The organism is Kitasatospora sp. LaBMicrA B282 (genome assembly GCF_050325825.1).
Lineage (GTDB): Bacteria > Actinomycetota > Actinomycetes > Streptomycetales > Streptomycetaceae > Kitasatospora.
The window spans coordinates 56,793-111,212 of sequence record NZ_JBNQTI010000008.1 but is presented as its reverse complement, the minus strand read 5'-3'; the positions used below and the strand labels follow the sequence as shown (position 1 = coordinate 111,212).

Annotated in this window: 55 protein-coding genes (2 of these 55 running past the window's edge); 32 read left to right on the top strand and 23 right to left on the bottom strand. The window is 72.9% G+C overall.

The annotated features are described in order from the left end of the window. Positions 1–988 carry the 5' portion of a 4-hydroxybenzoate 3-monooxygenase gene (locus ACQRUO_RS04595; RefSeq protein WP_428314401.1) on the bottom strand. 176 nt of this gene lie to the left of the window's left edge, so the window shows 988 of its 1,164 coding nt (coding positions 1–988); its start codon is at positions 986–988; its stop codon lies off the left edge, out of view. 246 nt (positions 989–1,234) lie between these two features. On the opposite strand from ACQRUO_RS04595, the gene ACQRUO_RS04590 reads away from it, so the two are divergent. Beyond that, positions 1,235–1,951 (top strand): helix-turn-helix domain-containing protein, encoded by a 717-nt coding sequence (locus tag ACQRUO_RS04590; protein ID WP_428314400.1) that lies wholly within the window; start codon positions 1,235–1,237, stop codon positions 1,949–1,951. A 13-nt stretch (positions 1,952–1,964) separates the two neighbouring features. Here the strand turns inward: ACQRUO_RS04590 and ACQRUO_RS04585 are convergent, their stop codons facing one another. Together ACQRUO_RS04585 and ACQRUO_RS04580 are read right to left on the bottom strand one after the other, a co-directional pair. Beyond that, entirely contained in the window at positions 1,965–2,381 is a 417-nt protein-coding gene (locus tag ACQRUO_RS04585) for a VOC family protein (RefSeq protein WP_428314399.1), read from the bottom strand. 80 nt (positions 2,382–2,461) lie between these two features. Continuing rightward, positions 2,462–3,370: a LysR family transcriptional regulator gene (locus ACQRUO_RS04580; protein ID WP_428314398.1), complete on the bottom strand. Its 909-nt coding sequence runs from the start codon at positions 3,368–3,370 to the stop codon at positions 2,462–2,464. Between the two features lie 113 nt (positions 3,371–3,483). On the opposite strand from ACQRUO_RS04580, the gene ACQRUO_RS04575 reads away from it, so the two are divergent. Further along, positions 3,484–3,759: a hypothetical protein gene (locus tag ACQRUO_RS04575; protein WP_428314397.1), complete on the top strand. Its 276-nt coding sequence runs from the start codon at positions 3,484–3,486 to the stop codon at positions 3,757–3,759. Positions 3,760–3,794: 35 nt separating this feature from the next. Then, positions 3,795–4,127, top strand: coding sequence for a putative quinol monooxygenase (locus ACQRUO_RS04570; protein ID WP_428314396.1), 333 nt, complete (start codon positions 3,795–3,797; stop codon positions 4,125–4,127). Here the strand turns inward: ACQRUO_RS04570 and ACQRUO_RS04565 are convergent. Then, positions 4,061–5,218 (bottom strand): terpene synthase family protein, encoded by a 1,158-nt coding sequence (locus ACQRUO_RS04565; RefSeq protein ID WP_428314395.1) that lies wholly within the window; start codon positions 5,216–5,218, stop codon positions 4,061–4,063. The genes ACQRUO_RS04570 and ACQRUO_RS04565 overlap by 67 nt on opposite strands. Before the next feature lie 117 nt (positions 5,219–5,335). On the opposite strand from ACQRUO_RS04565, the gene ACQRUO_RS04560 reads away from it, so the two are divergent. After that, positions 5,336–6,592, top strand: coding sequence for an RNA-guided endonuclease InsQ/TnpB family protein (locus tag ACQRUO_RS04560; protein WP_428314405.1), 1,257 nt, complete (start codon positions 5,336–5,338; stop codon positions 6,590–6,592). 33 nt (positions 6,593–6,625) lie between these two features. Here the strand turns inward: ACQRUO_RS04560 and ACQRUO_RS04555 are convergent, their stop codons facing one another. Both ACQRUO_RS04555 and ACQRUO_RS04550 read right to left on the bottom strand, forming a co-directional pair. Beyond that, positions 6,626–7,984, bottom strand: coding sequence for an NAD(P)/FAD-dependent oxidoreductase (locus ACQRUO_RS04555; RefSeq protein WP_428314394.1), 1,359 nt, complete (start codon positions 7,982–7,984; stop codon positions 6,626–6,628). After that, the gene (locus ACQRUO_RS04550) at positions 7,981–9,327 is read right to left on the bottom strand and encodes a cytochrome P450 (protein WP_428314393.1); all 1,347 of its coding nucleotides are present in this window, start codon (positions 9,325–9,327) and stop codon (positions 7,981–7,983) included. The genes ACQRUO_RS04555 and ACQRUO_RS04550 overlap by 4 nt, the downstream gene beginning before the upstream one ends. A gap of 456 nt (positions 9,328–9,783) precedes the next feature. Here ACQRUO_RS04550 and ACQRUO_RS04545 point away from each other — a divergent pair, with 456 nt between their 5' ends. After that, complete coding sequence (locus ACQRUO_RS04545; RefSeq protein WP_428314392.1) at positions 9,784–10,317, top strand: RICIN domain-containing protein; 534 nt, start codon at positions 9,784–9,786, stop codon at positions 10,315–10,317. 60 nt (positions 10,318–10,377) lie between these two features. Here ACQRUO_RS04545 and ACQRUO_RS04540 read toward each other — a convergent pair whose 3' ends face one another. Beyond that, a complete protein-coding gene (locus tag ACQRUO_RS04540; RefSeq protein ID WP_428314391.1) occupies positions 10,378–12,645 on the bottom strand; it encodes a glycoside hydrolase family 27 protein in 2,268 nt (755 codons plus the stop codon). A gap of 170 nt (positions 12,646–12,815) precedes the next feature. Between ACQRUO_RS04540 and ACQRUO_RS04535 the strand changes: the two genes are divergently transcribed. Beyond that, positions 12,816–14,384, top strand: coding sequence for an SMI1/KNR4 family protein (locus ACQRUO_RS04535; protein WP_428314390.1), 1,569 nt, complete (start codon positions 12,816–12,818; stop codon positions 14,382–14,384). 85 nt (positions 14,385–14,469) lie between these two features. Beyond that, a complete protein-coding gene (locus ACQRUO_RS04530) occupies positions 14,470–16,335 on the top strand; it encodes a hypothetical protein (RefSeq protein ID WP_428314389.1) in 1,866 nt (621 codons plus the stop codon). A 111-nt stretch (positions 16,336–16,446) separates the two neighbouring features. On the opposite strand, the gene ACQRUO_RS04525 is transcribed toward ACQRUO_RS04530, so the two are convergent. Further along, a complete protein-coding gene (locus ACQRUO_RS04525) occupies positions 16,447–19,032 on the bottom strand; it encodes a glycosyl hydrolase (protein ID WP_428314388.1) in 2,586 nt (861 codons plus the stop codon). A 373-nt stretch (positions 19,033–19,405) separates the two neighbouring features. Here ACQRUO_RS04525 and ACQRUO_RS04520 point away from each other — a divergent pair, with 373 nt between their 5' ends. Continuing rightward, entirely contained in the window at positions 19,406–19,771 is a 366-nt protein-coding gene (locus ACQRUO_RS04520; RefSeq protein WP_428314387.1) for a hypothetical protein, read from the top strand. A 97-nt stretch (positions 19,772–19,868) separates the two neighbouring features. Continuing rightward, positions 19,869–23,297: a DUF4132 domain-containing protein gene (locus ACQRUO_RS04515; protein WP_428314386.1), complete on the top strand. Its 3,429-nt coding sequence runs from the start codon at positions 19,869–19,871 to the stop codon at positions 23,295–23,297. 11 nt (positions 23,298–23,308) lie between these two features. On the opposite strand, the gene ACQRUO_RS04510 is transcribed toward ACQRUO_RS04515, so the two are convergent. Continuing rightward, positions 23,309–23,767 carry a hypothetical protein gene (locus ACQRUO_RS04510; protein WP_428314385.1) on the bottom strand — a complete coding sequence of 153 codons (459 nt, stop codon included), beginning with the start codon at positions 23,765–23,767 and terminating at the stop codon, positions 23,309–23,311. Between the two features lie 109 nt (positions 23,768–23,876). Here ACQRUO_RS04510 and ACQRUO_RS04505 point away from each other — a divergent pair, with 109 nt between their 5' ends. The 3 genes from ACQRUO_RS04505 (at position 23,877) to ACQRUO_RS04495 (ending at position 25,688) form a co-directional block, all read left to right on the top strand. Then, positions 23,877–24,407: an RICIN domain-containing protein gene (locus ACQRUO_RS04505; protein WP_428314384.1), complete on the top strand. Its 531-nt coding sequence runs from the start codon at positions 23,877–23,879 to the stop codon at positions 24,405–24,407. 117 nt (positions 24,408–24,524) lie between these two features. After that, complete coding sequence (locus tag ACQRUO_RS04500; protein ID WP_428314383.1) at positions 24,525–25,130, top strand: GNAT family N-acetyltransferase; 606 nt, start codon at positions 24,525–24,527, stop codon at positions 25,128–25,130. 99 nt (positions 25,131–25,229) lie between these two features. Further along, complete coding sequence (locus ACQRUO_RS04495) at positions 25,230–25,688, top strand: hypothetical protein (protein WP_428314382.1); 459 nt, start codon at positions 25,230–25,232, stop codon at positions 25,686–25,688. A 14-nt stretch (positions 25,689–25,702) separates the two neighbouring features. On the opposite strand, the gene ACQRUO_RS04490 is transcribed toward ACQRUO_RS04495, so the two are convergent. Beyond that, on the bottom strand, positions 25,703–26,749 hold the full coding sequence (locus ACQRUO_RS04490; RefSeq protein ID WP_428314381.1) for an NAD(P)-dependent alcohol dehydrogenase: 1,047 nt from the start codon (positions 26,747–26,749) through the stop codon (positions 25,703–25,705). A gap of 138 nt (positions 26,750–26,887) precedes the next feature. Next, positions 26,888–27,826 carry a GlxA family transcriptional regulator gene (locus ACQRUO_RS04485; RefSeq protein ID WP_428314380.1) on the bottom strand — a complete coding sequence of 313 codons (939 nt, stop codon included), beginning with the start codon at positions 27,824–27,826 and terminating at the stop codon, positions 26,888–26,890. Positions 27,827–28,035: 209 nt separating this feature from the next. Between ACQRUO_RS04485 and ACQRUO_RS04480 the strand changes: the two genes are divergently transcribed. After that, complete coding sequence (locus tag ACQRUO_RS04480) at positions 28,036–28,836, top strand: alpha/beta fold hydrolase (protein ID WP_428314379.1); 801 nt, start codon at positions 28,036–28,038, stop codon at positions 28,834–28,836. Positions 28,837–28,870: 34 nt separating this feature from the next. Continuing rightward, positions 28,871–29,917 (top strand): nuclear transport factor 2 family protein, encoded by a 1,047-nt coding sequence (locus tag ACQRUO_RS04475; RefSeq protein WP_428314378.1) that lies wholly within the window; start codon positions 28,871–28,873, stop codon positions 29,915–29,917. Positions 29,918–30,029: 112 nt separating this feature from the next. Here ACQRUO_RS04475 and ACQRUO_RS04470 read toward each other — a convergent pair whose 3' ends face one another. Further along, positions 30,030–30,419 carry an SCO5389 family protein gene (locus ACQRUO_RS04470; RefSeq protein ID WP_428314377.1) on the bottom strand — a complete coding sequence of 130 codons (390 nt, stop codon included), beginning with the start codon at positions 30,417–30,419 and terminating at the stop codon, positions 30,030–30,032. A gap of 385 nt (positions 30,420–30,804) precedes the next feature. On the opposite strand from ACQRUO_RS04470, the gene ACQRUO_RS04465 reads away from it, so the two are divergent. The 4 genes from ACQRUO_RS04465 (at position 30,805) to ACQRUO_RS04450 (ending at position 33,341) form a co-directional block, all read left to right on the top strand. Continuing rightward, positions 30,805–31,767 carry a metal ABC transporter solute-binding protein, Zn/Mn family gene (locus ACQRUO_RS04465; protein ID WP_428314376.1) on the top strand — a complete coding sequence of 321 codons (963 nt, stop codon included), beginning with the start codon at positions 30,805–30,807 and terminating at the stop codon, positions 31,765–31,767. 138 nt (positions 31,768–31,905) lie between these two features. Continuing rightward, positions 31,906–32,391, top strand: a complete 486-nt coding sequence (locus ACQRUO_RS04460) for a Fur family transcriptional regulator (protein WP_428314375.1) — start codon at positions 31,906–31,908, stop codon at positions 32,389–32,391. 195 nt (positions 32,392–32,586) lie between these two features. After that, entirely contained in the window at positions 32,587–32,889 is a 303-nt protein-coding gene (locus ACQRUO_RS04455; protein ID WP_428314374.1) for a hypothetical protein, read from the top strand. Positions 32,890–33,023: 134 nt separating this feature from the next. Further along, a complete protein-coding gene (locus ACQRUO_RS04450; protein WP_428314373.1) occupies positions 33,024–33,341 on the top strand; it encodes an ArsR/SmtB family transcription factor in 318 nt (105 codons plus the stop codon). A 21-nt stretch (positions 33,342–33,362) separates the two neighbouring features. Here ACQRUO_RS04450 and ACQRUO_RS04445 read toward each other — a convergent pair whose 3' ends face one another. Next, on the bottom strand, positions 33,363–34,331 hold the full coding sequence (locus ACQRUO_RS04445) for a GTP-binding protein (protein WP_428314372.1): 969 nt from the start codon (positions 34,329–34,331) through the stop codon (positions 33,363–33,365). Between the two features lie 179 nt (positions 34,332–34,510). Between ACQRUO_RS04445 and rpmB the strand changes: the two genes are divergently transcribed. The 9 genes from rpmB (at position 34,511) to ACQRUO_RS04400 (ending at position 40,746) form a co-directional block, all read left to right on the top strand. After that, positions 34,511–34,747: a 50S ribosomal protein L28 gene (gene rpmB / locus ACQRUO_RS04440; RefSeq protein ID WP_428314371.1), complete on the top strand. Its 237-nt coding sequence runs from the start codon at positions 34,511–34,513 to the stop codon at positions 34,745–34,747. Beyond that, positions 34,747–35,052 (top strand): 30S ribosomal protein S14, encoded by a 306-nt coding sequence (gene rpsN / locus ACQRUO_RS04435; protein WP_428314370.1) that lies wholly within the window; start codon positions 34,747–34,749, stop codon positions 35,050–35,052. Before rpmB ends, rpsN begins: the two co-directional genes overlap by 1 nt. A gap of 6 nt (positions 35,053–35,058) precedes the next feature. Next, positions 35,059–36,246 carry a CobW family GTP-binding protein gene (locus ACQRUO_RS04430; RefSeq protein WP_428314369.1) on the top strand — a complete coding sequence of 396 codons (1,188 nt, stop codon included), beginning with the start codon at positions 35,059–35,061 and terminating at the stop codon, positions 36,244–36,246. Between the two features lie 38 nt (positions 36,247–36,284). Continuing rightward, the gene (gene rpsR, locus ACQRUO_RS04425; RefSeq protein WP_428314368.1) at positions 36,285–36,527 is read left to right on the top strand and encodes a 30S ribosomal protein S18; all 243 of its coding nucleotides are present in this window, start codon (positions 36,285–36,287) and stop codon (positions 36,525–36,527) included. Between the two features lie 30 nt (positions 36,528–36,557). Next, on the top strand, positions 36,558–36,722 hold the full coding sequence (gene rpmF / locus ACQRUO_RS04420; RefSeq protein WP_428314367.1) for a 50S ribosomal protein L32: 165 nt from the start codon (positions 36,558–36,560) through the stop codon (positions 36,720–36,722). A 178-nt stretch (positions 36,723–36,900) separates the two neighbouring features. Continuing rightward, positions 36,901–37,872 carry an ABC transporter ATP-binding protein gene (locus ACQRUO_RS04415; RefSeq protein ID WP_428314366.1) on the top strand — a complete coding sequence of 324 codons (972 nt, stop codon included), beginning with the start codon at positions 36,901–36,903 and terminating at the stop codon, positions 37,870–37,872. Beyond that, positions 37,869–38,705 carry an ABC transporter permease gene (locus tag ACQRUO_RS04410; protein WP_428314365.1) on the top strand — a complete coding sequence of 279 codons (837 nt, stop codon included), beginning with the start codon at positions 37,869–37,871 and terminating at the stop codon, positions 38,703–38,705. Before ACQRUO_RS04415 ends, ACQRUO_RS04410 begins: the two co-directional genes overlap by 4 nt. Positions 38,706–38,743: 38 nt before the next feature. Beyond that, positions 38,744–40,063, top strand: a complete 1,320-nt coding sequence (locus ACQRUO_RS04405; RefSeq protein WP_428314364.1) for a sensor histidine kinase — start codon at positions 38,744–38,746, stop codon at positions 40,061–40,063. Beyond that, positions 40,060–40,746: a response regulator gene (locus tag ACQRUO_RS04400; protein WP_428314363.1), complete on the top strand. Its 687-nt coding sequence runs from the start codon at positions 40,060–40,062 to the stop codon at positions 40,744–40,746. Before ACQRUO_RS04405 ends, ACQRUO_RS04400 begins: the two co-directional genes overlap by 4 nt. A gap of 42 nt (positions 40,747–40,788) precedes the next feature. On the opposite strand, the gene ACQRUO_RS04395 is transcribed toward ACQRUO_RS04400, so the two are convergent. Further along, positions 40,789–41,043 (bottom strand): hypothetical protein, encoded by a 255-nt coding sequence (locus ACQRUO_RS04395; RefSeq protein WP_428314362.1) that lies wholly within the window; start codon positions 41,041–41,043, stop codon positions 40,789–40,791. 68 nt (positions 41,044–41,111) lie between these two features. Continuing rightward, positions 41,112–42,086 (bottom strand): LuxR C-terminal-related transcriptional regulator, encoded by a 975-nt coding sequence (locus ACQRUO_RS04390; protein ID WP_428314361.1) that lies wholly within the window; start codon positions 42,084–42,086, stop codon positions 41,112–41,114. Positions 42,087–42,406: 320 nt separating this feature from the next. Here ACQRUO_RS04390 and ACQRUO_RS04385 point away from each other — a divergent pair, with 320 nt between their 5' ends. From ACQRUO_RS04385 to ACQRUO_RS04375, 3 genes are all read left to right on the top strand, one after another. Then, complete coding sequence (locus ACQRUO_RS04385; protein ID WP_428314360.1) at positions 42,407–42,622, top strand: hypothetical protein; 216 nt, start codon at positions 42,407–42,409, stop codon at positions 42,620–42,622. Positions 42,623–42,627: 5 nt separating this feature from the next. After that, entirely contained in the window at positions 42,628–42,915 is a 288-nt protein-coding gene (locus ACQRUO_RS04380) for a hypothetical protein (protein ID WP_428314359.1), read from the top strand. A gap of 207 nt (positions 42,916–43,122) precedes the next feature. Continuing rightward, positions 43,123–45,063: a hypothetical protein gene (locus tag ACQRUO_RS04375; RefSeq protein WP_428314358.1), complete on the top strand. Its 1,941-nt coding sequence runs from the start codon at positions 43,123–43,125 to the stop codon at positions 45,061–45,063. A gap of 91 nt (positions 45,064–45,154) precedes the next feature. On the opposite strand, the gene ACQRUO_RS04370 is transcribed toward ACQRUO_RS04375, so the two are convergent. From ACQRUO_RS04370 to ACQRUO_RS04340, 7 genes are all read right to left on the bottom strand, one after another. Continuing rightward, positions 45,155–46,549, bottom strand: coding sequence for an NAD(P)/FAD-dependent oxidoreductase (locus ACQRUO_RS04370; protein WP_428314357.1), 1,395 nt, complete (start codon positions 46,547–46,549; stop codon positions 45,155–45,157). 53 nt (positions 46,550–46,602) lie between these two features. Then, the gene (locus tag ACQRUO_RS04365) at positions 46,603–46,959 is read right to left on the bottom strand and encodes a cupin domain-containing protein (protein ID WP_428314356.1); all 357 of its coding nucleotides are present in this window, start codon (positions 46,957–46,959) and stop codon (positions 46,603–46,605) included. Positions 46,960–47,084: 125 nt separating this feature from the next. Further along, entirely contained in the window at positions 47,085–48,533 is a 1,449-nt protein-coding gene (locus ACQRUO_RS04360) for an APC family permease (protein ID WP_428314355.1), read from the bottom strand. An 84-nt stretch (positions 48,534–48,617) separates the two neighbouring features. Continuing rightward, positions 48,618–49,487, bottom strand: coding sequence for a sterol desaturase family protein (locus ACQRUO_RS04355; RefSeq protein ID WP_428314354.1), 870 nt, complete (start codon positions 49,485–49,487; stop codon positions 48,618–48,620). Beyond that, positions 49,484–50,209 carry a FadR/GntR family transcriptional regulator gene (locus ACQRUO_RS04350; protein WP_428314353.1) on the bottom strand — a complete coding sequence of 242 codons (726 nt, stop codon included), beginning with the start codon at positions 50,207–50,209 and terminating at the stop codon, positions 49,484–49,486. Before ACQRUO_RS04350 ends, ACQRUO_RS04355 begins: the two co-directional genes overlap by 4 nt. Before the next feature lie 104 nt (positions 50,210–50,313). Further along, positions 50,314–51,207, bottom strand: a complete 894-nt coding sequence (locus tag ACQRUO_RS04345) for a hypothetical protein (RefSeq protein WP_428314352.1) — start codon at positions 51,205–51,207, stop codon at positions 50,314–50,316. A gap of 16 nt (positions 51,208–51,223) precedes the next feature. Next, complete coding sequence (locus tag ACQRUO_RS04340; protein ID WP_428314351.1) at positions 51,224–52,060, bottom strand: alpha/beta hydrolase; 837 nt, start codon at positions 52,058–52,060, stop codon at positions 51,224–51,226. 264 nt (positions 52,061–52,324) lie between these two features. Here ACQRUO_RS04340 and ACQRUO_RS04335 point away from each other — a divergent pair, with 264 nt between their 5' ends. Continuing rightward, positions 52,325–53,266 carry an alpha/beta hydrolase gene (locus ACQRUO_RS04335; protein ID WP_428314350.1) on the top strand — a complete coding sequence of 314 codons (942 nt, stop codon included), beginning with the start codon at positions 52,325–52,327 and terminating at the stop codon, positions 53,264–53,266. Here ACQRUO_RS04335 and ACQRUO_RS04330 read toward each other — a convergent pair. Further along, complete coding sequence (locus ACQRUO_RS04330) at positions 53,248–54,168, bottom strand: helix-turn-helix transcriptional regulator (RefSeq protein ID WP_428314349.1); 921 nt, start codon at positions 54,166–54,168, stop codon at positions 53,248–53,250. The two genes, ACQRUO_RS04335 and ACQRUO_RS04330, sit on opposite strands and share 19 nt — an antisense overlap. Before the next feature lie 102 nt (positions 54,169–54,270). Here ACQRUO_RS04330 and ACQRUO_RS04325 point away from each other — a divergent pair, with 102 nt between their 5' ends. Continuing rightward, on the top strand, positions 54,271–54,420 hold the 5' end (the start) of the coding sequence (locus ACQRUO_RS04325) for an MFS transporter (RefSeq protein ID WP_428314348.1). It continues 1,329 nt past the right edge of the window; only the first 150 of its 1,479 coding nucleotides appear in the window; the start codon lies at positions 54,271–54,273; its stop codon lies beyond the right edge, outside the window.

Below are 54,420 nucleotides of genomic sequence, written 5' to 3'. Positions count from 1 at the left end.
CCAGGCAGCGTGCCGAGTAGCGGGCGAGCGGTTCGGGATCGCCGCGGCGGAGGTCGTCGAGCAGGGCGCGGGCCAGCAGCTCGGCCTCCAGCACGGCGAGGTTCGCACCCTTGGCGGCCGACGGGCTGATCAGGCTGGCGGCGTCACCCACCAGGAAGAGCGAGCCGTGCCGCAACGGTTCGAGGACGTCGGACTCCAGGTCGACGACGCCGCGTTGGACGATCCGCCCGGTGCGCAGCGGGCCGTGCTCCGCCGCGCGCATCCGCACCGCGAGCTCCTCCCAGATCCGCTCCTCGGACCAGGCGGCGGCCGAGCTGCCCCGCTCGCACTCCAGGTAGTACCGCGTGACCTCGGCGGAGCGCGGCATGTGCCCGGCGAAGCCCCGCCGGTGCACCGCGTAGCCCACCGCGTCCAGACTCGGCGGCGCCTCGGCGAGCAGGCCCAGCCAGGACACGCCGTGGTCGCGGCGGTGGCGCACCGTGCCGGGCGGAAGGGCTCGCCGTGCGGCACCGTGCCGCCCGTCGCAGCCGGCGACGTACCTGCCGTGCCACCGGTCGGGTCGCCCGTCGCCCTCGCGGACGGTCACCGACGGTCGGGTGCCGTCGGCGTCGAGCACGGCCACCGCCTCGGTGTCGAACCGGATGCGTCCCCCGGCGTCCAGGAAGCGCTCCACCAGGTCGCTGACCAGGTCCTGTTGCGGGTAGACGGTGTGCAGCTCACCGTGCCCGAGGCAGCCGTAGTCGAGGTGGAAGCTGCCGTCCTCGGTGCGGAACTCGCAGACGCCGTGCGGCTGTCCGCGCCGGCGCAGCCCGTCGGCCAGCCCGTGCCGGTCGAGGACCCGCACGGTGTGCGCAGCGAGGAAGCCGGCCCGGGCCCGCGTCTGGACGTGCTCCCGACTGGACCGCTCCAGGACGACGCAGTCGACCCCGCCGGCGTGGAGCAGACTCCCGAGGACCAGCCCGGCCGGCCCCGCGCCCAGGATGACCACGTCGGCTCGGTTGCGGACTGCTAAACGATGCTGACTTTCTGTCACAGGGGTGGATCATAACCACTGAAAATTGCATGGATTGCCGAAAATCACCCGAATGCGCGCAGCCGATCCGGCTGATTCCCGCGGGGTGGGAGATGGGGATGTCCGGTTGCTTGGGTTGATCCGGCTTCTGCGTTCGAGCGCCTTCCCCGGCCGTGACCTGGGGCGATCGTGAGGACCGCGGGCGGGCGTAGCATCGGGGGCGTGTCGGCTGGCTACGCGGAGCGTGCGTCCCGGCTGCCGGGGGCGGTCGTCTGGACGCGGGGGCCCGGCGGGCTGGGCGGTGGTGGGGTGGGGTCCGTGCTGCCCGACGGGTGCATGGACCTGCTGTGGACCGAGGGTCGGCTCGTCGTCGCCGGCCCCGACACGCGTGGGTACCGTCTCGGGCCTGAGGTGCGGGGCCCGTGGGTCGGTGTGCGGTTCTTTCCCGGCACCGCCCCAGGCCTGCTCGGCGTTCCGGCGCACGAGGTGCGTGACCGACGGGTGGACCTCGCCGACCTTCGGCCCGGTGCCGGCACCCGCCGGCTCACCGACCGGATGGCGGCGGCGCCCGATCCGGTCACCGCGCTGGAGGACCTGGCGCTGCGGCTCGCTGCCGAGGCGGAGCCGCCCGACCCGCTGCTGCGGGCGGTCGTCGGGTCGCTCGCGGCCGGCCGGTCCGTCGCGGCGACCGCCGCATCGGTGGGCCTGGGGGAGCGGCAGTTCCACCGCCGGTCGCTGGTCGCCTTCGGCTACGGCCCCAAGACCCTGGCCAGGGTGCTGCGTCTGCAGCGCGCCCTCGCCCTGGCCCGGGCCGGGGTCCCGTTCGCGGCGACGGCGGTCCGGGCGGGCTTCGCCGATCAGGCCCATCTGTCGCGCGATGTCCGGGAGTTGACGGGTGAGTCGCTGACCGGGTTGGTGGGGCCGGGGTTCGGCCGGTAGCCCAGACCGTTGCTCAGCCGGTGGCGTCCGCCAGGGGTGCGAAGAGGTCGACGCCGTTGCCGTCGGGGTCGTGCAGCACGGCGTACCGCTGACCCCAGAAGGCGTCCCACGGCTTGAGTTCGCCGTGGTACCCGGCGTCGACGAGGTCCTGGTACACCTCGTCGACGTGCTCGGGGCCCGTGCACAGGAACGCCAGCCCCATCCGGCCGTCCCCGGTCGGCGGGCGCCACGACGGGTGGAAGGAGCGGACGGTGGCCTCGGTGTCGAGGGTGACGCGCAGTCCGCCCGGGAGTGCGGCCTCGACGTGCGGCTGGTCCTCGGAGCCGTCGGGGAACTCGAGCCCGAGGCGCCGGTAGAAGGCGAGCGAGGCGGCCAGGTCGGAGACGACCAGGCCGATGACGGCGAATGCGGGTGTCGGCGTTGTGCTCATGGCTCGAAGCCTAGGCAGGGACGGGCGCGTGGTCTTGAAGAAATCGGACCTCCAGCCGGTCCGCCCAGTCCCCTCCAGGATCACCCGAGCAGGTCGGAGAGGTGGGCGGGGTGCAGGCGCGCGCTCGTCCGCGCGACGGCGAGGAACTCGGCGATCAGCGGGTGCGGCGCGGGCCGGGCGAACACGGCCAACCGGCGGCGGTGGCGCGGGGTGAGGCGTAGCACCGTGCCCGGGAAGTCGGGGGTCAGGACGTTGGCGGGGACGATGGCGACGCCGAGCCCGGCGGCGACCAGGTGGGGAATGGCGGCGGTCTGGGTCGAGCGGGTGACGGCGTTCGGGGTGAACCCGGCCTCGGTGCAGATCCGTTCGACGTGTCCGGCCAGGGCGTGCGTCTGCTTGTACTGCACCCAGCGGCGGTCCGCGAGGTCCGCCGGGCGCACCGTCGTACGACCCGCGAGCGGGTCGCCGGGTGGCAGGATGGCCACGAACTCCTCGGCGCCCAGCGCGTGGTGGGGACCTTCCCAGGCGTCGGGCAGCGGGCCGACCGCGACGTCGGCGGTGGCCTCGGTCATGGCGGTGGCGAAGGAGTCCAGGCCGTCGTACTCGTGCAGGACCACGTCGACCTGCGGGTGCCGGGCGTGCCAGGCGGCGAGCACGGAGGGCACCACGCCGAGGGCGATGGAGAGCATCGAGGCCAGGTGGAGTTGGCCGTCGACCATCCCGGCGACGGCGCGGGCGGCGCCGGTGGCCCGCTGGGCGCCCTCGATGGCCTGGCGGGCGCCGGGCAGGAAGGCGCGGCCCGCGGGGGTGAGGTGGGCGCCCCGCGGGGTGCGCTCCAGCAGCGGCGTGCCGACCGTCTTCTCCAGGGCTTTGAGCTGCTGGGAGAGCGTGGGCTGGGAGACGTGCACCAGGGCGGCGGCGTCGCTGATCGAGCCGGTCTCGGCGACGGCCAGGAGGTACTCGAGCTGCCGCAAGGTCCCGATAGACATAGTCCCAGCCTATACATCCGTGTGAAATTTCGTCTTTGCTCTATGGCCCGGCGCTTCCTAACGTGGTGGAGGTACCCGAACGACACGGACTGCCCCGAACGGAGCACCCCACCATGAGCGCTGCCGACAGCAGCCAGGCACCACCCCGGACACCCGCGCGACAACCCCTGAACGGCCTGGCCACCCTCGCGCTCGCCTACGGCGTCATCGCCGTGGCCGCGGCCCTCGTCCCCGCCATCCGCGGGATCACCGGCAGCCTCGCGGTCCCCGCGCTCGTCCTCGCGGCCACCGGCCTGGCCAACGCCCGCCGCCTGGACGGCGCGGGCACCAAGCAGGCCCTCGCCGGCCTGGCCCTCGGCCTGATCGGCCTGGCCGTCAACCTGACCTGACCGCACCGCCCCCACTCCCGAGAGGAACCACCGTCGTGATCTTCATCGCCGTGAAGTACCGCATCCGCCCCCACCTCGCCGACACCTGGCTCGACCGGGTCGACGCCTTCACCCGGGCCACCCGCAGCGAGCCCGGCAACCTGTTCTTCGAATGGTCCCGCAGCGCCGACGACCCCAACGGCTTCACCCTGCTCGAGGGCTTCACCGGCCCGGAGGCCGGCGAGGCCCACGTCACCAGCGCCCACTTCGCCGACGCGATGGCGTTCATGCCCGACCACATCGCCGAGCGACCGCAGATCATCTACCTCGCCGACGCCCCGGACGGCGGCTGGGGACCGATGGCCGAACTCACCCCGCGCGCCGCATAGGGCGAACGCTCGCCAGCATGGCCGCCCCGGACGCCGTCACCGCCCTCGCCGCCCGACCCACCCTCGCCGCCGAGGCGCCACCAGCAGCCGATCGAGCACAGGCTCGCCGGATGGGTGCGCACGCTCTCCCCGGCCGGCGGCTGCGCCGTGAGGTCGGCGATCGGGCCGGCCATCCGGTAACGGTCGGTGCACAGGCTCCAGTCCACGTTGGCGCGGATCCACTGGCTCAGCGCGTCGAGGAACCCGCGGGTCTCCTCGCCGACCTCCGGCGCGACGAGGTCGCGCAACTCGATGAACCGGGCGAGCACCAGGTTGCGGGTGGTGATGGCCTCGTCCAGGGCCTCGGCCACACCGATGCGGTGCTCGGCGGCGAGGACGTCCACGAGGTTCTGCCGGTCGGCGGTGTGCTGCTCCTTGCCGCGGGAGAACAGGTCGTTGTCCCAGCTGACCAGCAGCGAGCACATCTCGGCCAGGGCCTGGACGGCCGGGCGGTGGAAGTCGGCTCCCGGAACCTCGTACCCGCCGCCCACGTCCAGCAGCATGACGGTGGTCAGCACGGCGCCGCCGTGGATCCGCATCAGCGCGTACTCGTCCAGGCCCGGGGTGATCCGGCCGCACCGGTTCGCGGCCTTCCACACCAGGCTGAACAGGTAGGCCCGCATCGCCGTGAGCCACCGCTGGAGCTGGGCCGGGCCGGCGAGCGCGGCGAGCTCCTCGGTGATCTCGTGCAGGCCGTTCTCGAACGCGGTGGCGTCGCACGGCAGTGCACGGGTGTCCAGGACGCGGACCAGGCGCGCGCAGGTGGCGGCGATCCGGTCCGGGGCCGGCGGGGTGAGCACATCGTCGTAGTGGCGGTCGTCGAAGGCGAACAGCCAGGCGAAGAACCGGGTGACCACGGCGAGCCGGTCGGGCGGCGCGTCGGGCAGGATCTGCCCGGTCAACTGGGCGGGCAGCGTACGGGTCAGCCGGTCCAACTGCTCGGGCAGCGGGCACATCCCGCTCCGCGCCATCCACTTGGTGATCTCGATGTCGATGCGGTCGGCCTCGGGGTGCGCGGCCGGCGGGATCGGACAGTAGATGCGGCGTGTCATCAGGCTCCTTTCGTGGATACCCCCGGTTTCAGCTAGGGGAAACTCCCGCGTAGCGGGGCAGCGGAAGCCAGACCGCCGTCAAGGCGGTATGGCGTCTTGGTAGTCGGTGACCCGCAGATGGTCACAAGGAGGAGTGTTACCGTGTGTTCCGTGACGGTTACTCATGTGAAGCGGGCTTTCAAGTTCCGTTTCTATCCGACCGATGCGCAGGCGGCTGAGCTGTCGCGCACGTTCGGGTGCGTGAGGAAGGTCTACAACATGGCGCTGGCCGCCCGCTCGGAGGCGTGGACGCTGCGGCATGAGCGGGTGAGCTACAACGCCACGTCGGCGATGCTGACGGCGTGGAAGAAGACCGAGGAGCTGGCGTTCCTGGCCGAGGTCTCCTGCGTTCCGTTGCAGCAGTGCCTGCGGCACCTGCAAGGGGCGTTCTCCAACTTCTGGCAGAGGCGGGCGAAGTACCCCCGGTTCAAGTCGAAGAAGAAGTCCCGTGACAGCGCCGAGTACACCACGTCCGCGTTCCGGTACCGGAATGGCTGTCTCACGCTGGCGAAGATGACCGAGCCACTGGATATTGTGTGGTCCCGGCCGCTGCCCGAAGGGCAGTCGCCGTCCACGGTGACGGTGAGCCGGGACGCGGCGGGGCGGTGGTTCGTTTCGATGCTGTGCGAGGACCCGGCCGTCAAGACCTTGCCGACCGTGGACACGGCGGTCGGCATCGACGTCGGGATCACCAGCCTGGTGACGCTCTCCACCGGGGAGAAGATCACCAATCCGAAGCATGAACGCCGCGACCGTGAGCGCCTGGCGAAGGTCCAGCGGGGCCTGTCGCGCAAGGCCAAGGGCTCGGCCAACCGGGAGAAGGCCCGCAGGAAGGTTGCCCGTGTCCACGCGAGGATCGCAGACCGCCGGCGGGACTTCCTGCACAAGCTCACCACTCGACTCGTCCGCGAAAACCAAACGGTCGTGATCGAGGATCTGACGGCCCGCAACATGCTCAAGAACCGCAAGCTCGCCCGTGCCATCAGCGACGCGAGCTGGAGCGAGCTGCGGACCATGCTGGAGTACAAGGCCCAGTGGTACGGCCGCGAGCTGGTGACCATCGATCGGTGGTTCCCCAGCTCCAAGCTGTGCTCGGCCTGCGGGGCCATCCGCGACAAGATGCCCCTGAACGTCCGTGTATGGGAGTGTGACTGCGGAGCAGTCCATGACCGGGACGTGAATGCGGCACGCAACATCCTGGCCGCCGGACTGGCGGCAGCAGCCTGTGGAGACGGTGTAAGACCTCAACGGAGCACTCCGGGCGGGCGGTCGTCGGTGAAGCAGGAAGTGGTCCCACCGCAGCGCGCACGCGCAGCGGCTCAGCCGCGAGGCTGAGGGGAATCCCCCTCGTTCACGAGGGGGAGGAAGTCAAGGTTCGCTTCCCTGGTCGTGGCGGTGCGGGACGGGAGGCAGCAGGGTGAGCGGGGAGGCCGTCAGGTGCTGCACGTTCAGGAACCTCCGGTAGAGGTCCGGATCGGTGGGGATGCGGCCCAGCAGGTGCAGCAGCACGGCCCGGCCCGCCCGGGCGGTCAGCGGAGCCGGCCCCGGGCTCCAACCCCGGTCGAGGCTGGTGGACATGAACCACGGCAGTAGCAGGGTGCGGGTCGCACGCCGCTGGTAGACGCGGCAGGCCCGGTCCGGCGGGCAGGCGGTGACCGCCTCGCCCAGCACCAGGGCCTGCTGGACGGCCACCGTCATGCCGTGCCCGTAGAGCGGGTTGAGGGCGCACAGCGCGTCCCCGACCACGGCGAGCCCGCGCAACGGCGGCGCGAGGCGGTCGTAGCGGTGCCAGCGGCCGTCCAGCCCGGCGTAGCGGTGGATGGCGCCGATCGGTTGGCAGTCCTCGACGATCTGTTTGACGTGCGGGTTGTCGAGGGCGGCGGCGTAGGCGGCGAAGCCCTCGGGCGTGGTGGGCGCGGAGATGCCGCCGGCGCCGAAGAGGCAGACCAGCCAGCGGTCGTCCTCGATGGCGACGACCACGCCGCCGCTGGGGGTGGTGGGAGCCAGGGTGGCCTGCAGGGAGGCCTGGAAGCCCGGATCGCGGTCCGGGCGGCGCTGGTAGAGCCGGGAGGTGTAGGCGAGTTGACCGTCCACCCGGAGGCACCGGGGTGGCGGCAGCCGTGCTTCCGCGAGCCAGCCGGGCAGCCGCGAGTAGCGGCCGTCGGCGATGACGACGAGATCCGCCGGATGTGCGGAGGGACGGTCGGCGCCCCTGGCGCGCGCGAGGACTCCGGTGACGCGGGCGTCGCCGGTGGTCAGGGCCGTCACCTCGGTGGCGTCGTGGACGGTGACGTTGCGCAGGGCGCGGACCCGGCGGCGGATGAGGAACTCGAGCAGTGGACGGCTGAAGGTCTGCAGCACGAGCCCGCTGCGGACGGTCGGCGACCATCCGGTGGGGTAGCGCATCGGGAAGTGGCCGAAGTCGGAGACCGGTGCGCCCTGGTCGGTCAACTCCGCCCGCAGCCCGGGGAAGAGGTCCTCCAGCAGGGCGGCCCCCCGGGCCAGCAGCGCGTGCGGGTGCCGGCTCTGCGGCGTGCCCGCCCGGTGGGCGGCCCGGTCGGGGAGGGTGTCCTTGTCGAGGACGCTGACCTGGTCGACGTGGTCGGCGAGCACGCGGGCGGTGACGAGCCCGGCGAAGCCGCCGCCGACGACGACCGCGTGGCGGTAGCGGGCGTGGCTGGCCCGGGCGCGGCCGGACCGGGCCCCGCCGTAGGAGCTGCCGCTCACGAAGCGCTGCGCCGCTTCACCCGCAGGAACAGCCTGCGCGGCCGGTAGAACGCGGCCAGCGGCACCGGCCGCACGTCCGGGACCGGCACGGTCGCAACCGTCCACCGCCGCGCGACGGACGCCAGGGCGAGCGCGCATTCGCCCACGCCGTACGCGTCGCCGATGCACTTGCGGGCGCCGGCGCCGAACCCGGCGAACGCACCCCGCGGCAGCGCGGCGGCGCGCGCGGGCAGCCACCGGTCGGGGTCGAAGGCGTCGGGCCGGGCGAAGACGGCCGGGTTGCGGTGCACCGGCACGGGGGTGATGACGATGGTGGTGCCCGGCGCCAGCCGGCGCCCGGCCAGCTCGGTGGCGGTGGCGGTGACCCGGGTGAACAGCCAGCCCGGCGGATACAGGCGGATGGTCTCGGTGATGACCCGGTGGGTGAGGGGCAGCTCGGGCACCTCGTCCCAGACGGCGAGCGGACCGACGAGCCGGGCGTCGGCCTCCTGCTGGAGCGCGTGCTGCACCTCGGGGTGCTCCGACAGCAGGTAGAGGGCCCAGGTCAGGGTCGAGGCCACGGTCTCGCTGCCGGCGGCGAGCACGGTCACCACGTGGTCGCGCAGTTCGGCGTCGACCACCGCGGCCCCTTCGGCCTCGTGCGCGGCCAGCAACGCGGCCAGCACGTTGCCGTCGTCCTCGTCCTTGCGCGACTCGGCGATGACACGTTCCACTGCGGCCCGCAGTAGGGCGAGCGCCGCGCGGTGGCGGCGGTTCCCGGGCAGCGGGAGCCGGTTCACCGCCCGGGGCAGGAACATCTGCCGGAAGAAGTTGCCGAAGACCACGTCGAAGGAGTGGCGGATCTCGTCGGTGACCGCTTCGTCGACGAGGGTGGAGAAGAGCGTGCGGGTGACGATCCGCAGCGCCAGCCCGTAGAGCACCGGGTACGCCTCGAAGCTGCGCTCGGCTCCCCAGGAGTCGGTGAGGGCGGCGATCTGCTGCTCCATCACGGTGGCGTACCTGGCCAGCTGCGGTTCGGCGAACGCCGGTTGCAGCAGCCGGCGTTGGCGCCTGTGGTCCTGGTGGGTGCAGGTGGCGACGCCGTTGCCGGCCATCTCACGGGCCCGGTCGTAGTACGTGCCGCCCTTGTCGAAGGTGCGGTCGTCCACCAGGGTCCGCCGCAGCAGCTCGGGGTGGGTGGGGACGTGGACGGGCGTCGGGCCCAGCCGCATCTCGACCAGGTCCCCGTGCTGCGGCAGGGAGGCGAGGAACGCGAACGGGGCCTTGAACAGCGGCCACGCGTGCCCGATCAGGGGCCACCGGCCGGGCACCACACCTGATCTGAACGTCTTCTCCTCAGGCACGGCCCTCCCTCTCGTCGAGGCTGATTCCGTCGACGTTCGGCGACGGGTGAGTCGAAGGCAGTCTTCCGGTGCCCGGGTACGGTGACGGGACGCGCATGCCGAGGCGCACGGGCGCGCACGCCGGGCACACCGCACCAGCCGTCGCAGCGGCCCCGACCTGGCGAAATCGAACAGCGGCACCGAGCGGGCCGTGTGACGCGGAACCGCGGCCCGCCTGGTGACCTGCCGGGACCTGACGGCCGGCCGGGCGGTGCCGGAGGGGGCGTGCCGAGGGGGCGTGCGGCGGACCTGCCCGCCGAAGGCGTGCTCAGCGCGCGGTGGCGGTGGTGGTGGTCGGGGGCGGGGTGAGCAGTGCGGCGTGTTTAACAAGCGTGTATGGGCTGTTGAACGCCACGTACGAGGTTGGTGGCCAGCCCGGGGCGCCGTCCCGGGGAACCCACCTCCTGGAGGCCCTTCATGTCCATCGTCCGCGCAGTCACCGTGGCGGCCGTCGCCGCCGTCTCCCTCGCCGGCGTCGCCGCCGGTACCGCCCAGGCCGACGGGCTCGGCTCCAGTTCGGGCGCGAGCGCTTCGGTCAGCAACTACGCCTACCAGGACAGCAGCCTCGACGTGCAGGGCAACGGCCAGGCCGACGGCACCCGGGTGGGCACCTACGGCACCAACTTCTCCCCGGCCCAGAGCGTCAGCTGGTACGGCTTCGACGGCGACACCTTCGCCATCCTGCCCGGCACCTCCGGCAAGGTCCTCGACCTGGACGTGGCGAGCGGCACGGTGCAGATCTGGGACGCGGGCCAGGGGACCGACTTCAACGCCGCCGACGGCGGCGCGCTGCCCGCCAACCAGCGGTGGCACAAGTACTACAGCAACAACGGCTGGAGCCTGCTGCAGAACGTCGCGACCGGGCAGTGCCTGAAGTCCAACGGCCCGGGCGTCTACCTGTCGATGGCCGCGTGCAACACCGGCGACCTCTCCCAGGTGTGGCACTTCTGATCCGCCTGCCGCGGCAGGCGCTCGACCGGGTGACCCCGGTCGAGCGCCGCCCGGCCGCGGTCAGCTGAACCAGATCGTGGCCTGGGCCACCTGACTCGTCGAGAACGTGGCTCCCGCCGCGGCGCCGGCGAGGATCCAGGACGAGCCGCCCCCGCCGCCGCCCTGGGACTGGCAGCCCGCGCCCCAGTCGTTGCCGCCCCAGCCCCCGACCATGCCGGCGCCGCCGCCCGAGTCGCCGTCGTGGACCCAGCCGCCGCCCCCGTCGGGGGAGCCGTTGTCGCCCCGCGAGCCGTCGTTGGCGCCGCCGTCACCACCGGGGTCGCCACTGGCGACGCCGTCCGCGCCACTCGGTCCCGAGCCGGTCGCGCCGGCCGTCGCGGTCATCGAGCCGGTGTCCGCGCCACCGGCACCACCGCGCCACCCCGCGTACCCGACGCAGGTGCCACCCCCGCCGCCACCACCTCCGCCGGCGACCAGCACCAGGGTGCCGCCCGTGGCGGTGCAGGTGCTGGACGCGCAGATCGCCGAGGACCCGCCGCCCGCGCCACCGCCGGACATGCTGGAACCCCCGGTCGACCAGCCGGCGCCACCGCTGTTGGTGGTGGAAGTGCAGCCGCTGATCGCCGACAGGGTCTGACCCGGCGTGACGGCGAAGGTCGCCAGGACGGCGCCACCGGCACCGCCGGGATTGCCGCCGCCCCCGTTCACGCCCCACCCGGCCTGGCCCGGCGCGCCGGCCACCAGGGCCTGCGCGGTGTGCGCACCGGCGGGCACCGTGACGCTGTCCGCGGTGCCGCAGGCGGCCGGCTGCCACCCGGCCGGCCCGGTGACGCCGACGATCGCGGCGCCGTGGCCGGCGACCGTGAGCGTCCGGTCCGCGCCTCCGGACGCGACCGGCTGCAGGCCCGCGTTGCCCAGCAGGTCGGTCACCACGTCGCCGGCGGTCATCCGGACGGACGGGACGAAGTCGCCGACGTCATAGGTCTGCGCGCCGGCACCGGTGTTGAAGAAGGCGACGGCACGCTCCCCGCCGCCGAGGTCCTTGCTCCAGACCTGCAACCCGTTCTGGTCGTAGCCGCGGGTCGCGGCGGCGCCGTTCTGGTCGACCCGGATCAGGCCGGGACTCTCCAGCATCGCCAGATCGGTGGGATCCAACCGGGTCAGATCGGCGCCGATCATCAGGGGTGACGAAGCCATCGCCCACAGCGCGAGCATCGACTGGCGCTCGTTCACCGTGATCCCGTCGTCGTCCCCGTTGCCGACCTCGATCGAGTCCAGGTCGTTCCAGTGACCGGCGGCGCCCCAGGGAGCCCACGCCGCGGCGTCGTCGAACCGGCTCGACACGTTCGACCAGGAGGTCAGCGGGTAGACGGCGTTGCCCTGGTACGAGTTGACGTCCCCGTCGATCCGCCAGGTGTTCGCGTCCCGGGCCGCCGTCGCGGCGATGGCGCTGCCGACGCCGCTGCCGTTGGACAGGGTCAGGCTGATCGGCCGGGGAGCCTGCTGCAGCGCACTGCTCCACGCCGCGATGTCGCCGGTGTCGTTCGATCCGACCCCGTCCAGCTTCAGGTGGTCGACGCCCCAGGAGGCCAGCAGGTCGGCCCACCCGTTCACGTAGGCCTGCCCCGCACCGGGCGTCGCCGGCGTGTCGTAGTCGATGTAGTCCATCCCGCTGTTGCCGCCGGGCCGGCCGCCGCTGACGGTCGCGCAGTTGTAGTTGGTCTCGTCCTGCCCGATGGTGGAGGTCACCTTGATCTGGTCGGTGGTGTAGCCCGTGCCGACGATCGGCTTCCCGTCACCGGACCAGGGCACTCCGGGCGTCAGGTAGATGCCCAGTTGGAGGCCCAGCTTGTGGACGTAGTCCGCCACCGGCTTGATCCCGCCCGGGAAGGCCGCGCTGGGCGTCCAGTACCCGTTCGCGTCGGTGTCGTAGGTGTCGTGGCCGAGTGCCGCGCTGTAGGTGCCGCAGGACATCCAGAAGTCGTCGATGCTGACCATCTTGTAGCCCGCCGCGCTCAGACCGCTGCTGACCAGGTGGTCCGCCTCCGCCTCGATGGTCGCGGCACTGGGGTTCTTCCTGACGTAGTCCCAACTGCTCCAGCCCATCGGGGGAGTGGGCGTCAGGGCCGCCAAGCCGTTGCCCGCGACCGCGGGCGAGGCGGCAGCCGCAGTCGAGGCCGCAGTCGAGGCAGCGGCGGAGGCCGGCGGCGACCCGACGGCGAACAGCGCGGCGACCGAACTCAGCACCGCCACCGCCACCCGGGCGGTCCGCCCCGGCGGCCGACGCGAGGCCGCGCGCCCCGCGCGCCCGAGTCGGAAGAGACCCATCGACCACTCCTCATCCCCGATCCGCGAACCGATCGGAACCGAACATTATCGAACAATTGGCTAAGTAAACGCACGCACTCCGTTCCGGTGTCAAGAGGCGTGCGCGAGTCGTGCGTTGTCGGTCCGCCCTGCGATGATCGGCGGCGGAACCGACCGGAGGGGAGCAGCAGATGACCGAGCACGAGGTGGTCGACCGGGCCGCGCGGCGGCTCGCCGCGGAGCTCGTCGCGCAGGCGCCGCAGGGCTGGACCGGGGCGCTGCTGGGCGGCACGGCGTCGGACGGTGCCATGTCACTCTCCGGCTGGTACACCGTGGCGAACGCGTCGCGACCGTCGCGGAGCCTGCCCGACTGCTTCGGTGAGCTCGAGGAGCTGGCCCGGGCGGTCCGTGCCGTGCGGAGCTGGCGTGCCGTCAGCCTGGAGCTACGGTGCCGGCCTTCCGGCGAGTACCGGTTGGTCGCGTTCTCCACCGCGGTGACCTGGGAGAGCGGCCTGTCCGAGCACTTCCAGGTCGTGCTGGACGAGGACTACCGGCTCCCGCAACCCGGGCCCACGCAGCAGGCGGGCCGGGCCGCGGAAGCCGGCGACCCCGACCTGGCCGTGGCCCGCCTGCACGCGTACCTGGCGCGCCGGGCCACGATCCTCGGGCACCAGGAGCCGCCGCTGCCGGCGCCGGCCTCCGCCGCCGCACTCGACCAGGCCGAACGCGACTTCGGCCGACGCCTGCCCGCCGACCTGCGCGCGCTCTACCTGACGGCCGACGGTCAGCGCGACGACCAGGACCACCTGCTCGACGGCCACCACTGGCTCTCCCTGGCGAGCTCGGTCTCCCTCAAGGACCAGTTCAGCGAACCGCTCTGGCTCGAGTGGGGCCTGGAGTGGAACCGGGTGGTCTACGACGCCGACCCGCCCGGCACCGTGCGGCGGTGCGGCGGGCACCCGGCCTGGCTGCCGTTCGCCACTCGCGGCGACGGCAACTACCTCGCGGTCGACCTGGCCCCGGCCGGCGACGGCCGTCCGGGCCAGGTCATCGAGATGGGCCGTGACCACGACGACGGCCCGCGCCACGTCGCCGAGTCGGTCACCGCACTGCTCGGCCACTACCTGGACCTCCTGGACCAGGGCGCCTACCGGCACGACGGCGACTTCCTCCAGCTGCGGGACCCCGCCGAACGCGGCCCCCGCGAGGTGATCGTCAAGGACCTGTCCGACCCGCTCCCGCCCACCCTCCAGGTCCTCCACCTCAACGGCGCCCCGAGCCCCGTCGACCTGACCCCGCTCACCGCCGCCACCCGACTGCGCCGCCTCACCCTGAGCCGTTGCAGCACCGCCGACCTGACGCCGCTGCGCGCCCTGCCCGTCGAGGCCCTGCGGATCACCCTGGCGAGCGGTGGCGACCTCACCCCGCTCGCCGACCACCCCCACCTCGCCTCTCTCGACCTGGCCACCACCGCCCCCGTCGACCTCGGCCCGCTGCGCACCGTCCCGAACCTGCGCGGCCTGGACCTCTCCCGGGCCGCCGTGCGCGACCTGAGCGTCCTGGCCGACCTGCCCGAGCTGCGCTTCCTGGTCCTCGACCGGCAGCAGTGGGCGCTGCTGCTGGACCGGGGCAAGCTGCCGGCCGCGCTGGCCGCCGCCCACCTCGCCGACGCCGACGCGAGTCTCGACGAAGCGCTGACCTGGGCGGCCGCCCTGGGCCTGGACACCGAAGGGGCGATCCGCCGCACGGGCATCAGCTGATCGGCCGCCGCCGGCACGTGCTGACGGGGTGTCGGTGGCCCCCGATAGGGTCGGCCCACCTGAGCAGCTGAGGAGCGCCCGACCCATGAGATCCCCGGCCGAGCTGGACCATGTCCAGTGGCACGAACTGACCCACGCCTACGGCCCCGCCGCGGACGTGCCCGAGCTGATCAGGGCGCTGTACGAGCCGGACCAGGAGGTGGTCGAGGAGGCGATCTACGAGCTCTACGGCAACATCCACCACCAGGGCACGGTGTACCAGGCCTCGGCTCCCGCCGTCCCCTTCCTCGCGCACGCCGCCGTGCACGTTCCGGGCCGGCGGGACGAGCTGTTGATGCTGCTCGCCACGCTCGCCGACCACGATCCGCAGGACGTGGACTCGCCGCGCTGGGCGGGGAGTCCGGTCGCCGCGATCCGTGCCGAGCTGGCCCGGGTGCTGCCGGACCTGCTGCCCTGTCTGGCGGATGCCGACCGCAGCGTGCGGCGGGCCGCGCTGCGGGTGGTGGCGGCGGTGGCCGGGGCGCTGCCGGCCGGGCTGCGGGAGGAGGTCGAGGCACGCGTCGCGGGGCTGTACGACGCCGATCCGGTGGCGGCGGTGCGGGCCGATGCGCTGGTGGTGCTGGACTGCTTCGGGCGCGAGGTGGCGGGCCTGGACAGCGCGCTGCCCGAGGTCCGGCTGGCGGCGGCCCTGCTCGTGGCCGAGCGCTCCGAACCGCCGTACCCGGCCGCGCTGCTGGCCGTCCTCGCCACCGACGGCGCCGAACCCGAGCCGGGGGACGACGCGTTCCCGTGGCGCGGCAGCACCCAGGAGGCGCGGCTGACCCGGCTGCTCACCAAGGACCCCGACGCGGGCCTGGCCGTGGCCGCCGGCTGGATCGCGGCGGGCGACCCCGGCTCGCGCGGTTCCTGGCTGACCCGGCGGATCGCCGAGACCTGGCGGGACCGGGAACCCGAGGTGCTGGACCTACTGCTCGCCGCGCTGCCCCACCAGCGCGACGCCGACGCACTGTCCGCCCTGCTGCGCGTCGTCGGCCACTGGGTCGAGCTGGTCCCCGAGCCGGGCGCCGAGCTGTGGGAGGCCCTGCACGGGTACGCGACCGGCACGAACCAGGAGCTCGTCGAGCCGGCGCTGCTCGCCCTGGTGCGCTCGCGCGACCCGCGCGCCGTGGGGCTGGTGGTGCAGCGGCCGAGCCCGTGGCTGCTCGCCGCGGCGGCACGCCACTTCACTGGGGCGGCCGACCGCCTGATACCCGTGATCCGCCGTCAGCTGGCCGCGGGCGCCGCCGACAACGCGGGGATCGCCCTGGTCCGGGCCCTGGAACCGCTCGGCCCCGCCGCCCGGCAGGCCCAGCCCGAACTGCTCGACTGCCTGCGCACCCGCCGCGCCGCCATCGTCGCCGCCCGCCGGCTCGGGGCGAACGGGCAGGCGACGGCCGAGGTCACCGACCTGCTGCGGGAGGCCGCCGGGAGCACCGACACCTCGCTGCGGGCCGCGGCGGCAACCGCCCACTACCGCCTGACCGGTGACGCCGCCCCGGCGTTGCACACCTTCGAGGAACTGCTCACGGGCGGGGGCCCGGTGCACTGGTTCCTGGCCGGCCTGGAGCCACTGGGCAGCGCCGCCGCACCGCTGCTGCCGCTGATCGAGCCGCTGCTGACGGCCGGCTACGAGTGGACCCGGATGGCGGCCGCCGAGGCCCATCAGTGGATCACCGGCTCGCCCGACCGCGCCGCCCCGATCTTCGCGGACCTGGTCGGCGCGACCCCGGTCGGGCTGGCGGCGCTGAGCGCGCTCGCCGCGATCGGCCGCATCCCCGAGGAACTCCGCCCCACCCTGCGGGCCTTCGCCTTCTCCCCCCTGCGCCTGCTCACCGATTCCCCGCACTCCGGGGAGGGCCACCCGGACGAGGAGCTGCGCACCCTGGCCCGCAGGCTGCTCGGCACCGGCTGAGCCCGGACCAGGGCCGCGGCCGACGCCGGTGCGAACGAGAACCGGATCGGCCCCTGCCAGGCCGATGCCATGGCCGAGCAGGGGCCGATCCGGGAGAACGGCCGGACGACGCTAGTCCTGCGCGTCCTCGACGATCTCGCGCAGCGGCATGGTGTAGATGCCGCGCCCGTGCGTCGCCGCGTACACCTTGCCGTCGGGCCCGACGAGCAGCTGGTCCACCGCCACGGCGGGCAGTCGTCCGATCACGTCCCATCGGCCCTGGCCCGGCGCGCGGAACATCGCGCCCAGGTCGGTGCCGAGCAGCAGGCCGCCGTCCGGGGTGAGGGCGAGCGAGTCCGCCGGGACGTCCGGCAGGTTGGCGGAGATGTCGCTCCAGGTCGCGCCCGAGTCGTGGCTCTCGAAGACGTGGCCGATGCCCGCGCCCGGCCCCTCGTTCCAGTTGCGGGAGAACCCGCTGACCGTCAGGTAGACGTGGCTGCTGTCCTTCGGGTCGATCACCAGGTCGCTGAGGTAGCGGTTGGGCACGCCCGCCGGCAGCGTCAGCTGCTGCCAGCCGGTGCCGTCCGCGTTGCCGACGGCCACGCCGCGCGCGAAGCCCTGCGGGTTGCACGGGCCGCACCACGCCGCGTAGACCTTGCCGCCGGAGGAGGCCACCGCCGTCGCCACCCGTCCGGTGCCGAGGTCGTAGGCGCTCTTCCAGGTGCTGGAGGAGCGGATCGCGAAGCCCTGCGGCTGCACCCAGACGTTCTCGCCGCCGGCCACCCACAGGTTCGGGTTCTGCAGGTCGGCGGTGAACGGCGCGATGAAGCGGGCGTTGGAGCCCGCGTTGTCCGGCGGCGGCACGTTGTAGGTGGTCGGTGCGCCCAGGCCGTTGTTGACCGCGCAGTCCTGGGTGACGTTGATCTCCAGGTAGACGTACTCCTGGGCCTCGTTGCAGCCGTTCTTCGGGTCGACCAGCGTCATGCCGCCGTCGCCGCCGAAGTTGGAGCCCATCACCGTGTCGACGGCCTTGGAGCCGTACCCGCGCAGCACCGACTGGCCGTTGTCCTGCAGGCCGCCGGTGACCACGACGCCCTGGCCGTTCGGGTCGGTGCCGACGCCGACCGAGTAGTACTGGAGCGCGTCGATGGTTCCGTCGTTGAGCGAGACCCAGTCGGTGGCGTGGCCGAGCGCGTTGGCCTGGCCGTCGACCGGACGGCGGTAGACGCCGCCGTCGTTGCCCGCGTAGACGTAGGTGTGGCCCTGGTAGCTGCCGATGGCCAGACCGTGCTGGTCCGGGTGGGTGGTCTGCGGGCAGGTGCCGCTCTGCGCGGTGGGGTCGGTGCTCCAGCAGGCGAGCGGGAAGTTCCAGTACGGGGACGGGGTGGTCCAGCTCGCGCCGCCGTCGGTGGTCTCGAAGAGCTCCTCCAGGCCGGCGTAGACGTGGTCGTGGTTGTTCGGGTCCACGATCAGCGACTCGTCGTACCAGGACTGGCCGCCGGGGTTGTCCAGCACCGAACCGGAGGCCGCCAGCGTCGCGGCGGTGGCGATCTGCGTCCACGGGCCGAACGGCGAGCCGTTCTTGGACACGTAGACGCCGCCCAGGCCGCCGCCCGCCTTGAGCGAGTTCGGGGACTGGACCACGGCGTAGTAGCGCTGGTGGTCCGTGGAGGCGGCGAAGGTCACCGTGCCGACGTCACCCGGGTCGGTCGGCAGGGCACCCAGCGAGCCGACGGTCTGCCAACTGCCGTTGACCTTGGTGTAGAAGCCGTTGTAGGTGTCGCCGGAGCGCCATCCGGCGGCGACCAGCACCCGGCTCGGGTCGGCCGGGTCGAAGGCGACGTCGTTGACGATGTTCTTGTAGGCCGCGTTCGGGTCCGCGGCCAGCGGGTGGCCGGGCAGGTAGTCCGGGCTCGGCGCGAACTCCAGCTGCCAGGGTCCGTCCAGGTGGGTGGTCGAGTGCGACCAGAGGCCCTCGCTGGTGGCGGCGTAGACGGTGTCGCCGTTGATCCGCAGCGCGTGGATGGCCGTCGACTGCAGCTCGTCGCCGCCCACCCGGTCGTGCGGCGAGAAGGTGCCGTGCTTCGGGTCGGACAGCAGGTAGACGCCGCTGCCGAGGTAGCCGTCGGCGTTGGTGTTGGCCTCGCCGGTGCCGAGCCAGAGCCGGCCGCTGCCGTCCAGCGCCAGCGCGCCCGTGGCCTGGGCGGAGAGGTCGTTGCTGATCGGGGTCCAGTTGCCGCCGCCCTGCGTGGAGCGCCAGACGCCACCGCCGGCCGACCCCGCGTAGACGTCGCCGCCGTCGTCGGCGGCCATCGCGGTCATCCGGCCGGTCACCTGGCCCATGCCGGCGGTGGAGTTGGAGTCCGCGTCGCGGTAGCGCGGGTCGTCCGAGTTGTACGGCAGCATGGTCGCCTGGTGCCACTGACCACCCGCCCGCGGCATGTCCTGCAGGGCGTTCCAGGCCGCGCCGTAGGCGCCGGGGGCGACGATGCCCGGGGCGTTGACCTGGTCGGCGGCCTGCTGGGCGCCGTCGGAGATGTCATCCGACTCGTCGGAGTCGCCGTTGTCACCGCTGACCAGCGCGCGGACGCCGCCGCTCAGCGGGTGGCGGTGGTGGTGGACCGGCATGGCGAGCGCGGGAGTGGCGGCTATCAGGCCGCCGACCGCGGCCAGGGTGAGCAGCGTGAGGCGACGGCTCGTGCGGTACGTGGACGTCAACAGGTCCTCCCCGAGACGGTGGGTTTCACCGGGTGATGGAGTCGCGTGGGGCCGGTCGGTCTTGGCCGGGTGCGACTCGACCACAGGGGGAGGGCCAGCAGCTAGTGCCGGGTCACCCGAATTTGCAGAACTGTTATGGCGTCATCTCTTCGTCTGCGGACGCATTCTCACGCCGACTCACACACGTGCCCCACGGGTACCGCCGTGGCGCTCCCGGTTCGACCCGCCGGGCCCCGGGCGCCCCTCCGCACCGCCCCCGGCCCCTTGGTGATCTTCGTGCCGGCCTGTTGTCGCGCGACGGCCGGGCCGAAGCCACACTGGAAGGGGCAGGGAAACCCTCCGGGTTTCGGTCACCGAGAGTCATGGAGGAGCCATGACGGCAACCAAGCGTGACGACGCCCCCATCGCCATCGAGGGCAACGGCGTGGAGCTGCGGATGCAGGACATCGGCGGCGACATGACCACCGCGTTCGTGCACCTCCCCGAGGGCGCCGATCTGGGTCCGGCCCTGGTGGGGCTGCCCGACGACCTGTGCCAGTGTCCGCACTGGGGCTACCTCCTCAAGGGGCGGCTGAAGATGCGGACGAGGACCGGCGACGAGATCTACCAGGCCGGGGAGGCGTTCTACTGGCCGCCCGGCCACGTGCCCGTGGCGCTGGAGGACTGCGACTACGTGGACTTCTCCCCGTCCAAGGAGTTCAACGAGGTCATCGACCACGTGAAGTCGCGCGCGGGCTGAGCGCCCGCCGAGGGCGGACCACGGCTCGGCCCCTCGCTCCGCTGTCGGAGAAGCTCGCTAGGGTTTCGCCCACCGGATCGAGGGGTGGAGGAACGCTGTGCGGCACGGGGAGCTCGTCGGCGACGGGGCGGCAAGGTTCTACGAGGCGGAGCTCGACGGCGCGTTGCCACCGCAGCCGGACACCCCGGTCCTCCCGGACGAGGACACCTTCCGGCTGCCCGCCGCCTGGCACCCCCTGGTCGCGCCGCATCGCGGGCACCTGGTGCGCCCCGTGACCCAGCCCGAGCCGGCGGCGGTCGAGCGCGCCGAGGAGTGGGTCGACGCCAACCGGGAGTGGCTCGAGCGGACGCTCACCGCCCCGCGGACCGACCCCGCGCTGGTGCAGGCGGCGCGCGCCTACCTGGCCGGAGCGGCGGACCCGCTCGGCGCCGCCGTCGTGTCCAGGCTGTTGCCGCCCTGGCGGAAGCACGCCGCCCGCACCGAGTCACCGTTCGTCGACGCCTGGGTGGTGCGGCACGGCCTGGCCTTCGCCGCCCGTGCGGTGGTGGGGCTGAGCGAGGTCCACACCGAGCGGTGGCCCCGCGGCTCGGTCTCCCTCAATCCGGTGATCTGGTTCGCGAGCCCGGCGGACCATCCCGATCCGGCCTTCCTCGTGCCGTCGGCCGACCGGATACGGGAGTTGCTCGCCGCCGCGGACGAGCCGACCTACCGGGCGGCCCGCGCCGCGCTCGAACAGTGCCGCAGCACGCCGCAGGGCCGCGCCGTCGCCGCCTACCTCGCGCCGGGCACGCCGGGCTGGGCCGACGACTGCGTCGCCGACGCACCCGGGTACGGGAACGCCGGGCCGCTGCTGCACACCCTGCTGCTCCGCTCCCTGGACTCCCCGGCCCAGGTGGACCGGCTGGGCCCGAAGCCGCAGCTGCCGTGGAACGGCTGGTCGCCGGCGCTGATCGCCACGCTCGCCGAGCGCCTGGGCACGGCCTGCGTGCCGTTCCTGGGCGAGGCGATCAAGCGGGCCGACAGCTCGGAGAAGGTGCGCAGCACCACCGCCGCGGTGGCGCAGTTCCCGACCGACGACGCCTTCCGCCTGCTGCTCGCCCGGCTCGACGACAAGCACACCCGCCCGGCCCTCAAGGAGGCCATGGAGCGGTACCCGGTCCGCGCCACCCGGCTGCTCGCGGCCGCCGCGCTGCGCGACGGCAAGAACGCCCCCGCCGCCCGGCAGCTCCTCACCGGCCACCTGACCCGCTGCCGGCCGCTGCTGCCCCAGCTGCTGCCGCACCTCGACCAGGCCGCCGTGGACCTGATCGCCACCCTGGGCCTCACCGGGGAGCGGGTCGCCGAGGCCTCGCCGGAGGAGCTGCCGCCGCTGTTGGTCGCGCCGCCGTGGACCCGTAAGCGCACGCCCCGGCCGCGGGTCCTGGCCGGCCTGCAGCCGGACCCGGCGCAGCTGGCCTGGCTGCCCGGCGAGCGGGAGCAGTGGGACCGGTGGAACGCCGGCGAGCCCGGCGACCCGGCCTCGACCGACTGGGCCGCGGAGGCCACCAGGGTGATGGCAGGGGAGCGGCGCCTCCTCTGGGTCGGGCAGCGGCTGCTGCTGGCGGGGCCGGCCGAGGTGCTCGCCCCCTGGCTCGAGAGCTGGCGGCCCACCGACCTGTGCGACGCGGAGCACTACCTGCCTCCGGTCATCGCCAAGTACGGGCTGTCGGCGCTCCCGACCGTGTTGTTCGCGGTGCAGAGCAGGCCGGCGCACCACGCACCGCTGCTGCTCCCGTTCCGCGACGTGGCCACCGCCCGGTTCATGGCCGACGGGCTGGGCCGGAGCAGGTCGGTGCGGTCGACGGCCCGGTCCTGGTTCGCCCGGCACGCGGTCGCCGCCGCCCTGCTGCTGGTGCCCGACGCGGTCGGGGCGGCCGGCCCGGCCCGGCGGGCCGCCGAGCAGGCCCTGCGCCTGGTCGCGGCCGACGCGGGTGCGCAGGTCCTCCAGGCGGCCGTGGCGGACTGCCACGGTGCGCCGGCCGCGGAGCTCGTCGCCGCGGCGCTGGCCGCCGACCCCTTGGAGAGCGCCCTGCCGGCCCGCCTGCCCGCGCTGCCCGCCTGGCTGCAGCCGGACGTGCTGCCCCCGCTGCTGCTCACCTCGGGCGCCGCACTGCCGGAGCAGGCGGTCCGGCACGTGCTGACCGTGCTCGCCCTCGGCGAGCCCGGCGAGCCCTACCCCGGGCTGGCGATCGTCCGCGAGGCCTGCCGCCCCGACTCGCTGGCCGAGTTCGCCTGGGCGCTGTTCGAGGAGTGGCGGCAGGCCGACCTGCCCGCCAAGGAGAGCTGGACCATGCACGCGCTGGGCGTGCTCGGCAACGACGAGACGGTGCGCCGGTTCACCCCGGTCCTGCGGGACTGGCCCGGGCAGGGCGGGCACACCCGCGCGGTCGCGGGCCTGGGCGTGCTGGCCGGGATCGGCAGCGACCTCGCGCTGCTGCACCTGCACGGCCTGGCCCAGCGGGTGAAGTTCAAGGCGCTCCGGGAACGGGCGCAGGAGAAGATCTCCGAGATCGCGGACGGCCTGGGCCTGAGCCAGGAGCAGCTCGCCGACCGGCTGGTGCCCGACCTCGGCCTGGACGCGGCCGGCAGCACGGTGATCGACTACGGGCCGCGCCGGTTCACCGTGGGCTTCGACGAGCAGCTGCGCCCCTTCGTGCTGGACCCGGACGGCAGGCGGCGCAAGGACCTGCCGGCGCCCGGCGCCCGGGACGACCAGGAGCTGGCCCCGGCCGAGCGCAAGCGCTTCGCCGCGCTGAAGAAGGACGTCCGGACCGTCGCCGCCGACCAGATCCACCGCCTCGAAGCCGCGATGGTCGCCCAACGCTCCTGGACCGCGACGGAGTTCCGCGAGCTCCTGGTCCGGCACCCGCTGCTGCGGCACCTGGTCCGCCGCCTGGTCTGGCTCGCGCAGGCCCCGGGCGCCGCGCAGCCGACCGCCTTCCGGGTCGCCGAGGACGCCACCTTCGCCGACGTCGACGACGACGCGTACCCCCTGCCCGGTACCGCGACCGTCCGCCTCGCCCACCCGCTGCACCTCGGCGAGGCGCTGCCCGCCTGGTCGGCGCTCTTCGCCGACTACCAGATCCTGCAGCCCTTCGCGCAACTCGCCCGCCCGGTCCACCGGGTGACCCCGGAGGAGGCCGCGGGTCACCGGCTGGACCGCTTCAAGGACCGGCTCGCCCCGCTGGGGCGGGTGCTCGGGCTCACCAAGCGCGGGTGGGAGCGCGGGGAGCCGCAGGACGCCGGTTGGGAGCTCTGGATCTCCAAGCGGCTGGGCGACCGCGTCCACCTGATCGTGTACCTCAGCCTCGGCATCTGTGTCGGCAGCATCGAGGAGTCCGGCGACCAGACGCTCGGCACGGCCTGGCTGGCCACCGAGCCGGACCCCTACCGGGCGGGCGACGAGCACCCGCTGCGCTTCGGCGACCTGGACCCGGTCACCGTCAGCGAACTGCTCGCCGACCTGGCGGAGGTCACGGCCGAGTAGCGGGAGGACCGTCAGCGTCGGTCCCGGCGGCGGCGCGCGGCCTCGCGCTCGCGCCGCGCCAACTCGGCCACCGGCCGGCGCTGCAGGGCCTCCAGCCAGTCGAGGAACGCATCGGCGAGTGCGTCGAGGTCCTGGGCGCCCGATGTGTTGACGGTGTACCAGGTCAGGTCCGCCCGATCCGGATCGTTGGGGCAGCTCGGCTCCAGGGTCCCGCAGCGCAGGCCGGTGTCGTCGAGGGCACCGGCCAGGGTCAGGACGACCGGCTGACCCGTGCTGTCGGAGACGTCCAACCAGACCGTGAGCCCGCTGAGTTTCTCCCACCTGTCCAGCGGTCCGGGCCAGATGGCGGCGTCCTGGAGATCGATCGGCCCGGCCTGCCACCCCGGGGCCGCGGCCGAGAGCCGGGCGACGAATCCCCGCCACTTCTCGTCGAAGTCCCAGTCCGCCAGGTACTCGTCGAAGATGTTCACGGGCACCATCATTCACCCTTTCGCGTGATTCCCGTCCGGGCCGGCGATCGCTAGGTTCGTACCCGAATTCGACATCGCGTCGATTCGTCGTACGGGCATGGGAGAACACATGCGCACGATCACCGCCCTCCTCCTCACCTTCGGCCTGGCCGGACTCGCCGCGCCACCGGCTTCCGCAGCGCCCGCGGTGGAGCCGCCGTCGACCTACACCAAGCTGGTCAACGCGAACTCCAACAAGTGCGCCGACGTCGAGAACTGGTCCAAGGACCAAGGCGCCCTCGTGCACCAGTGGAGCTGCCGCCTCGACAACGACGCCAACCAGTGGTGGGACTTCGCCCCGTCCGGCGTGCCCGGCTACTGGGAGGTGATCAACCTCAACAGCCACATGTGCCTCGACGTCGACGGCCCCTCGGACGCCGACGGCGCCGTCATCCACCAGTGGGGCTGCTACAACGGCCCCAGCCAGCAGTGGCAACTCGACGACGTCGGCGGCGGCTACTTCAAGCTCGTCAACCGCAACAGCGGCAAGTGCATGGACGTCGAGAACTGGTCGACCGCCGACGGCGCCACCATCCACCAGTGGTCCTGCCGCACGGTCAACGACGCGAACCAGAACTGGCGCTTCTTCTCCGCGACCTGATCCCTGCCCCCTGGGAAACACCGACCTCCCGTCAACCCGCCGACCGGTTCGCCCGGTCGGCGGGCGAGGCGGCAAAACCAGTCGCCCATCCGGCGGCGCCTGCCTAGCCTGCCGCTCATGAGCTTCGCCTACGAGATCAGACCCGAGCAGGCCCAGGACCATGCGGCGGTACGCGGCGTCCACGCACGCGCCTTCGGCGATCCGGACCGCGTACCCGGGCTGGTCGACGTGCTGCGTGCAGCGCCGGCAGCGTTCGCGCCCATCTCGGTTGTTGCGACCCGGCAGGACCAGGTGGTCGGGCACGTCATGCTCAGCGCCTGCCGCCTGGATGCCCAACCCCGGCTGGTCGATGTCCTCAGCCTGTCACCGCTGGGCGTCCACCCGGACCACCAGCGCCGCGGCGTAGGGACCCGGTTGATCGAGGCAGCCCTGGAAGCAGCGGACGAAAGCGGAGTGCCGCTGGTCTTCCTGGAGGGTTCGCCGACGTACTACGGGAAGCGTGGGTTCCAGCCCGCCGGGCGGTACGGGTTCCGCTCACCGTCGCTGCGCATTCCGGACCCGGCGTTCCAGGTCGCGAAGCTGTCGTCGTACGAGCCCTGGATGACCGGAACGTTCGTCTACGCCGAGGCCTTCTGGGCGCACGACTGCGTCGGCCTGCGCGACCCCGAGCGCTTCGCGCGGATCGCCGCCCTGGGCGGGAGCGACGGATCCCAAGAAAGTTGAACGCGTTCAGTTCTGCTGTCATGATGGTCCGCGGATCCCGGCTGCCCTGGCCGGCGGGCGACGGTGAGTCGTGCCCGGATCGCTGCGGACGGGGGTGGCATGCAGGCTCGAATCCTGGCGGCCGGGCTGTGCTTGGCCGCGACGCTGTCGCTGGCGGCCTGTTCGAGTCGGCACATCCCGGCGTGCTCGGTCGACTCCCTCGCCAAGGTCGAGAAGCAGGACGTCCTGTGGCTGCCGCCGGGCGTGAACCCGACGGACTGCGGCCAGGTGGACGACGGGCAGGGCGGCGCCTACCTCTCGTTCACCGGGAGCCGTGGTGACGTCGACCGCTTCCTGACTGCCAGTGGCCTTCCCGCCGCATCGGCGGACCACGACGACCTCCAGCGCGACGTGGCCCGCGACCGTGGCTGGAGCATCGCCGACGTCGACGAGTTCACGCCAGGGCTGGTCGGCGCCTCCGGGGACCTCACGAACATCGCCCGGGGCTTCGAACTCACGGTGGACGAACGGGATCCCGCCCGCGCGATCGTGTACTACTACTCCTTCCTGAACGGCTGACTGCCTGGACGGGGTCAGATGGTGGCGGGGTCGATGACGAAGCGGTAGCGGACGTCGCCGGCGAGGACCCGCTCGTAGGCGTCGTTGATCTGGTCCGCCCGGATCAGCTCGATCTCGGCCGCCACCCCGCGCGCTGCGCAGAAGTCGAGCATCTCCTGGGTCTCGGCGATCCCGCCGATCCCGGAGGTGCTCAGGCTGCGGCGGTTGCCGTTCAGCGACTGGAGCGTGAGCTGCACCGGATCCTCCGGGAGGCCGAGGTTGACCAGGGTCCCGTCGGTGCGCAGCAGCGAGAGGTACGCGGCGAAGTCGAGCGGGGCGGAGACGGTGTTGAGGATGAGGTCGAAGCTGCCCGCGAGGTCCGCGAAGGTCGCCGGGTCGCTGGTGGCGCGGTAGTGGTCGGCGCCCAGCCGCAGGCCGTCGTCCTGCTTGCGCAGCGACTGGGACAGCACGGTGACCTCCGCCCCGAGCGCGTGCGCGAGCTGCACGCCCATATGGCCGAGCCCGCCGAGGCCGATGACGGCGACCTTCGTGCCGGGGCCGGTGTGCCAGTGCCGCAGGGGTGAGTAGGTGGTGATGCCGGCGCACAGCAGCGGGGCGGCCACGTCCAACGGCAGGGCGTCGGGGATGCGCACCACGAAGTCCCGGTCGACCACCACCTGCTGCGCGTAGCCGCCGTAGGTGGGCAGGCCGTCCCGGCCGACGGCGTTGTACGTCCACACCGGTCCGCCGCCGGTGCAGTACTGCTCCAGCCCGGCCTTGCAGTTCTCGCACGCGCGGCAGGAGTCGACCATGCAGCCGACCCCGACCCGGTCACCGACCTGGTACGTCGTCACCCGGGAGCCGACCTCGGCGACGGTTCCGGTGATCTCGTGCCCGGGCACCATGGGGAAGATCGCCGTGCCCCAGCCCTCGCGGACCTGGTGGATGTCCGAGTGGCAGATGCCGACGAAGGCGATGTCGATCAGCACGTCGTGCTCGCCGACCGCGCGGCGCTCGATGGTGGTGCGCTCCAGCGGCGCCTTGGCGGCGGGCGCGGCGTAGGCGGCGATGGTGGTGGTCATGGGCGGTCGTTCCCTTCTCCGTCAGGGGCCGGCGGAGGCGTTGCGGCGCTCCTGCGCGTAGGCGACAACGTAGACGGCCGCGAGGCGTTCGGCGCGCTGGTGCGGCCGCGCGAGCGGGTGACGGTGCGGATCGCCCCTCTAGTGCTGGAACGTGCGCCGGTACGCGGTCGGTGTGGTGCCGACGGCGTCGCGGAAGCGGGCGCGCAGGTTGGTGCCGCTGCCCAGGCCGCAGCGGGTGGCGATCTGTTCCACCTGGAGGTCGGTGGCCTCCAGGAGTTCCTTCGCGCGGTCCAGACGGGCGGTCAGCAGCCACTGGTGCGGGCTGACCCCGGTCTCCTGGCGCCACAGGCGGGTCAGGGTGCGGGGGGAGACACCGGCGTGCTGGGCGAGCTGCGGGATGGTGAGGTCCTCCGCGAGGCGGTGCGCCGCCCAGGTGCGGGTGGCGGCCAGCGTGGTGGCCGTGGGGGCGGGCAGGCTCCTGGTGATGAACTGGGCCTGTCCGCCGTCCCGGTGCGGGGCGGCGACGAGCTCCCTGGCGATGTCGTTGGCGACCGCGGCACCGAGGTCCTTGCGGACCAGGTGCAGGCACAGGTCGATGCCGGCGGTGATGCCCGCGGAGGTGAGGATGTCGCCGTTGTCGATGTAGAGGACGTTGCGGTCCACCCGCAGGCGCGGGTAGAGCTCCTCGAGGTCGTCCGCTCTGGCCCAGTGGGTGGTGACGGTGCGCTCGTCGAGCAGGCCGGCCGAGGCGACGGCGAAGGCACCGGTGCAGATGGAGGCGATCCGGATCCCTGCCCGGCCGGCGAGCTTGAGCGCGGCCCGCACCCGCGGGTGGGGCGGGCGCCGGAAGTCCTCGAAGCCGGGGACGATGATCGTGTCCGCGTCGGCCAGCGCTTCCAGGCCCGCGGCCAGGCCGAGGGTGAACCCGGCGCTGGTGGTCACGGCCGCCTCGGTGTCCCCGCACACGACCAGCTCGTAGGGAGTGTTCGGGCGGGCGTTGAAGATCTGCGTGGGGATGCCCAGGTCGATGGGCAGCACGCCGTCCAGCGCAAGAATCGCGACGCGGTGCTTGGTCATGGCCGGAATGTTATGGCCACACCGGATCGGGCATGCAGACTCGTCGGCCCTGCCGCAGAGGTTGGCCCAGAAGTTGCGAACAGTGGCAGTCGAGCCGTGGCCCGCGAGGATCCTCCGGGAGCAGGATCGGATCCCGAGCCCGGGGCGGACCCGACTCCACGCACCGGTGGAGCGGGGCTGGACGCCCCGGCCGGAGCGAGGAGCTGACGATGACTCCGCAGAACGTGGTGGGCAGATTCTTCGACGTGACGGGCGGTCAGGTCTACGCCCACGTCCGCGAGGGCGACGGTCTGCCGCTGGTCTTCCTGCACTACTGGGGAGGCTCCCGGCGCACCTGGCTCCCGGTGCTGCAGCACCTGGACCCGGGGCAGGCTTTCGTGGCCTACGACCAGCGTGGCTGGGGCGAGTCCGCGGGCCTGCCGGGGCCCTACGGCCTGGACCGGCTCGCCGACGACGCCCAGCGCGTCGTCGAGGCGCTCGGCCACCCGCGCCACGTGCTGGTCGGGCACTCCATGGGCGGCAAGGTGGCCCAGCTGGTCGCCGCCCGCAGGCCCGCGGGGCTGGCGGGAGTGGTCCTGGTCGCGCCCGCGCCGGCCGCACCGGTCGGGGTGACCGAGCAACTGCAGGAGGAGGTCGGCCGCGCCTACGAGAGCGAGGCGAGCGTGCTCCGGAGCGTCGAGGTGATGCTGACCGACGGCGGCCTGAGCCCCGAGTTGCGCCGGCAGGTGGTCGAGGACAGCCTGCGCGCCGGCGACGAGGCCCGGCTGGCGTGGCCGCGGGGCGGACTGGTCCAGGACGTGTCGGCCGGCCTCGGCGACGTCGAGGTGCCCGTGCTCGTCCTCGCGGGGCGCCACGACAAGGTCGACCCGCCGGCGGTGCTCACCGAGCACCTGCTGCCGCTGCTCCCGACCGCCTCGCTGACGGTCCTGGAGAACACCGGCCACCTCTCGCCCCTCGAGGTGCCCGACCAGGTCGCCGCGCACATCAGCGCCTTCGTCGCCCAGCTGTAGAGACCGCACCTACCACCCGGAAAGGGACCATCACGTGACCAGCACCGCACCCCTGTCCGTCTTCGAGCAGCTCGACCTGCCCGACACCGGCCTCGCCCGCGACGCCTACGACTACGTGGCGAAGGCCACGCCGGACTTCGTCTTCCACCACAGCGTCCGCAGCTACGTCTTCGCCCGCGCCCACGCCCGGAACCAGGGCCTGCGCAGCGGCGCCGACTACGACGACGAGCTGCTGTTCGTCAGCTGCCTCCTGCACGACATCGGCCTGAGCGAGGAGGGCAACGGTGACCAGCGCTTCGAGGTCGACGGCGCCGACACCGCCGCGGCGTTCCTGCGCGAGTGCGGGGTCGAGGAGCAGTGGATCGCCACCGTCTGGGACGCCATCGCCCTGCACACCTCGGACGGCATCGCCGCGCGCAAGGGCACCGAGGTGGCACTGGCCCAGGCCGGCATCGCCACCGATGTCATGGGGATCCGGCGCGAGACTCTGCCGGCCGGCCTCGCCGACCGGGTGCACGCCCTGCTGCCGCGCCTGGACCTGGGCTACGCCCTCACCGACGCCATCGTCGCCCAGGCCGAGGCCAAGCCCCAGAAGGCCTCCCCGCTGACCTTCCCGGGCGAGCTGCTGCGCCACCACCAGCCGTACGGCGCCCACCCCGGCTGGCACGACCTGCTCGCCGCGGCCGGCTGGGGCGACAAGCCGGTGGGCACCGCCGCCCGGCGCCGCGCCGAGACGCCCCAGCAGGTGGCGGCCCTGTTCACGGAGTACCTGGCGGCCGGCGACGTCGAGGGCCTGGTGTCGCTGTACGAGCCGGACGCCCACGTCGTCCCGGCCCCCGGCACCCACCTGGTGGGCACCGGGGCGATCCGTGAGGCACTGCAGCGGCTGGTCGACCAGGGCGCCCGCCGCACGCTCGAACTGCGGGAGATCCGGCAGGTCGGCGACCTCGCCCTGGTGTCGAACCGCGCCACCCTCACCGGCGTCGGCCCGGAGCCGGTCGTCTCCACCACCACCGAGGTCCTGCGGCGCCGGCCGGACGGCGGCTGGGCCCACGTCGTGGACGACCCCTTCTTCGGCTGACCGTCGAGCCCGGACTGCCGAGCCCGGACTGCCGAGCCCCGACCGCCGAGCCCGGACCGCCCGGCCTGCCGCGGCGGCCGCCCACGACGACGCGTGCGTTCCCGCCGCTGGGTCAGCAGCTGCGCAGTTCGGGGGTCTGGTTCAGGACCTGGGTGCGCTGGGAGGTGAACTCGCGGTACGCGTCACCCTGTTCGGCGCCGGGGCGGAAGGCGGCGACGCGGTGGCAGTTGACGAACGCGAGCTTGACGCCGAAATGGTCCTCCAGGCTGCCACGGATGGCGTTGCTGGCCAGCGCGCGCAGCAGCTGGGCCCGCTCCTCGTCCGTCGGGGTGGTGTTGTCGTCGACGAACTCCGCACTGGTGGTGCCGAGTTCCTCGCGCAGACCGGCGACGACCCGGTAGGCGTAGGGGAGCGAGGTGCGGACGGTCTCGATGAAATCGGCCCGGCTCACCTGGCCGGTTTCGGCCTGGGCGAGGAGGGCGGGGGAGATGTCGAGCGACATGGGGGGTGGTCCTTTCGGGTTCGGGTTCGGGGTCGGTCAGTTGGTCGGGAGCGCCTGGAGGACGGCGGCCAGGTGCTGAGGTTCCCGTTTTATCGAAGATGAAAACCATTACGAACAGGGACTGTGGACGAAGGATTGACGGCCTGTCAAGTCGCCCGCCGGCGCACGGGTTCGCCGGGGCGATGGCGACCTGCCGCGCACCCCGCCCTCCTGGTGATCGGCAGGTCGGGCTGCCCGCGAGGGGTGGCCGGTCAAGATTTGGTAATGGTTTTCATCCCATGGTCGATCTCGGTAGATACGACAATCGTTTCCATCTAGGCTCCTGGTCGTCCAGTGGAGCGGGGCCCGGTGTGGTGGGCCCCCGTGTACGAGGAGTCGTGCCGTCATGACCGTTCAGCCTGTTCGTGGGGTCGCCAGCCGCCGGGTCAGAGGGGCGCTGGGCCTCGTGGGAGTGGTGGCGCTGGCGGCCACCAGTGCGTGCGCCACGTCGTCCAAGGCCGCGTCGGGCGGCTCCTCGGCCGGGGGCTCCAAGGTGATCCAGGTGACCGCCGCGGAGAACTTCTGGGGCAGCGTGGCCACCCAGCTCGGCGGCTCGCACGTCAAGGTGACCAGCATCATCACCAACCCGGACACCGACCCGCACTCCTACGAGCCGACCGCCGCCGACGGGCGGACCATCGCGGGCGCGGACTACGTGATAACCAACGGCATCGGCTACGACGCCTGGTCCGACAAGCTGCTGGCGGCCAACCCGGCCCCGAGCCGCACCGCGCTGAAGATCGGCGACCTGGTGGGGCTGAAGGAGGGCGACAACCCGCACCAGTGGTACTCGCACGACAGCGTGTACAAGGTGATCGACCGGATCACGGCCGACTACAAGAAGATCGACCCGGCCGACGCGGCCTACTTCGACAGCCAGAAGCAGAACTTCGAGACCCAGACGCTGGCCCAGTACAACCAGCTGGAGTCGGACATCAGGACCAGGTACGCCGGCACGCCGATCGGTGCCTCGGAGTCGATCGTGACCCCGCTGGCGGAGAGCGTGGGCCTGAAGATGCTGACCCCGGAGACCTTCCTGGACGCCGAGAGCGAGGGCACCGACCCGACGGCGGCCGACAAGTCGACGATCGACCAGCAGATCGCGTCCAAGGCGATCAAGATCTACGTCTTCAACACCCAGAACTCCGACCCCGATGTGGTCGCCCAGGTCAACGCCGCCAAGGCGCAGGGCATCCCGGTCGCCCAGGTCACCGAGACCCTGGCCCCGGCGAACGCCAGCTTCCAGGACTGGCAGGTCAAGGAGCTGCAGGGGATCGAGGACGCCCTGAAGCAGGCGACCGGCAAGTAAGCGGCGGGGCCAACGTGGTGCGCCCGGGCCCGGACGGGGATCTGTGGGGGATACCCGTCCCGGGTCCGGGGCGCACCGCTCGGCAGGGTGTCGAGCAGGTCGTGGCCTGAGCAGGGGTCACCGGACGGGGGATCGAGGATGACCGGCGAGCAGATCAGCGCCGTCCGCAAGGCGGCCCGCCGCCGCGCGGCCGCCGCCGCACCGGCCGGCGGGGCCGATGCCCTGGGGCGGCTCACCCCGCAGCGCGCCGAGGTGCTGCGGGCGCTGTCCGGCTGTGACGACTTCGTCAGCGCCCAGCTCCTGCACGCCGGGTTGCTCGCCGCCGGCTCCCGGGTGGGTCTGAGCACCGTCTACCGCACGCTGACCGCGTTGGTCGCCGTCGGCCGGGCCGACGTGGTGCGTGACACCAACGGCGAGCGGCTGTTCCGCTACCGGCCGGGCGTCGAGCACCGGCACTACCTGATCTGCCGCGAGTGCGGCCTGAGCGAGCCGGTCGACTCCACCGCCGTCGAGCGGTGGGCCGACCAGGTCGCCGAGAGGTCGGGCTTCTCGGACGTCCAGCACACCGTGGAGCTCACCGGCACCTGCGCGAGCTGTCACGGGCCCGGCCGGAACGCCGGCTGACGGCGAGCGGGCGGGATGGCCGGGCGGGGTGACCGGACAGCTGGAACATCCCGGCGCGGTTCCGACCACAGGTGTCGCCGACATATGCATGGGTCGCTATATGCTGATGTCTAGATGTACTGCGCAGCAGCCGGGCCGCCGCGCGTGTGCGACGAGCGGCGAGCGTGGCGCGACCGATCGAGAGGGAGTACCCCGATGTCAGCCGGGACGCAGCACCAGACCCATGCCGACCACGCCCATGTGCACGGAGAGGGCTGCGGTCACGTCGCCTTCACCCACGGGGACCACGTCGACTACGCGCACGACCAGCACATCCACCGGGTGCACGACGGTCATGTCGACGAGTGCGCCCGCAGCGGGCACGCCGAGCACGCCGGCCACCAGCACCAGCACGGCGCGGACTGCGGCCACGTGGCGGTGCCGCACGAGGGTCACGTGGACTACGTGCACGACGGCCACCGCCACGCGCTGCACGAGGGCCACTGGGACGACCACTGATCAGGGTCGTCGCCGGCGGGTGAGTGGCGCCGGGCGGGCCGTTGCGGCCCGCCCGGCCTGCGCTGCCCGCCCGGGCCCGGCGAGCGAGGCGACGGGCGCTATTGAAAGCCATTGCCAGGTACTAAGGTATGCATATGGCAACGGAACCAGCCCCCGGTGAGCCCGCCAGGGACCTGACCGATCTCCAGGCGGCCAGCGACCTGCTGCGGGTCCTCGCCGCGCCCATCCGCCTGGGCATCGTGCGCGAGCTGTCCGGCGGTCACCGCCGGGTCCACGAGCTGGTGGACGCGCTCGGCGTGAGCCAGCCCCTGGTCTCCCAGCACCTGCGTCTGCTGCGCAACGCGCGGATCGTCACCGCGCAGCGCCACTCCCGCGAGGTCGAGTACTCGCTCACCGACGCGCACCTCGCGCACATCGTGCTCGACGCGATCCAGCACGCCAACGAGACCTGACCGCGCGTCGGGCCGTGCGCCTCAGCGGGCCCGTGCGGCGGCGGGCACGGCGTGGTCGGCGCGCTCCTCGTGGTCGGCGTGGTCGGCGTCGTGCTGGACCACGCAGTGCTCGTCCCAGGCGGGGAACGGGTCCTCGGTCCGCCATCCCGCCGGGTCCGCGTCCCACTCGTCGTCGGTCAGCAGGCACGCGTCCAGGGCGGCCCGCAGGTGGTCGCCGCGCAGGTCGGTCCCGATGAACACCAGCTCCTGGCCGTGGGCCGGTCGGTCGGCGGCGGCACCGACGGTGGGGTCGGGCAGCGCACCGGTGCCGACCGTTCCGGCGGGCTCGAACCGGGCGACCGAGCCGGCCTGTGACCAGAGGCCGGTGACGGTGGGACGGGAGGCGAGCCGGAAGAAGCCCGTGGAGCGCAGCACGGTGCCGAACTCGCCGCCGTCGCGGCGGTCGCTGATCAGGTCCCACAGGCGGGTGGGCTGGAAGGGCCGGTCGGCGCGGAAGACCAGGCTGGAGATACCGTACTCCTCGGTCTCGGGCACGTGGTCGCCGTTGAGTTCGGCCACCCACCCGGGCGCTTCCTGCGCCCGGGCGACGTCGAAGAGCCCGGTGCCGACTCGATGAGCAGGTAGTCGAAGCGGCCGGCCCGGGCATGGGGGTCCCCTGGCCGAAGGCTGGGGGAGGTCGACCTCCCCCAGCAGGTCGTCGCGCAGGGTGCAGCAGATGCAGCCGTTGGTCATCTCGACCAGGCGTTCCTCGGTCCGGGACAGCGTGCCGCCGTCGCGGACCAGGGCGGCGTCGATGTTGCTCTCGCTCATGTCTCCCCCAGCCTTCGGCCGGGAGGTGCCCCCATCGATGACCGCGACCCGCAGGCCGTCCCGGTTGGTCAGCAGGTGGTTGAGCAGGGTGGTCTTGCCGGCGCCGAGGAAGCCGGACAGCACGGTGCCGGGCAGCACGGTGACGGGCAGCGGAGCGGGGCGGCCGGGGTGTTGGGGCATGGCTGGTCCTCCGTGGTGGGTGGTCGGCGGTTCCGCCGGCGACGGCTGCAAACTCTACATCGGAATGAAATCCGTTTTCATCTAAGCTATCGTTAGCCGCGCCTCCGGAGCCGGGGCCACCTCGTGCAGCCCCGGGCCCGGCCATGGCCGCCGCACGTCCACGGATAGGAGCAGAACCCATGTCCGCCCACTGCCAACTCACCGGCCGCAAACCGGGCTTCGGCAACGCGATCTCGCACTCGCACCGGCGCACCCCGCGCCGCTTCGACCCCAACATCCAGCGCAAGCGCTACTGGCTGCCCAGCGAGGGCCGCTACGTGCGCCTCACGCTCAGCGCCAAGGGGCTCAAGACCGTCGACGTGATCGGCATCGAGGCCGCCGTCGCCCGGATCCGGGCCCGCGGGGAGAAGGTCTGATGGCCAAGCAGAGCAAGATCGCCAGGAACGAGCAGCGCCGCGCCGTCGTCGCCCGCTACGCCGAGCGCCGCGCCGAACTGAAGAAGACCGTCGCGAGCCCGGCCAGCAGCCCGGACGAACGCGCCGCCGCCCAGCAGGAACTGGCCCGCCAGCCGCGCGACGCCAGCGCCACCCGGGTCCGCAACCGGGACGCCGTCGACGGCCGCCCGCGCGGCTACCAGCGCGCCTTCGGCCTGTCCCGGATCAACCTGCGCACCATGGCGCACGCCGGTCAGCTCCCCGGCGTCCGAAAGTCCAGCTGGTAGGCGGGCGTGACGGACCATCCCAAGCTCCCCGTCGTGGTCGTCGCCGGACTCCATGCGGACGAACGCCGCCGAGCCGTCGACGAGCTCCTGGACCACCGCGTCGACGCGACGGTCCTCCACCACGACCTGCGGGACGCCTCCCGCGGCGTCGTCCACCGGGTGCTCCGCGATCAGCGGCAGGCGTTCGGGCAGGCCGAGGTCGAGCTGACCAACGACTGCGCGTGCTGCGCGCTGCGCGAGGACCTGCTGCCCCAGCTGCTGCGGATCGCCGACGAGGGCCGGCACGGCCTGGCGATCGTCGAGTTGTGGGGCGGCAGTGACCCGCACCCGGCGGTCGAGCTGATCGCCGGCGGCGAGGTCGGCGACCGCTGCTTGCACGACGTGGTCGAACTCGCCGGCGTCGTCATGGCGGTGGACCCGCTGCGGCTGGTCGGCGAGCTGTCCGTCTCGGACGACCTGGCCGACCACGGCCTGCACACCGCCGTCCAGGACACCCGCACCCGGGCCGAGGCGCTCGCCCACCAGATCGAGTACGCCACCGTCCTCGCCGTGCCGCGGGCCGGCCGGGACCGCGGCACCCCGGAACGCCGGGCCGGGCTCGCCATGCTCCACCAACTCCACCCCACCGCCCGCATCGTGCCGCTGGCGACCGGCTCGCTGGTCCGGTCCGCGCTCGCCGGCTTCGACGTCGCCGCGGCCCGGGACCGGGTCAACCCGGCCGTCGCGCTGCTGCCGCAGGAGCGCGACGAGGCCGGCGTGGCCACCCTGGTCTGGGAGCGGCGGCGCCCGCTGCACCCGGCCCGGCTGTACGAGGCGCTGGAGCTGCTGGTGTCCGCTGCCCAGCGCAGCCGCGGCCGGTTCTGGCTCGCCAACCGCCCCGACCTGATGCTCGCCTGGGACGCCGCCGGCGGCAGCCTCGCCGTCGAGGAGTGCGGCCCGTGGCTCGCCGCGCTGCCCGATGCCGCCTGGGAGCTGTACCCGCCCACCCGGCGGGCCGCGGCCGCCCTCGACTGGCACCCCTCGCACGGCGACCGGATCCAGCAGCTCGCCTTCACGGCCGACGGCCTGGACGCCGACGGGATCACCGAGTTGCTCGACTCTTGCCTGCTCACCGACGCGGAACTGCTGGCCGGGGAACCCGGCTGGCGGGCCCTGCCGGACGCCTTCGACGAACTGCTCGACCCCGTCACCTGACCTGCAAGCCCCGCCACCCGACCTGGAAGGAGGCCGACATGGCCAAGCGCACCGGGCCCGGCCGACCGGCCAAGCCCCGCCCCAATCCGCTGAAAGAAGCGGGGATCGACTACATCGACTACAAGGACACCAACCTGCTGCGGAAGTTCATCTCCGACCGCGGCAAGATCCGCAGCCGCCGGGTCACTCGGCTCACCGTGCAGCAGCAGCGCGCCATGGCCCGCGCGATCAAGAACGCCCGCGAGATGGCCCTGCTGCCGTACTCCTCCACCACCCGCTGACAGCTACCCCGACCGAACAGGAGCCACCCCATGGCCGTCCCCAAGCGCAGGACCTCCCGCAGCAACACAAGGCACCGCCGGGCCCAGTGGAAGGCCACCGCCCCGCAACTCGTCCCGATCACCGTGGACGGGCGCGAGCACCTGGTCCCGCGCAACCTCGTCAAGGCCTACGAGCGCGGACTGCTGACCCCCTGAGCCGGCGCCCGATCCCTCGCTGACCTGGTGCGCAGGCCGCGCCGGTGGTGGTACCGCGGTACTACGGGGGTGCCGCGGTTCAGTCCCTGGGTACCACCCTGCGCGCGTGCGTGGCCCCTAGCGTGGTCCGTGATGTCGGCCGGTACGTGCGCCGGCCCGGAGCCAGGGGAAGCACCCGATGATCGAGGCGCAGCAACTGACCAAGCGGTACGGCGAGAAGACCGCCGTGGACCGGCTGGACTTCACCGTGAAGCCCGGCGTGGTGACCGGCTTCCTGGGCCCGAACGGGGCCGGCAAGTCGACCACCATGCGCATGATCGTGGGCCTGGACGCGCCGAGCGCCGGTTCGGTCACCGTCAACGGCCGCCGGTACGCCGAGCACGGCGCCCCGCTGCAGGAGGTCGGCGCGCTGCTGGAGGCGAAGTCGATCCACCCCGGCCGCTCGGCCTTCAACCACCTCAACACCCTGGCGCTGACCCACGGGATCCCGCGCCGCCGGGTGGACGAGGTGATCGAGCTGACCGGCCTGCAGTCGGTGGCCCGCAAGCGCGCCGGCGCCTTCTCGCTCGGCATGGGCCAGCGGCTGGGCATCGCGGCCGCGCTGCTGGGCGACCCGGCCACGGTGATGCTGGACGAGCCGGTCAACGGCCTCGACCCGGAGGGCGTGCTGTGGATCCGCAACCTGCTCACCGGCCTGGCCGCCGAGGGCCGCACCGTCTTCGTCTCCTCGCACCTGATGAGCGAGATGGCGCTGACCGCCGAGCACCTGATCATCGTCGGGCGCGGCCGGCTGCTGGCCGACACCACGGTCAAGGACCTGATCCGGCAGTCCGGCGGTGACACGATCAAGGTGGCCAGCTCCGACCCGGCCCGGCTGCGCGAGCTGCTGGCCGGCCCGGGCGTGGACATCACCGGGCGCTCCGGTTCCGAGGAGCTGCTGGTCACCGGCCTGACCGCGCGGGCGATCGGCCTGAAGGCGGCGGAGCACGGCATCGCGCTCTTCGAGCTGGCCACCAAGGGCGTCTCGCTGGAGGAGGCGTTCATGGAGCTGACCCGGGACGCCGTGGAGTACCACGGCAACACCACCACCGCGAGCGTCCCGGCCACCGACGCCGCCGACACCGCCGAGCCCGTCGGGAGCGCAGCATGAGCACCGCCACCACCTCGCCCGCGGCGGCCCCCGCGCGCCCCGTCTACAAGGTCACCGCCGCCCGCGTCGTGCGCTCGGAGTGGGCCAAGTTCTGGTCGCTGCGCTCCAGCTGGATCACCCTGACGCTGGCGCTGGTCTTCATCCTGGCCTTCGGCCTGATCCGGACCTGGCGCTACAAGGCCAACCTCACCGGCGGCCACCCGATGGACGGACCCGAGATGCTCGCGGCCAACGCCGTCAGCCTCTCCCTCTTCGGGCTGAACTTCGGCCAGCTGGCCATCGGCGTGCTGGGCGTGCTGGTCGCCGCCGGCGAGTACTCCACCGGGATGATCCGCTCGACGCTGGCCTCCGTCCCGCGCCGGCTGCCGGTGCTGTGGTCCAAGGCCCTGGTCTTCGGCGTGGTCGCGCTGATCGTCGGCACCGTGGGCGCGTTCGCCGCCTTCGGGTTCGGCCACGGCATCGTGTCGGGCACGCGCGCCGCGCTGACCTTCTCCGACGCCGGCGTGCTGCGCAGCATGTTCATGGCCGGCCTGTACCTGGCGCTGATCGGCATCTGCGGGGTGGCCCTGGGCGCCCTGCTGCGCTCGGTCGCCGGCGGCATCGCCGTCCTGGTCGGCACCCTGCTGCTGGTGCCCGGCCTGATCGAGCTGCTGCCGACCAGCTGGCAGAACAACGTCAGCCAGTACCTGCCCAGCCACGCCGGCGACTCGATGTACGCCCTGCACCAGGACGCGCACACGCTGTCCCCGACCATGGGCCTGCTGGTCCTCGCGCTCTGGGCGGCTCTCGCGCTGGCCGGTGCCGCCTACCGGCTCAAGCGCACCGACGCCTGACCCACCGCTGCGGCTGCCATGATGGACGGGTGACACCCATGACCAGCCCGACCACCGCCCCCGACCACGGGGGCGGTGCGGGGGAGCCGCTCTGGGGGCACCCCCTGGTCTCCGGCCTGCTGCGGGTGTTCCGGCGGATGCAGCGCCTGGACCGGGCCCGGCCGTGGCTGCTGGACGCGGGCCTGGTCCTCGCCGTGCTGCTGCTGTTCGGGCTGCCCGACCTGCTGCACGGCGAGGACCGGCCGGGCATCGTGCACGCCAACGGACTGCCGCTGGTCGCGGTGGTCGCCCTGCAGCTGGGCCTGGCGCTGCCACTGCTGTGGCGGCGCCGCCACCCCACCGCGGTCTTCGCCGTCATCGCGGCCGTCTTCTTGACCCAGTGGGCGCTCGACGTGTGGCTGCACGCCGACATCGCCCTGTTCCTGGCCCTGTACGGCGTCGCCCGGCACGGCCGCCTGCGCCGGCTGCCCTGGGCGGGCGCGACCACCCTGGTGGCGCTGGTGCTGGCCGCGGCCCGGGTCTCGGTGGTGGTCTCCTCGCTGGTCGCCCTGTTCTTCCTGTGCTGCGCGGCCACCGCGGCCGCCGCGCTCGGCCTGGCGCTGCGCGTGGGCACCGCCTACCTGGGGGAGCTGCGCGAACGCGCCGCCCGCCTGGAGGTCGAACGCGACCAGCGCAGCCGACTGGCGGCCGCCACCGAGCGGACCCGGGTGGCCCGCGAGATGCACGACATCATCGGCCACAACCTCTCCGTCATCGTCGGCCTCGCCGACGGCGGCGCCTACGCGGCGGACCTCGCACCGCAGCGCAGCAAGGAAGCGCTCCAGCTGATCGCCGGCACCGGCCGCCAGGCCCTCGGCGAGCTGCGCCGGATGCTCGGCGTGCTGCGCGAGGAGCAGGCGGACGTGGAGCTCAACCCGCAGCCGGGCGTCGCCGATCTGGAGGCCCTGTGCGCGCGGGTGCGCGCCGCCGGCCCCGACGTCACCTACCGCACGGTCGGCGACGTGGAGGCACTGGACCGCGGACTCCAGCTGACGGTCTACCGGATCGCCCAGGAAGCGCTGACCAACACCCTCAAGCACGCCGGCCCGGACACCACGGCGAAGCTCACCCTGCGCGCGGACGACCGCGAGGTCCGGGTCGTGATCGAGGACAACGGCCGCAAGGACGGGACCGCCCCGGCCGGAGCCCGGACCGGCACGGACGGCCAGGGCATCACCGGCATGCGGGAGCGGGTCGCCCTCTACGGCGGCCGGCTCACCGCCGGACCGCGCCCCGGCGGCGGCTGGCGCGTGGAGGCCCTGCTCGACCCCGCCCCCTACGACCGCCCGCAGACCCCCAGCGCCGAGGCCTACTCATGACCACCGTGCTCATCGTCGACGACCAGCCCCTGCAGCGCTTCGGCTTCCGGATGCTGCTGGAGAGCGCCCCCGGCACCGAGGTGCTCGGGGAGGCGGAGAACGGCATCCAGGCCGTCCGACAGGTCGCCGAACTGCGCCCGGACGTGGTGCTGATGGACGTGCGGATGCCCGGCATGGACGGCATCGAGGCCACCCGCCGGATCGTCGCCGCCGGCGGCCGCTCCCGCGTGCTGGTGCTCACCACCTTCGACCTCGACGAGTACGCGCACGCCGCGCTGCGCGCCGGAGCCAGCGGCTTCCTGCTCAAGGACGCGCTCCCCGAGGAACTGCTGGCCGGCATCCGGGCGGTGGCCTCCGGCGACGCCGTCATCGCCCCCGGACTGACCCGCCGCCTGCTCGACGCCTACGCCCACCGCCTGCCGGACCACGCGGCCGACGCACCCGCGAGCACCGATCCCCGGCTGCGCACGCTGACCGAGCGCGAACACGAGATCCTGCTGGCGATCGGCCGCGGCTGGAGCAACGGCGAGATCGCCGAGCGCCTGGTGCTCTCGGAGAGCACGGTGAAGACCCACGTCGGCCGGGTGCTGGCGAAGCTCGGCGCGCGCGACCGGATCCAGGCCGTGATCCTCGCCTACGACCTCGGCCTGGCCCGGCCGCAACCCGGCCGCCCGGTCTCCTGACCGACCGGCCGGACGGGTTGCCACGCGGGCCACGAGCGCCGGTCAGGAACGGCGGCGCCTGACCAGGCTCCCCGCGATCAGCACGACGGCGGCCGCGCCCAGGCCGACGGCGATCCCGGTGTGGCGCACGTACTGCACCTCCGGGCAGCCCCGGTCGGGTCGGCCCGGTGCACCCTGGGCCCTGGCGAAGCAGTGCAGGCCCGGGATCGGCTCGGCCACGTGGACGAGTGCCGTCACCGCCGCACCCAGGAGGAGAACGATCCCCAGACCGAAGAGGAACACGCGCAAGGCCGTCATGCCGCTTGGACGACCGACCCGCGGCTCCCGTTCCCGACCCCACTGACGCCCTCCGCCACCGGGGCCCGTCAGAGCCAGCCGCGCTGTGCCGCCTTGAGGCCGGCCTCGAAGCGGCTGCTCGCGCCCAGGCGCTCCATGATCGATGACATGAGGCGGCTGACCGTGCGGATGGAGATGCCCAGGCGTTGACCCGCCGCGGGGTCGGTGAGGCCGGTGCCGAGCAGGCGGAGCAGTTCGCGTTCGGTGTCGGTCAGGCCGGTGGTCGGGTCGTTGTCGCGGACCGCGCCCAGCGGGACGGCGGTGGCCCAGGCCTGGTCGAAGAGGTCGAGCAGGGCGCCCAGGATACCGGGCTCGGTGACGAACAGGGCTCCCTTGCGGGTGTCGGCGGGGTCGATGGGGACCAGGGCCCGGACGCGGTCGGTGATGACCATGCGCTGCGGGATGACGGGTGCGGTGCGGACCTCGCTGCCGAGGCTGAGCAGCCAGTGGGCGTAGCCGGTGGTGTGCGGATCGTTGCGGGTGGCGTCCTGGTAGAGGGATTTGACGGTGACTCCCCGCGCGATGACGTCGGAGTTGGCCTGCCGACCGGCCTGCAGGTCCTCGGGACGCATCGCGGAGCCGGGGTGGACGCCGAGGACCTCGGTGCGGGCCTGGTGGCCCATCTGCTCCAGCCGGGCCTGGACGGCGTCGAGGCCGAGGAGGCGTTCGCCGTGGTGGGAGTTCTGCTCGGCGCGGTCCGCGACCATCCGGATCACTGCGGCCCGGGAGGCCGCCAGTTGGGCCTGGCGGGCGGCGAGCTCGGCCTCCTGGCGGGCGAGCACGTCCGCCAGGCCGATCTCCGGGCTGACGGCGCGCAACTGCCCGGGGTGCTCGGCGGAGGCGCGCAGGAGCATGAGTTCGGTGAGCTGTTCGAAGCAGTCGTAGACCTGGGGCCGGGTCAGGGCGCAGTGCTCGGCCAGCCGTGCGACGTCGTCGCCGGGTCGGTCCAGCATGGCCTGGTAGACGGCACTGGCCGCTGCGGTCAGCCCCAAGGTTTCCAGCACGGTGCACTCCCCCGAATTCGTGCGCTTCTGGTCCGGCCCGGGTGGCGCCGGGCGCAGGTATCGTTGCAGTCTCCCCGGCACGACTCAAGGCTCGCGTGGCGTACCAGGAGTGTTGTCATGTACCTGCACATGTGGCCGGGGCGCGCCAGGCGCGTTGATGCCAGCCCGCAGGCCTACCGCGGGGCTCCGGGCCCGGCGAAGCTGTTCATCGCCGGCCGGGACACCGCCCGAACGGTCACCGGACGAAGCGTCAACCGCGGGACGCGAGAACGGTGCAGGACCACCCGCCGATCCCATCGAGTGCCCAAGGGGACGTTCTCATGATCAGCACGCGCATCGCCCGGGCCACCGCGGTCGCCACGATCGTGCTCGGTACCCTCGTTCTCCTGCCCGCCGCCGCAACCGCCGCAACCGCCGCAACCGCCGCAACCGCGGCGACGGCCTCGGCTGCGACGGCCTCGACCACCGGGACGGCAGCCGTCCAGGCGCCGTCCGCCCCGACCGACGGCTCCCCGTCCAACCTCACCTGGGGCTGAGCCCCGTGGACATCGTCTACGCGAGCCTCACCCGCCGCCGGGCGAGCCAGGACCCGCCCCCCGGCGAGATCTCCGAGATCGTCGGGGCCCTGTGGGCGCACGCCACCTCGGCGGACGGACTCCAGTACGCCTCCGGCCGCTCCAGGACCGACCGGGTCGACCTGCTGCTGTACCTGCTGACCCCCGCGGTCCCCGTGCCCGGCACCGAACACCGGGTCAGCGCCCTGCTGGGCCGGTGCCACCGGGCCTCCCGGAAGCTGCAGCAGGACTACCTGCCACCGCCGCACCCGTAGCCGGCCCGACCGGCGCGAGCACCACCGGGCCGCGCGCGTCCCGTGAGACGACCGCTGTTCCTGCAGGACAGCCGTCCTTCCGGCCCGGCCCCGCACCGCCGTTGCCCGCAGCACCCGGCGATACCGCACCACACCCCTTGCGTCGACACCTGCCCTTGTGCACGTCCGGCGACCCACGCCCGAACCGACACCTCCTTGGAGTCCGCCATGCCCGTCACCCCGCGCACCGCCCGCACCCTTCCGCGTCTGGCCACCCTGGCGGCGATCGCCGTCGCCGCGGGCCTGGTCACGATCTCGCCCGCCGCCGCGGACACCGGCAGCTACTACAGCAACGGCAACATGACGCCGATGTCCACCGGAACGCTCGGCACCGGCGTCGGGGCGAAGCTGACCGGTGCCCAGATGGTGGCCCGCGCCAGGGACTGGGTCTCGCACGGCGTCACCTACAACGAGGGTCAGTCCTTCGCCGACGGCGAGGTCGGCGGCCCCTACCGCACCGACTGCGGCGGCCTGGTCGACATGGCCTGGCAGCTGACCAGCAGCCCCGTGGTCACCACCCCGTCGCCCGGCCTCGACTCCGCCACCTACAGCACCAGGCTCTCCAGCTGGTCCCAGCTCCAGCCGGGGGACGCCCTCGCCGTGTCCGCCGCGCACGCCAGCCTGTTCGCCGGCTGGACCAACCAGTCCACCGGGGACTTCACCTACATCGCCGAGGACAATCCCGGTGTCCCGACCGGCGAGCACTCGGCCAACATCCACGACCTCTCCATCGACGGGTACTCCACCTCCTCCTACGAACTGCTGCGGCCCAACAACCTGGCTCCCGCCATCCCGGCCGGGTTCAACGTCACGCTCTGGGGCTTCAACTCCGGTCAGACCGTCTCCGGGACGCTGAACCTGACCTCCCACCCCACGCAGAGCGGCGTGATCGAATGGCTCGACTACGTCGTCACCGGTCCGAACGGCTACCACACCGAGGTGCGGGCCGGCGGCGGCGCCAGTAACTACCCCTACGGCTTCAACACCTCCTCCCTGGCCGCCGGCACCTACACGGTCACCATGACCGCCAACGAGATCGACGGCCAGAACCACAGCTACCAGGGCGGCAGTTTCACGGTCGCCGCGCCGTCCACCCCCACACCGCCCGCGTCCTCGACGGCGCCCGCCTCCAGCCCGACCGCGCTGCTGCCCAGCGGCGCGCAGCAGACCTTCGTGGTCGCCCCCACCGGTCACCTGCTGACCAAGTGGCAGACCTCCGCGGGCTCGGCCTGGACCGGCTGGACCGACCTGGGTGGCGCCTTCCAGGGCATGCCGACGGCGGTGGTGAACGCGCAGGGGGAGATCAGCGTCTTCGCGATCGGGACCGACGGCAACCTCTACACCTCCTGGCAGTCCAGCCCCGGTGGCGGGATGAGCGGTTTCGCCAGCCTGGGTGGTGGCAACCTGAGCGGGACGCCGTCGGTGGTCTTCGGGTCCGGTGGTGGCATGGCGGCCTTCGCAGTGGATGCCTCCGGCAACCTGCGCAATGCCTGGCAGACGTCGGTGGGTTCGGCCTGGACGGGTTGGATCAGCATGGGCGGCACCTTCCAGGCCTCGCCCGCCGCGGTGGTGAACTCGCAGGGCGAGATCAGCGTCTTCGTGACCGGGACCGACGGCAACCTCTACACCTCCTGGCAGTCCAGCCCCGGTGGCGGGATGAGCGGTTTCGCCAGCCTGGGTGGTGGCAACCTGAGCGGGACGCCGTCGGTGGTCTTCGGGTCCGGTGGTGGCATGGCGGCCTTCGCAGTGGATGCCTCCGGCAACCTGCGCAATGCCTGGCAGACGTCGGTGGGTTCGGCCTGGACGGGTTGGATCAGCATGGGCGGCACCTTCCAGGCCTCGCCCGCCGCGGTGGCGGACTCGCAGGGTGACATCAGCGTCTTCGTGACCGGGACCGACGGCAACCTCTACACCTCCTGGCAGGCCAGCCCCGGCAGCGGCATGAGCGGCTTCGCCGGCCTCGGCGGTGCGATCCTCACCGGCACCCCGAACGCGGTGGTCTTCGCCGACGGCCACATGGACGCCTTCGCCGAGGACGGCAGCGGCAACCTCTACACCACCTGGCAGACCGCGCCGGGCTCCGCCTGGACCGGCTGGGTCGCGCCCTGACCCTGGAGCCGGTGAGCACTGCTCCACAGCACGTCGCCCGGCCGGGACACCTCGGCCGGGCGACGCGCTGTCGAGCGCGCACCCGACCGGCTCAGGAGTCGAAGCCCAGGCCCAGGCGGTCCAGGGTGCGCAGCCAGAGGTTGCGACGGCCCGCGTTGCGGTCGGCCAGGTCGAGCGAGCGCTTCGTCAGCTCGATGCCGATCCAGCGCACCGGCTCGGGCGGGAACGGCAGCGGCTTGCGGCGCACCATCTCCAATGCCGTGCGCTCGGTGCGCTCGCCGGCCAGCAGGTCGAGCATCACCTCCGCGCCGAACCGCGTGGCGCCGACCCCGAGGCCGGTGAATCCGGCGGCCAGCGCGACCCTGCCGCGGTAGGCGGTGTCGAAGAAGGCCGAGAACCGGGTGCAGGTGTCGATGGCGCCGCCCCACGCGTGGGTGAACCGCAGGCCCGCCAGCTGGGGGAAGGTCTGGAAGAAGTGGGTGGCCAGGGTGCGGTAGGTCTGCGGGCGGTGGTCGTACTCGGCGCGGACCCGGCCGCCGTAGTGGTAGACGGCGTCGTAGCCGCCCCAGAGGATCCGGTTGTCGGCGGAGAGCCGGTAGTAGTGGAACTGGTTGGCGCTGTCGCCCAGGCCCTGCCGGCCCTGCCAGCCGATCGAGGCGAGCTGCTCGGCGCTGAGCGGCTCGGTCATCAGCGCGTGGTCGTAGACCGGCACGGTGTAGGCGCGGGTCCGCTTCACCAGGGAGGGGAAGACGTTGGTGCCGAGCGCGATCCGGCCCGCGAAGACCCGGCCGTACGGGGTGCGCACCGCCATGCCGCGGCCGGACTCGGCGAGGTCGGTCGCCCGGGTGTGCTCGAAGATCCGCACGCCCGCGTCGAGGCAGGCCTGCTTGAGGCCCCAGGCGAGCTTGGCCGGGTTGACCATGCCCACGCCGTCCTTGTCCCAGAGGCCACCGAGGTAGGTCGGGGAGTCGACCTGGGCGCGCATCGCGTCGCGGTCCAGGAAGGTGAGCTCGCTGCCGAGTTCGGCGGCGAGGGTGGCGATCTCGTGCAGGTCGTCCAGTTGGTAGGGCTCGGTGGCGACGTCGATCTCGCCGGTGCGTTCCCAGTCGCAGTCGATCGCGTAGCGCTTGATGGCGTCCTCGACGGCCTGCAGGTTCGCCGCGCCCAGCCGCTCGAGCTCGGCCAGTTCGCCCGGCCAGCGCTGCTGGCCGTTGCCCAATCCGTGGGTGAGGCTGGCGGCGCAGAAGCCGCCGTTGCGCCCGGAGGCGGCCCAGGCGATCTCCTGGCCCTCGATCAGTACCACGTCCAGCGCGGGGTCCCGCTCCTTGGCGATCAGCGCGGTCCACAGGCCGCTGTAGCCGCCGCCGACCACCAGCAGGTCGCAGGTCGCGTCCCCCACCAGGGCGGGGAGCGCCTGCGGGCGCCCGGGGTCGTCCAGCCAGAACGGGGTCGGCTTGGCGTCCTGGAGGGAGCGGACGGGATCCATGTCGTTCCTCAGTGTCGTGCGGGAGGGGCAGGGCAGGGGGTCAGCGGTGGGGGTCAGGCGGGCTCGGTGAGGGTGAGGGCGTAGGCCTTGCGGAGGGTCTCGTGCACGGTCCAGGTGGTCCGGTCGCCCCGGTGCAGGACACCCGCGTCACCGGGCCCGACCTCCAGCGTCGGGCCGCCGGCCACCTCGATGGTGGCGCGGCCGCTGAGCACCACGAAGAGTTCGTCGGCCTCGGTGTCGGTCACCGTACCGGGGGTGATCTGCCAGATCCCGCGCAGCTGGCGGCCGTCCGCGGACTGCCACAGGACGCGACCGGTCACCTCCGGCGTGCCGGCGAGGATCTGGGCGGGATCCAGCGGATCGGGTTCGAGGTCCGCGTCGGGGATGTGGAGGGCGAAGCTGTTGCTCATGATCCGACGCTACCCAGCCGGTGGGGCGGGCGGCAGGAAGCACACTGTGTGCCGGACCGCGTGCCGGGTGACACCCCGTAAGGCCGCCGGGGCACCGCGCCCGGGCCCCGGCGGCGCGCCGGTCGTTAGGAGGACACCGTGGTCGGTTCCGCCACCGGCGCGAGCCCGGCCCGCCGCGCCTTGCGGGCCCGCAACACGGCGAGCGGCGGGTAGAGCAGCACCGACCCGCCGACCACCGCGAGCGCGTACAGCACCGCCTTGCCGCCGTTCTGGCTGTACTGCTGCCAGGCCGCCCAGGAGCAGATGCCGCTCAGCAGGAGCACGATCGCCGCGACGCTGAACCAGCCGCCCGGGATCCGGTAGGGCCGCTCCAGCTCGGGCTCCTTGAGCCGCAGCGCGATCAGCGCGGCCACCTCCAGCAGGATGCCGAGGTTGGTGAGGAAGACGTCGAAGATCACCAGGTTGGTGAAGCTGCTGAGGCAGAACAGCGCGTAGATCGCCGAGGAGCCGATGATCGACACGATCGGCATCCCGTAGCGGCGGCTCTCCTTGGCCACCCAGGACGGGAAGTATCCGTCCTGGGCGAGCACCAGCGGCAGGCGGGAGTTGGCGGCGAGCAGCGCGGAGAACATCGCGACGGCCGCGAACATCCCGCCGACGGTCACCGTCACCTGCAGCCAGGGGCCGGCCAGGGCCTTGGCCACGTGCGAGAAGGACCCGGCGGCCCAGGTCTGCCAGCCGGCGTCGCCGCCGGAGCCGACGGAGAGCGAGGCGAGCGAGGGCAGCAGGTAGCCCACCATGATCAGCACGACCGCCATGGCGAGCGCCCGCGGCAGGTGCTTGCGCGGGTTCTCCATCTCCCCGGCCACGTTGGAGACGCTGTCCCACCCCGAATAGTTCCACATCACGATGAACAGCCCGGCGCCGAAGGCCTTCCACGTCGACTGGTCGGACGAGGAGGTCATCGAGCTCACTGGGTTGATCCCGTGACCGAGGAGGTGGCCGAGCCCGACCACGGTGAGGATGAGCATCGGGGTCAGGCAGATCAGTGCGAAGGCCACCGACGAGTCGCCGACCCAGCCCGCGCCGAGCAGGTTGAGCAGCGTGAACAGCACGATGACGGCGAGGCAGATGAACCAGTTCAGGTCGAACCGCAGGTGCCCGAGGGAGAACAGCACGTGCCGGCCCGGTGCCACCGCCGCGACCAGGCTCTGCAGGTAGCTGGTGAAGAGCACCGGGTAGAGCGCCATGTCGACGAAGCTGCAGATCCACTGGAGCAGCCCCTGCTGGAAGCCCCAGAACTTGCCCAACCCCCGCTTGACCCAGTGGTAGTAGCCGCCCTCGACCGGGATCGCGGTCCCGAGCTCGGCGACCACCAGCGAGTGCGGGATGCTGTAGATCAGCGGGGTGACGACGATCAGCAGGATCCCCATCCCCGGCCCGGACGCCGAGAAGAGTCCCTCGATGCCGTAGGCGCCGCCGGAGACGCTGAAGAAGATCAGCGCGACCAGCGGCATCAGGCGTACGCGCTTGGGCGCCGACAGGCGGTTCACGGGGCGGTCCACGGCGGTCATGTTCAATTCGTCACCTCGGGGGAGTGGCTCCTGGTGGGCCTAGAGTCTCCGGGCTGCCGTTGATCACGGCAATCAAGCACCCTGTCAATGGTCCCGAGCTCTCCTTGACACCATGTTGACGGCGGCCGGTTGACACGGGGTCCAGCCGGGCGGGCCGAAGAGGTGGCCGGCCCGGTCGCGCCAGCGGGTGGCGGTGCGGGCGTCGCGCCAGGCGGCGGCGAACTCGTGGAAGGCGACGCGCAGCGGGTTGAAGGTCTCGATGTCCTTGGTCAGGCCGTAGACCACCTGCTCCTCCTCGGCCCGGAAGGTGCCCAGCAGGCGGTCCCAGACGATCAGGATGCCGCCGTAGTTGCGGTCCAGGTAGACGTTGTTCGAGCCGTGGTGGACTCGGTGGTGCGAGGGGGTGTTGAGCAGCCACTCGACGGGCCGCCAGAGCCGGTCCACGCGCTCGGTGTGCAGGAAGAACTGGTAGCCGAGGCTGACCGACTGCTCCAGCAGGATCATCCACGGCGGCAGGCCGATCAGCGCCAGCGGCAGCCAGAACGGGAGGCTGGTCATCGGCGTCCAGCTCTGGCGCAGCGCGGTGGAGAGGTTGTAGTGCACGCTGGAGTGGTGCGGGACGTGGCTGGCCCACAGCACGCGCACGCGGTGGTGGGCGCGGTGGAAGAGGTAGTAGGCGAAGTCGTCGGCCAGGAAGAGGACCAGCCAGGTCCAGGGCGAGCCGGTCGCCAGGTGCCAGGGGGCGACGGTGTAGAGCGCGGCGTAGGCGAGGACGGCGACCACCCGCCAGGGCCCGCCGACGATCAGGCTTCCGATTCCCATCGACAGGCTGGTGGCGGTGTCGCGGGTCTCGTAGCCGCGTTCGTCGTCGTCCGGCAGGAAGCGGTAGGAGAGCACCTCGAGGACCAGCAGCAGCACGAACGCGGGCACCGCGTAGATGACGGCGGGTATCACGGGGTCACCTCCTGCCCCTGTTCGGCGGCGCGGGTCATGGCGGTCACGGTGCGGGTGAGCATCTCGCGGGCCACCTGCTCGGCCGCCCCGGCGTCGCCGGCGGCGACGAACCGCGCCAGGCGACGGCGGACCTCGACGTCGAGCAGCTCGGCGGTGCGGTGGGCCGGGGGTACCTCGCCGCTCGACACCGTGCCGCCGACCAGGCTGTTGAAGGCGAGCAGGTAGGCGAGGTTCCCCGAGCCCACCACGATCAGCCGCCACAGCGCCACGTCCGCCTCGTCCAGCGCGGCCAGGTCCGCACCGATGGCGCCGTAGGCGTCGGCGGCCGCGACGAGGGCGCCGGCCTGCTGCGGCGTGCAGCGCTCGGCGCAGAGCCGGGCGGCGTCCGCCCCGATGCACGCCCGCATCTCCATCGCGTCGCGCTGCAGCCCGGCGAAGACCGCGGTGCCCGGCGCGACGTCGAAGGCGAGGTCGAGCCCGGCGCTGACGCGCCAGTCCCGCACCCGGGTGCGCCCGCCCTGGCTGACCTCCACCAGCCGCGCCTGCTGCAGGCGCTTGACCGCCTCGCGGACCGCGTGCCGGTTGACGCCGAACTCCGCGGCCAGGTCGCGCTCGGCGGTCAGGGCTTCGCCGGCGGGCAGGGCGCCGCTCAGGATCCGGTCGCGCAGCAGCGAGAAGAGCTGGTCGGAGACCGACTCCCGTTTGATGGGTGCTTCCGTCATGCCGATGAGGATGACGGCAGCGGGAGTACTGGTCAACTGGTTGGACCAGATGGGTTTTTCGCTGCGTTTCCCCGCAGGCGGGGAGCAGCCCACCGACGGGTCGCTCAGTCCACCGTGACCGCGAAGCCGGTGTGCGCGTCGGGTGAGGGCCCGTCCTCCTGGCCGGAGACGTTCAGCGTGCCGCCGGGCAGGGTCTCGCCGGCCGCGGTCGCGGGATCGATCACCACGGCGGGGTCGATGAAGACGGCGTCCTGGTAGCGCGGTCCGTTCCCGTAGCGGCAGTTCAGCGTCCGCGGCGGGAAGGCCGTGCAGCCGTACGGCGTGGTGCCGGTGAGCGTGGTGTGCTCGGGCACGGTGATCCACACGTCGATCGGGTGCCGGGAGTACGAGGGGCCCGCGTTGTACACCCACAGCGGCAGGTCGATGGTCGCCCCGGGCCGGCCGGTGAGGTCGCCCGGCCGCGGCTCCGGGTGTCCGGCCTGCCAGGCGGAGGAGGCCCCGACCATGAAGTGGGCCCGGGTGTCGGCGGTGCTGAACTCGTACGGCGTGGTGTGGCCGGACCGGTCCGGGTCACCGGCGTAGTAGGCCTGGACGTCGCCGCTGATGGTGGTGAAGGGCAGGGTGATCGGTGCGACGTGCAGCGCCAGCCGCTCCACGGAGCTGGCCCCCGGGGCCAGGCCGGCCGGCACGGAGTAGGAGCTGCCCGTGGCGAAGTACGTCAGCGTCGTCGGCGGGTCGGCCGACTGCACCACACCCGGCGGGGGCAGGTGGACCACGACCAGGGTCCGATCGGTGGTGGCGGCCGGACCCTGGTTGGTGACGCGCACCTCCAGGGTCCCGCTCTCGCCCGGGACCACCGGAGCCTGGGGCGGCTGGAGCGCGATGGACAGCTGCGCGGTCGCCGGCGGCGCCGCGGGCGGGGCGGTGGCTGCCCGGGCCGGCGAGACCACCAGGACGAGGGGGAGCGCGGCCAGGGCGGCGCTACGGAGGGTTCGCATCATGGCTGGTGGTGGGTCAGGCCTGGTCGAGCACGCCGGGGGTGGGCGAGAGCGCCCAGTCCAGCGCGAGGTCGGCGACCGCTTCCCAGCCGTCCTCGCCGCAGGTGTAGTGGCTGCGCCCGTCGAACAGCTTGTACGCCGTGATCGCCTCGGAGTGCTTGACGTTCTTCTCGTAGTTCTCGTGCTGGACGGCGGGCGGCAGGATGTGGTCGTTGCCGCCGGAGATGAACAGCAGGGGCCCGCGGTCGTCGTTGGCGAAGTTGTAGGTCGTCGCCGCGTTCGGGGTGACGTTCGCGAAGCCGCCCTGGAACAGCAGCCGGCCCGAGACCGGGACGGTGTAGCGGTCGTAGACGACCTTGGACTCCTCGACCGTCAGGTTGTTGGTGAACGCGTAGTGGAAGTCCTTCTCGGTGATCGGCACCGCGCGGCTCTTGTTGGCCGGGTTGTGCAGGACCGGGAAGGTGGCCTTGATCTCGCTGAACGGCAGTGCCCGGATGCCCTTCACGGCCGCGCCGTCGATGGAGACCCCGGCCGAGCCGAAGCCGGCGTCGAGGAGCAGCTGCACGAAGGCGCCGCCGAACGAGTGGCCCATGATGATCGGCTTGGTGTCGAGCGCCTCGATGACCCCGGACAGGTGGTCGAAGACCTCGCGCACGCCCAACCCCGCCAGCGGGGACGGGTCGTTCCGCAGCGCCTCGACGCCCTCGGCACCCGGCTCGATGCCCGGGTAACCGGGCGTCACCACCTTCAGCCCGCGCGCCTGGTAACGGGTGACCCAGTGCTCCCACGACAGCGGTGTCATCCAGAGACCGTGGACGAGGACGACCGTGTCCGTGCCTGCTTCTCCTGCCATCTGACTGATCCCAATCTCCGAGGTGCGGCAGCCGGCCGCCGGGCTCGCCGATGGGGGTCAGGCTATTCGGACGACGGGGAAGAGCAGGAGCGATCCGCTGCCGTGCCCTGCCGAAACGCTCGTCCGGACTAGCACTCGGTCCGTGAGCGACGTTTCCTGACCCCGAGTCGGCGACACCGAACGCCACACAGCGCGGGCGGCAGGGGGCCGACGCTCGTACATTGGGCGCTGGCACTGGTCTGTACCCGTCACCGGAGGACCCGCATGGCCAGCATGGACCCGGAGATCGCGGCGCTGCTGCACCGGTTCGGCGTCGACGGTCCGCCCCCGGACCAGGCACCGACGATCGAGCAGATGCGTCAGGGGAACAGGATGCTGTCCCTGGCCGTCGCGCCGGACCCGCCGCTGCCGGTCGCCTCGGTCGCCGACGACACGCTCGCCGGGGTCCCGGTGCGGATCTACCGCCCGGAAGCCCCCGGCCCGGCGCCGACCGTCGTCTTCTGCCACGGCGGCGGTTTCATCGTCGGCGACCTCGACACCCACGACGGCGTGTGCCGCCGCCTGGCGCGTGACCTGGGCGCGGTCGTGGTCAGCGTCGGCTACCGGCTCGCCCCCGAGCACCCGTTCCCCGCCGCCTACGAGGACTGCCTGGCCGTGCTCCGCCAGGTCGACGAGCACCTCGACGAGTTCGGCGGCGGCAGGCTGGCCGTGGCCGGCGACAGCGCGGGCGCCAACCTGGCCGCCGGTCTCGCCCAGGCCTGCCGCGACGAAGGGCGGCCGCTGGCCGCACAACTCCTCGCCTACCCCTCGACCGACCTCAGCGGCACCAGGACGTACCCTTCACGCACCGAGAACGCCACCGGCTTCCTGCTCACCACCGCCGAGGTCGAGTACGACGTCGGGATCTACCTCGGCGCCGACCGCGACGCGGGCAACCGTCCCCCGGCCTCCCCGCTGCTGGCTGCGGACCTCACCGGGCTGGCCCCCGCCGTCGTCGGTACCGGCGAGTGCGACCCGCTGCGCGACGAGGGTCTGGCCTACGCCGACGCACTGGCCGCCGCCGGTGTCCCGGTCAGGAAGCACGTCTACCCGGGGCTGATCCACGGGTTCCTCAACTTCGACACCAAGTCCAAGGCCGTGAACGACGCCGTCACCCAGCTGTACGCCGAACTGGGCGCGTTCCTGCTTCAGGCCGTGGACCCCTGACCGGCCGGGGCTGCGGCGCCCGTCGCCAGCCGTGCCACCCGGGCCCGGGTCTCCAGGTCGGCGGGGGCGTAGCCGATCATCCGGTAGCCGGGGCGCGGGCCGAGCCAGAGGTTGGTGAAGTCGAAGTTCAACAGCCCGACCCGGGCGTTGAGGAACCGCTTCTGGCCGTCGCCGGTGACGGCCACGTCATGACGCTCCCACAGCTCGGTGAACTCGGGGGAGGCCAGCAGGAGCTTCTTCAGCAGGGTCTTGTACGGCGGCTCGGCGACGTGGTCGGCCATCGCCGCCCGGAACCGGCCCACCATGGCCCGGGCCGCCTGCTCCCAGTCGAGCAGCGCCACGCGCCAGGCCGGGTTGGTGAAGGCCAACCACATCAGGTTCCGGTCCTCGAGGGGGACGTCGTCGAGGTCGATGACCAGCCGGCGGTACGCGTTGTTGTAGGCGATCAGGTCGTAGCGGGGGTTGATGACGCACGCGGGCATCGGGTCCAACTGGTCCAGCAGCGCGCGCAGCGCCGGCGTGACCACCGGGCAGACCTTGGCCGGCGTCGGATCGGTCGCGCCCGCGAGGACGAAGAGGTGCTCGCGCTCCCCGGCGTTCAGCAGCAGCCCGCGGGCGATCGCGTCCAGCACCTGCACGGACACCTGGATGTCCCGGGCCTGTTCGAGCCAGGTGTACCAGGTGACCCCGATGGCGGCGAGCTGTGCCACCTCCTCGCGGCGCAGCCCCGGCGTGCGCCGCCGGCCGCCGGACGGCAGGCCCACCTGGTCCGGCGAGATGCGCTCCCGCCGGCTGCGCAGGAACGCGGCCAGTTCGTGGCGGCGGGCCTGGTCGGGGCGGGCGGTCGAGTGGACCAGTTCGAGTGGGGCGGTCGCGGTGCGAGCGGCGGGTGTGGCAGCCATGTCTTCCAGGATGCGTCGTCGCCGATCCCATTTCCAGGTACCAGTTATACCTGGATAACCACACTCTGGTACCAGTCTGCCGCAGGGTCGACGCTGGTACCCGTGAGCACACCGGACACCTTCCCCCGAACGGCCCCCAGCCGGGCTGCCGTGCTGCCGCACGTCACCCGCCTCGGCGGCCCCGCCCCCACCACCCGACCGCGGCTCGGCACGCTGGGCCTGGTCACCGTCCTGCTCGGCGCCTTCCTGCCG

What these genes read in the sequence shown, in the direction of transcription:
- ACQRUO_RS04585 (WP_428314399.1), bottom strand. Translation starts at nt 2,381, where the DNA reads ATGAGCACAACGCCGACACCCGCATTCGCCGTCATCGGCCTGGTCGTC.
- ACQRUO_RS04580 (WP_428314398.1), bottom strand. Translation starts at nt 3,370, where the DNA reads ATGTCTATCGGGACCTTGCGGCAGCTCGAGTACCTCCTGGCCGTCGCC.
- ACQRUO_RS04575 (WP_428314397.1), top strand. Translation starts at nt 3,484, where the DNA reads ATGAGCGCTGCCGACAGCAGCCAGGCACCACCCCGGACACCCGCGCGA.
- ACQRUO_RS04565 (WP_428314395.1), bottom strand. Translation starts at nt 5,218, where the DNA reads ATGACACGCCGCATCTACTGTCCGATCCCGCCGGCCGCGCACCCCGAG.
- ACQRUO_RS04560 (WP_428314405.1), top strand. Translation starts at nt 5,336, where the DNA reads ATGGTCACAAGGAGGAGTGTTACCGTGTGTTCCGTGACGGTTACTCAT.
- ACQRUO_RS04545 (WP_428314392.1), top strand. Translation starts at nt 9,784, where the DNA reads ATGTCCATCGTCCGCGCAGTCACCGTGGCGGCCGTCGCCGCCGTCTCC.
- ACQRUO_RS04540 (WP_428314391.1), bottom strand. Translation starts at nt 12,645, where the DNA reads ATGGGTCTCTTCCGACTCGGGCGCGCGGGGCGCGCGGCCTCGCGTCGG.
- ACQRUO_RS04535 (WP_428314390.1), top strand. Translation starts at nt 12,816, where the DNA reads ATGACCGAGCACGAGGTGGTCGACCGGGCCGCGCGGCGGCTCGCCGCG.
- ACQRUO_RS04530 (WP_428314389.1), top strand. Translation starts at nt 14,470, where the DNA reads ATGAGATCCCCGGCCGAGCTGGACCATGTCCAGTGGCACGAACTGACC.
- ACQRUO_RS04520 (WP_428314387.1), top strand. Translation starts at nt 19,406, where the DNA reads ATGACGGCAACCAAGCGTGACGACGCCCCCATCGCCATCGAGGGCAAC.
- ACQRUO_RS04505 (WP_428314384.1), top strand. Translation starts at nt 23,877, where the DNA reads ATGCGCACGATCACCGCCCTCCTCCTCACCTTCGGCCTGGCCGGACTC.
- ACQRUO_RS04500 (WP_428314383.1), top strand. Translation starts at nt 24,525, where the DNA reads ATGAGCTTCGCCTACGAGATCAGACCCGAGCAGGCCCAGGACCATGCG.
- ACQRUO_RS04495 (WP_428314382.1), top strand. Translation starts at nt 25,230, where the DNA reads ATGCAGGCTCGAATCCTGGCGGCCGGGCTGTGCTTGGCCGCGACGCTG.
- ACQRUO_RS04490 (WP_428314381.1), bottom strand. Translation starts at nt 26,749, where the DNA reads ATGACCACCACCATCGCCGCCTACGCCGCGCCCGCCGCCAAGGCGCCG.
- ACQRUO_RS04485 (WP_428314380.1), bottom strand. Translation starts at nt 27,826, where the DNA reads ATGACCAAGCACCGCGTCGCGATTCTTGCGCTGGACGGCGTGCTGCCC.
- ACQRUO_RS04480 (WP_428314379.1), top strand. Translation starts at nt 28,036, where the DNA reads ATGACTCCGCAGAACGTGGTGGGCAGATTCTTCGACGTGACGGGCGGT.
- ACQRUO_RS04470 (WP_428314377.1), bottom strand. Translation starts at nt 30,419, where the DNA reads ATGTCGCTCGACATCTCCCCCGCCCTCCTCGCCCAGGCCGAAACCGGC.
- ACQRUO_RS04465 (WP_428314376.1), top strand. Translation starts at nt 30,805, where the DNA reads ATGACCGTTCAGCCTGTTCGTGGGGTCGCCAGCCGCCGGGTCAGAGGG.
- ACQRUO_RS04460 (WP_428314375.1), top strand. Translation starts at nt 31,906, where the DNA reads ATGACCGGCGAGCAGATCAGCGCCGTCCGCAAGGCGGCCCGCCGCCGC.
- ACQRUO_RS04455 (WP_428314374.1), top strand. Translation starts at nt 32,587, where the DNA reads ATGTCAGCCGGGACGCAGCACCAGACCCATGCCGACCACGCCCATGTG.
- ACQRUO_RS04450 (WP_428314373.1), top strand. Translation starts at nt 33,024, where the DNA reads ATGGCAACGGAACCAGCCCCCGGTGAGCCCGCCAGGGACCTGACCGAT.
- ACQRUO_RS04445 (WP_428314372.1), bottom strand. Translation starts at nt 34,331, where the DNA reads ATGCCCCAACACCCCGGCCGCCCCGCTCCGCTGCCCGTCACCGTGCTG.
- rpmB (WP_428314371.1), top strand. Translation starts at nt 34,511, where the DNA reads ATGTCCGCCCACTGCCAACTCACCGGCCGCAAACCGGGCTTCGGCAAC.
- rpsN (WP_428314370.1), top strand. Translation starts at nt 34,747, where the DNA reads ATGGCCAAGCAGAGCAAGATCGCCAGGAACGAGCAGCGCCGCGCCGTC.
- rpsR (WP_428314368.1), top strand. Translation starts at nt 36,285, where the DNA reads ATGGCCAAGCGCACCGGGCCCGGCCGACCGGCCAAGCCCCGCCCCAAT.
- rpmF (WP_428314367.1), top strand. Translation starts at nt 36,558, where the DNA reads ATGGCCGTCCCCAAGCGCAGGACCTCCCGCAGCAACACAAGGCACCGC.
- ACQRUO_RS04415 (WP_428314366.1), top strand. Translation starts at nt 36,901, where the DNA reads ATGATCGAGGCGCAGCAACTGACCAAGCGGTACGGCGAGAAGACCGCC.
- ACQRUO_RS04410 (WP_428314365.1), top strand. Translation starts at nt 37,869, where the DNA reads ATGAGCACCGCCACCACCTCGCCCGCGGCGGCCCCCGCGCGCCCCGTC.
- ACQRUO_RS04405 (WP_428314364.1), top strand. Translation starts at nt 38,744, where the DNA reads ATGACCAGCCCGACCACCGCCCCCGACCACGGGGGCGGTGCGGGGGAG.
- ACQRUO_RS04400 (WP_428314363.1), top strand. Translation starts at nt 40,060, where the DNA reads ATGACCACCGTGCTCATCGTCGACGACCAGCCCCTGCAGCGCTTCGGC.
- ACQRUO_RS04395 (WP_428314362.1), bottom strand. Translation starts at nt 41,043, where the DNA reads ATGACGGCCTTGCGCGTGTTCCTCTTCGGTCTGGGGATCGTTCTCCTC.
- ACQRUO_RS04385 (WP_428314360.1), top strand. Translation starts at nt 42,407, where the DNA reads ATGATCAGCACGCGCATCGCCCGGGCCACCGCGGTCGCCACGATCGTG.
- ACQRUO_RS04375 (WP_428314358.1), top strand. Translation starts at nt 43,123, where the DNA reads ATGCCCGTCACCCCGCGCACCGCCCGCACCCTTCCGCGTCTGGCCACC.
- ACQRUO_RS04370 (WP_428314357.1), bottom strand. Translation starts at nt 46,549, where the DNA reads ATGGATCCCGTCCGCTCCCTCCAGGACGCCAAGCCGACCCCGTTCTGG.
- ACQRUO_RS04365 (WP_428314356.1), bottom strand. Translation starts at nt 46,959, where the DNA reads ATGAGCAACAGCTTCGCCCTCCACATCCCCGACGCGGACCTCGAACCC.
- ACQRUO_RS04360 (WP_428314355.1), bottom strand. Translation starts at nt 48,533, where the DNA reads ATGACCGCCGTGGACCGCCCCGTGAACCGCCTGTCGGCGCCCAAGCGC.
- ACQRUO_RS04350 (WP_428314353.1), bottom strand. Translation starts at nt 50,209, where the DNA reads ATGACGGAAGCACCCATCAAACGGGAGTCGGTCTCCGACCAGCTCTTC.
- ACQRUO_RS04345 (WP_428314352.1), bottom strand. Translation starts at nt 51,207, where the DNA reads ATGCGAACCCTCCGTAGCGCCGCCCTGGCCGCGCTCCCCCTCGTCCTG.
- ACQRUO_RS04340 (WP_428314351.1), bottom strand. Translation starts at nt 52,060, where the DNA reads ATGGCAGGAGAAGCAGGCACGGACACGGTCGTCCTCGTCCACGGTCTC.
- ACQRUO_RS04335 (WP_428314350.1), top strand. Translation starts at nt 52,325, where the DNA reads ATGGCCAGCATGGACCCGGAGATCGCGGCGCTGCTGCACCGGTTCGGC.
- ACQRUO_RS04330 (WP_428314349.1), bottom strand. Translation starts at nt 54,168, where the DNA reads ATGGCTGCCACACCCGCCGCTCGCACCGCGACCGCCCCACTCGAACTG.